Raw genomic sequence first — 57,201 nt, forward strand, 5'->3', positions numbered from 1 at the left:
AAATGTAAGCCGCCGGTCAAGCATACCCGCAGCTCTCGCGGCATCCTCGTGCCGGCTATGACGGCTCCTGACACCATGGTGGCAACAGGGGAGCGCTAAAGCCGTGGAAGAAACACCATCCTATGGAGACTGCGCGATGAGCTCGACGCACGGCACAACATGGCTGGAACGGACATCCGTATCGACCCGGCATGTCTCCAGCTTCATCTGGAAATATTGGGATGCCCTTCGGGAGCGCCGCGAACGCCAGGAATTGCGCGCCACCTTGTCCAACCTAAGCGACGCGGAGCTGATGGACATCGGTACCACGCGCGGAGAGATCGATTACGTCGCCTCGCACCGAGACATTGACCCGCGAGGCATCCGATCCGGCGAATGGCTCCGATAACTGTCAGCGGTAGACGGCCGGGTTGGGCCCACCGACTTCCGAAAAGGTCAGGAGGCGATATCCCTGAGGCCGGATCGGGTTTCCGCTTCGTCCGCGCAAGCGGGTGTCCCGGATTTTAATGCGTATGCGCCCTACTCGGCCCATTGCCGCGCCATGGTCGCGAGCGCGCAGCCCTCGCAGTAGCGGGCGTCCTTGAAGTCGATCCAGTTGTGCGCGTAGACGCGCTCCGGCGGAATGCCGTAACGCGCGCGCAGCACCTTCACCAGCACCCGCCAGGCCGCGACCTGCGCGTCGGTCGGGCCGGTCGTGACGTCGGGGTAATTGCCGGCGAACTCGACGCCGATCGAGGTGTCCTTGTTCACCTGGTGATAGGTCTTGCTGTTGTCGATGTATTTGTTGTCGTTGCGATCGGCACCGTCGGTGTGGGTCGGAACGAGGTTGTCGGCGACCGACCAGTAAACCGTGCCGTCGGTTTCGACCCAGACCATGACGCCGCGCCGGGTCGGGTTCTTGTGCTGCGCCTCGGCGCCGTATCGCGCCGAGCCCTGCGGCCCCTCGGTCTGGTGCACGATGATGTTGCGCCAGGGATGCGATTTGGCGACGTCGCCCCAGGGCGCCAGCCAGACCATCTTCAAGCCGGGAATCTCGGGCGTGCCTTGCGATCGCGCGATGGCCGCGAGATCGGGGCTTTGGGCTGATACGGCGGAGGACAGGACCAGCGCAAGGAGCGCGGTGAGCAGGCGAGGCATCATCAGGGAATATCCGGTGTCGCTGCTCGTTAGGGCGTGGCCTCGTTAGCGCGTCTAGCCCAAATCCGCCGCCGCATCTGTCGAAAATGACCCCGGGCGGAGCTTCCCTCTGCTGCTCGAAATCCCGCGCCCAAAGTCCTGTATCCCACGGTCAGGTAGATGTGCCAATCTACCTTTAGTAGCGCCGGGTGGGGGAATCGACGGCATGAGCGATCTGCGCGACTGGTTGCGTGGGCAGAATCTCGAGCAATATGCCGACGCGTTTGAGGCGAATGACATCGACCTCGACATCCTGCCCGACCTCGATGACCATGATCTCGAGCAATTGGGCCTCTCACTGGGCAATCGCCGCCGGCTTTTGAAGGCGATCGCGGGCCGTAATATCGCAGCAAGCCCGATTTCCGGCCAGGACAAGGCTCCTTCGCCCGGCAAAGCTTCGTCCGCGGCTGGGGCGCCCGGCTCTGGCGACGCCGAGCGGCGGCAGGTATCGGTGATGTTCGCCGATATGGTCGGCTCCACGGCACTCTCAGCGAAGATTGATCCGGAGCTGCTCGGCGGCCTGATCCGGCGATACCAGGACGCGGTGGCCGGCGCGATCGGCCGTTACGGTGGATTTGTCGCCAAGTTCATGGGCGATGGTGTGTTGGCCTATTTCGGTTTTCCCCGCGCCTTCGAGGATGCGGCGGAACGTGCCGTTCGCGCCGCGATTGGAATTCTGTCGGAAGTCGGCGCAATCGAACTGCCCGACGGCACACGCGTGCAGACCCGGATCGGCATCGCCACTGGTCTTGTCGTGGTCGGCGAAATCATCGGCACCGGCTCGGCGCAGGAGCGGACCATCGTCGGTGAAACACCCAACCTCGCGGCGAGGCTGCAGGCGCTGGCCGGTGCAGACTGCATCCTTATCAGCGAGTCCACCCAGAAATTGTTGGGCGGCCTATTCGAACTCACCCATACCGGCGAGCACGAGCTCAAGGGCTTCTCCCGAGCGGTGCCAGCTTGGCGCGTGTGCGGCGAGGCCTCGGTCGAAAGCCGATTTGCCGCGATCCGCGCGAGACGCCTGCCGCTGGTCGGCCGAGCGCATGAAATGGGACTGCTGCGCGAACGCTGGCATCTGGCGCGGCAAGGCGACGGCCAGATCGTGACCGTGACCGGCGAAGCCGGAATCGGCAAATCGCGCGTGATCGAGGCGCTACAGCAAGAGCTTGCGGCCGACGCTCATGCGCGCATCAATCTGCAATGCTCTCCCTATCACAGCGATAGCGCGCTCTACCCGGCGATCCAGTATCTCAACCGGGTCGCGCGCCTCGCGCCTGCCGACCCGTCGGATGTGCGCACCGAGAAACTCCGTGCGCTTCTTGGCGCGCGGCACATCGCCGATCCGGCCGCGCTGCCGCTGTTGGCCGAGCTGTTGTCGATCCCGCTGGCTGAGGCGGCTCCCGCCGCGTCGCCGGCGCAGCGCAAGGCCGCGACGCTGGCGCTGATCGTCGAGATCATGACGCGGACCAGCGACAGCGATCCGGTGCTGACCGTGCTGGAAGATGCGCACTGGATCGATGCGACCACGATCGAACTGATGACGCGATTGGCCGACAGCATCGCCCGCGCGCGGGTTCTTGTTGTCGTGTCGGCGCGACCGGATTTCACGCCGCCCTGGCTGTCAAGGCCACACGCCACGCTGATCACGCTCGGACGCCTTGGCCGCCCCGAATGCGTGCAGGTGGTCGCAAGCGTCGCCGCCGCGCATGGACTGACGGCGGACACGATCGCCGCGATCATCGCCAAGACTGATGGCGTGCCGCTGTTCGTCGAAGAGCTGACCCGAAGCGTGATGGAATCGGCGGGCGAGGATTCGGTGCCGGCGACGCTGAAGGACTCCCTAATGGCCCGCCTCGACCGTCTCGGCGGCGCCCGCGAGGTGGCCCAAATTGCCGCGGTGATCGGCCGCCAATTTACCTTTGCCTTGCTGGAAGCGGTAGCAGGCAAGGACAACGACGAACTGGAAGACATGCTGGCAAAGCTGGTTGCCGCGGGAATTGTGTTTCCTGAGGAGCGTGGCCTCGAGCGGAGCTTCAACTTCAAGCACGCGCTGGTGCGCGACGCCGCCTACGAAAGCCTGTTGCTGATGCGCCGCCGAGAATGGCACGGGCGCGTCGGTTTCGCGCTGGAGCGTTTTGGCGATGTCGCTGCCAAGGAACCGGAGTTGCTGGCCTATCATTTCGGCGAAGCGGAGCAGCTCGCTCTCGCTTGCGATTACCGCATGCGCGCCGGCAATCAGGCCGTGAGCCGCTCGGCCTATGTGGAGGCGATCGCGCATTTCACGGCGGGTCTCAAGCTCGCCGAAACCATGCCGGCGCAAGACGGCCTGCGCCGGCAAGTGGAGTTCTGGCTCAAGCTCGGCGCGGCGTCGGTGGTCGCCCACGGCATGCAAAGCGCCGAGGCCGAAGCAGCCTATACCAAGGCTGGCGAGATCGGCGAGCAGATCGGCGACAGCACCGCTTCCTTCCAGGCCAAATGGGGCCTCTGGATCAACGCCAACCTCAGGCGCAAAACGGCCCTCGCCCGCGACCGCGCCGGCGAGCTGGTGTCGCTCGCGCAACAGTCAGGCGATCGCGAGTTGTTGCTGGAAGCCTATCATTGCCAGTTTTCAACGGCATATTTTCGTGGCGACGTCGGCGGCGCGCTAGAGGGCTGCCAGCACGTCATCGCGCTTTACGACATGAACCAGCATCGCCATCTTGCGCACGCGTTTGGAGGTCACGATCCCGCCGTCTGCGCTCATATCCAGTGCGGCAATTCATGGCGGCTATCGGGAGACGAACAACAGGCAAAGCCGCATTTCGCACAAGGCATTGCGCTGGCCGAAATGCTCGATCACCCGAACAGTCTCGCGCACGGGCTGCACAATGTCGGTATAGGCTATCAGCTCGGGGGAGACCGCGAAGCGACTTACGCTGTGGCACATCGCGCGGCAGCGCTGGCCGAGAAGTTCGCCCTGCCGCCATGGCGCGCCAGCAGCCTCATCCTGGCCGGGTGGGCCACCGCAAGTGGTGCAGGCGCCACCGACGCGGTGCGGCTGATCGATGCCGAGATCGCCAACGCCACCGCAGCCGGTCCGCTGCCGCAATATTATCTCGGCCTCGCAGCTGAAGTTCTGCTTTCCGCGGGCCGCCCCGCGGACGCGCTCGGTCATCTCGACCGCGCGATCGCAGGTATCGACGAGGCCGGCATCGGCATCTACCTACCCGAAATCTACCGCTTGCGCGGCGCGTGCCTGCTGGCGCTCGACCGCGGCAACAAGACGGAGGCACGATCGGCCTTCGCAACCGCTGCCGATATCGCCAAGCGCCAGGGTGCGGTCATCTTCGAGCGGCGCGCGCAGGCTTCATTGTCCGAGTTGGCGCAATAGCGATCGTTGGATTGCGACCGCGGAATGAGTACGGGCCCTGGCACGCTCAGGCGCGCTTGCGCAGGGTCGCCTCCAGCGGATCGGCCATCTCCGGCGCCTTCGGCTCGTAGGTCGCGTAGCCGTTCTTGCCGCCCTTCTTGGCGTCGTAGAGCGCGTGGTCGGCGGCGGCGACCAGGCGATCGGGATGCAGGCCGATCTCGCGGGTCCATTGCGCGACGCCGATCGAGACCGCGATCGGGATGTCCTTGCCGATGCACTGCTCGGCATCGGCGCGGCAGACCTCGAGCACGCGGCGCGCGATCATCGCGCCCTCGCGCAGTGTCGAGGACGGCAGCACGATGCAGAACTCGTCGCCGCCGGTGCGGGCCAGCATGTCGCCCGGCCGGAGCCGCGTCTGCGCCATCAGCGTGAAGTGCTGCAGGCAGGCGTCGCCGGCGGCGTGGCCATGGGTGTCGTTGATGCCCTTGAAGCCGTCGAGGTCGATCACCAGCAGCGCGAACGCCTCGCCGTTGCGGTCGGAGCGCGCGCATTCCTCGGTCAGCCGCTGCAAGAGATGGCGGCGGTTGCCGACGCCGGTGAGATCGTCGAGCAGCGCGAGGTCGGCGACCTCGTTGCGCAGCCGGTCGATCGCCATCAGCAGGAAGCCGAAATTGAGCGCCATCGACAGGAACACCATCAGCAGGATCACCAGCGACTGGCCCGCGGAGAAGCGGACGAAGGAGAACTCGCCGGGCTGCAGCAGCGCGCCGACCGCGCGCAGCGCGTAGATGCCGATCAGCACGGAGGCGACGATGCCGGCGAGCCGGGCGCCGGGGCTGACGCGGCCGTTCTCGGACGACAGCAACAGCTTCAGCGTCAGCGCGAACGGCGTGACCTGGGCGACGGTGTAGACCAGGATGCGCATCGGCATGCTGTCATAGGCAAAGATGAAGGTGCCGAGACCGGCGAGGGCCAGCGCCGTGGTCAGCAGGGTGGCGCGCCAGGTCGCGGGCTTGTCGTAGAACCGCTCGATGCCCATCGCGGCAAGGCCGGCGGCGAACACCATCAAGGTCCCCGCCGCGAGCAGCGGCAGCAGCGAGTCCGTCAGCATCACGCGAAGCATCGCGCAGGTGGCGCCGGCGGAGGCGACGAGCGCCGATGCGGTCCATAACCGCGCCGCGCCGAAAGCAGGATAGCTGCGCGCGACATAGGCCCAGATCAGCCCGAGCGCGAGAAAATTGATAATGAATACCGTCCAAAGCGTCGGAACGCTCAACATCGCCCCTGTTCGAGACCCGTATCGGCCTCGCCTCTCCTGAAATGACCGTCCGCCCCCCGGGCGCTTCCCCAAACGACAATCCCCGTTGTCTTACGGAACAGCATGCGGTCGCGGCACTTAACGGAGCGTCACCCGCAACGTGGCAATCCGTGCTGTGGTTTTGAATTGATGAAGATCTGCGCATCCGCCGTTTGCGCATCGTTAAGCATGACGGATGCGACGACGCGGCGACGCGCGACATGCCCGCGCTTTGCGAAAAAACTGGCGAAAACACGTAACAGCTGTGGATAACACGATGACGGCGCCGTGACAGCACGCGGCAGCAGCCTCCGAATCTGCTGAGTTTGATATCGAGGATGTTGCGAGGCTGGCCCTCCGCCAAGCATGCCTCGGAGTCGCGTTCAATCCATGAAACCCTGAGAGGATACTATGGCTAAGAAAGCGAAGAAGGCGAAGAAGGCGAAGGCGAAAAAGGCCACCAAGAAGAAGGCCGCCAAGAAGTAACGAATTCCAGCCCGGGTAGCGGCTCTTGCCCTGCCCGGGCACCCGGACCGGGACAGCCGGTCGCAGCGACAGCAACCTCGAATTCACCGGCCCTACATCGATGACCCCGAACCGACGGGGCGCAAGGCAGCAGGCGCAACGCCTGCTTTTTTATTGCCTGCGTCAGGGCGCGACGTCAGCGCTCCGCGAAGGCGAGCCTGGCGCCGAGCAGGGCAAAGCCCGCGGCAAAGCTTCGCCGCAGCCAGGCCATCACCTTCGGCCGGGTGATGACGCGGTCGCGCACCGAGGCGGCGAACAGCCCGTAGACCGCGAACACCGCAAAGGTCATCGCCATGAACACGCCGCTGAGCTCGACCATCCGCGCCAGCGGATGCGGCTCGTCGACCGCGATGAACTGCGGCAGGAAGGCCAGGAAGAAGATCGACAGCTTCGGGTTGAGGATGTTGATCAGGATCGCGGTCACGATCACCCGCCGGCGCGAGCGCGGCTTGATCTCGGTGTCGACGGTGAGCGCGCCGCGCTCGCGCAGCGCCTGCCAGGTCATGTAGAGCAGATAGACGACGCCGCCCCATTTCAGCGCCGCGAACGCCACGGCGCTGGTGTGCAGGATGGCCGCGAGCCCGAGCATCGCCGCGATCATCTGCGGCACGATCCCGAGCGTGCAGCCGAACGCCGCCGCGACGCTCGCCCGCGCTCCCCGGGTCAGCGCCACCGCCAACGTATAGAGCACGCCGGTGCCGGGCGAGGCCACCACGATCAGCGACGTCAGCAGAAAGGACCAGGTCACTGCAAAATCCGTCACTTCACTTCCTCGGCGGGCGGGACATCGTCCGCCAATATCACGGCGACGGGGACGGCGGAAGCGGCTGCCGGGCCTCCGCCCGGCGCCCGCGCCGACACCCTGTTATGACGACCTGCGCCATCCGCGATGCGAAAGCTCCGACGCCTTCATCTCGGCGACCCGGATCACGTCCAGCGGCGCCCAGGGCTTGGCCCAGAACAAGGCCCCTTCGGGCAGGCGCTGCCGCAGCGGCTTGCCCGAGGTGACGATCACGTCGAGATCGGGTCTGTATTTCTTCGCGGCATGGGCGAGCTCGACGCCGGTCATGTGTCCGGCCAATTCGACGTCGGTCATCATCAGCACGACGTTGTCGCCGTTGCCCTGCAACACCAGCTCGGCGGCCTCGGCGCTCTCGCAGGTGATGACGTCGAACTCGCTTTCCTCCAGCAGCAGCCCGATCATCTCGCGCTGCATCGGGTCGTCCTCAACCACCAGGGCCTTCGCACGATAGGGCTTGGACTGTCCCATGGGTGGCTCCCTTGGTTTGAATGCTTCGGTTCGAGCACGTAACATAGGTTAAATGCCTAAAATCACTGGATGGTTCAGTTCCAATTTGAGAAAAGTGCGGAAACGCCGTGTTCCCCGCTTGGCAACCACCACCCCCCGTTGAGATGGAGCTCACCTGACATGACCGCGATCTCTGGATCCGCCGCTGCCGTGACCGGAGCCGCCAGCGGCATCGGCCGCGCGCTCGCGCATGAACTGGCGCTGCGCGGCTGCGATCTGGCGATCGCCGACCGCGACGAGGCCGGCCTGCAGGCCGCCGCCGCGGAGATCGCGAAAGCGAGCCCGCGCAAGGTCACCGTGCATCGCCTCGACGTCAGCGAGCCGGACCAGATCACGGCGTTCGCGGAGGCCGCCGTTACAGCGCATCCCTCGCTCAACATCCTCGTCAACAATGCCGGCGTCGCGCTGCTCGGCGAGTTCGGCGAGTTCGATCAGGCGCAGATGGAGTGGCTGTTCAACATCAATTTCTGGGGCGTGGTGCACGGCACCCGCGCCTTCCTGCCGCAGCTTTCGCGGCAGCGCGAGGCGCATATCGTCAACATCTCCTCGATCTTCGGCATCATCGCCCCGCCCGGCCAGAGCGCCTATTGCGCGGCCAAGTTCGCGGTGCGCGGCTTCTCGGAAAGCCTGCGCCACGAGCTTGCGGTGGCGAACAGCCCGGTGCGTCTGTCCGTCGTGCATCCCGGCGGCGTCGCCACCAACATCGCGCGCAGCTCGCGCGCCGGCACCGGCGTCACCGACAATGCCCGCCGCGCCCAATCAATCGAGCGCTTCGACGCGCTGGCCAGGACCACGCCGACCGCGGCCGCGCAACGCATCATCGCTGGCATCGAGAAAAACCAGCCGCGCATCCTGATCGGCAAGGACGCATACTTCATGGATTTGCTGCAACGCTTCCGCCCGGCGACATATTGGAAGACGATGCAACGGATGATGGAGAAGACGGCGGCGAGGCGGATGGCGCGCGATGCCGCGAGAGCGAGCCAGTAGCGCGACGGCGCGGAATAACCCGCGCACCTCGACCGGCGTCGTCCCGGCGAAAGGCCCTGTGGCGCCGACGCGCATACACCCGTCGTCCCGGCGAAAGCCGGGACCCATAACCACATGATCGCGTTGGTGCGACACGTTGGGGCCACAGCGTCGCGCAACACGGACATTTGTGGTTATGGGTCCCGGTCAAGCCCGGGACGACACTGAGAATGTTGCACGGCCCGCGGGTCATGCATATGCCTGCGAGTGACACCTGCGCGTCGTCGCGACACGAGATCACCCGCCCAGCTGCTTCTTCACCCCGAGCGCCAGCCGGAACAGCGGATCGCTTTTCTCCGACGGATAGAGCGCGCTCTTCGCCACCTGCGGGAAATTGTCGTTCTTCCAGAACGACGCCGGCGCGAACGAGAATTTCGCCACCAGCCGCCGGCCGAAATCCATCTCGTAGGGAAAGTAGTTCTCCTTCTGCTCGGTGCCGGACATCTCCGGATACTCGCCGAGCAGATAACCCTCCTGGATGTGCGGGCGCACCGCCGACGGCGGGCAGACGCTGGCGAGGCGCACGATCTGCAGGCCGGCCTCGGCGCTCGCGGTGATCGCGCCGCTCAGATTCGGCACGCCGAGCACATAGAGGAAGGCGGTGCCGGTCTCCGCCAGCGAGGCAAAGGAGGCGGCGATCCGGATCGAATGGGTGACGTCGAGCAGCGGCGTGGTGCAGACCTCGTAATGCTGCAGGATCGACCAGCGCAGGATGCGATGCCGCTTCAACCGCTCGAGCCCGAGCAGCTTTTCCCTGGCGTATTCGGCGATCAGGATCCGCTCGGCGCGTTGCAGCGCGTCGAACCGCCCGACCAGCGTCGCCTGATCGGGATTGCCGCGGCCGCCACGAAACAGCGTCGGCTTCAGCGACGAGTTGCGCTTGATGTTCCTGTAGTCGGCGCCCTGGCCGCGAAACAGCAGCACATGGTCGCGGTTGAGGAATTGCAGCTCGGCGATCTTGGTGGCGAGTTCCAGATAAGAACCGACGCGATGGCCCGGCCCCTCCCGCACCGCCGCGTTCTTCGCGACCTGGCATCCGCGGCGGTCGAAGAACGACCAGATCTTTTGGCTGCCGATGGTTTCCATGGAGCGTCACTCATTCCGTCACTCCGGGGCTCGCGAAGCGAGAGCCCGGAATCCATTTCTCAGCACGTTATGCGGCCCGATGGAAACAATCGTCATTGCGAGGAGCTCGGCGACAAAATTGCGAAGCAATTTTGCGCTGAAGCGACGAAGCAATCCATCGTCCCGCTTGTGCCGAAAGATGGATTGCTTCGCTCCGCTCGCAATGACGGACAAGGCCGCCGCGCCCTTACCGCCCTATGAGCTGATCGGCAAAATACCCGATGGTCTTGCGATAGATCACCGCCCTGTTCCACTCGCGCATCGCCTCGAAATTCGCGGTGCCCTCGCCATAGGACGCGCCCATCTTGAAGCCGCTGGTGTGCAGGAGGTTCGCGGTCGAGGCCAGCACGTCGGCGACCGAGTGGCGCAGGTCGACATGGCCGTCGCCGTCGAAATCGACGCCGTACTTGATGTAGGACGACGGCAGGAACTGCGTCTGGCCGATCTCGCCGGCATAGGCGCCGATCATGTCGTTGAGACGGAGGTCGCCGCGCTGCACGATCTTGAGCGCGGCGAGCAGTTCGCCCTGGAACAGGTCGGTGCGGCGGCAATCATGCGCCAGCGTGGCGAGCACGCGGAACACCGGCAGCTTACCCATGTCGCCCTTGCCGAAATCGGTCTCCAGCCCCCAGATCGCGACCAGGATCTGGCGCGGCACACCATACTGCTGCTCGATCTTCGAGAGCAGCGCGGCGTGACGCTGCAGCATCGCGCGGCCGCCATTGATGCGCCCGGGCCCGACCCGGGTTGCGACATACTGCTCAAACGTCTTGTTGAAGGTGTAGCGCTGCCGCCGGTCGAACGCGAGCACCCCGCCATCCTGCTGCACCCCGCCGAGCGCCGCGGAGATCACGTCCTGCTGGATGCCGGCGCTCGCCGCCTCCTGCGAGAAGGACTGGACGAAGGCCGGAAAATTGCCGCCGCAGCGCGCGGCATAGGAGGGGGTGGCAAGCAGCAAGGCGCCGAACACAACCGCCAAACGACACCTGAGCATGCAAAAATCCCCCTGCTTCGAATGACCGATCATGCCATGGGAATATCGCGCGCGTCAAAATGACCGCCGTGGCAGAGGTCCATTACCAGGCCAGGGTCATGAGATAAAAATGACCATCAACCTTCCGGACCGAGACCGACACTTCCGGTGCGGGCTGAAGCAACGAACACAATGTCGTTCCTGAACACTGGCGGTTTACTCTGTCCCACCAAGTGCCGGAGCGCCGTGCCGGCGAGAGCGCGATCTCGTCAGATTCGTCGAAGACCAGGGTATAAATGGCGTTTGAAACACCAACGCCTCCGGTTTGTCCCCAATCAAACGTCGCGAGACGAGATTCGCCGGCCCTCGGAAGCTTTTCGACTTGATCGACGTAATAGCGCTTCCCGATTTCAAAGCGCATCAATTCGGAAGTTATGCCGGCGGCTTTTGCGCCTGCAAGAATGATCCATACCGCAATCGGCGCCGCGGCGATTGAAGCGAGGCGCCGCCAGCGCCGAAGCCACAGATTGCGTATCAATCCGACAGTCCAATAGATCGCTACCGCTAAAGCCGGCAGGAGAAGCAGCGGCACAAGCAGCAGCCAAAGATTCAATGCCCGATCCAAGTCGCTACCGAATACAAAGAGTAGCCCGATCAGCATTACCCACGCAAAATAGGAGAAGCTGAACTGGTCGGCGGCACCCGGGTTTTGGTTCGAGATGTTGGCCATGGGTTCATGACGGTCGGCTGGTCACGCCGGTGGTGATGCACGTCGCTGAGAATGGCAGCCGATCACGGCCGCAGCGCGGCGGAGTCGTGCAGATTTCCCTCAATCCCTCAGCTGCCGCTCCAACCCCACAAAATCGATCTCCGCCCAGCGCTCGAAAATCCTGCCGTCCTGTATCCGCCAGAACGTCATGCCGCGGAATTCGACGTGGCGGCCGGTTGGTTGAATGCCGCGCCAGGGGCTGCGGTGGCGGCCGCGCCAGACGAAGCGGCCGGCGACGATGTCGCGCTCGGCAACCAGGCATTCCGCCACCGCCGACAGGTCGGCGAAGGTCTCGTGCATCGCGGCCGAGTGCGCGATCACGTCCTCGGCGCTCAGCCGCTTGCCCGCCGCATGGTCGAAGAAGTCGGGCGCCAGCTGCGCGCGGATCGCATCGGGATCGTGGCGGTTGGTCACGGCGTCGTAATGCGCGAGCACGAGCGCCTTGTTGGCGTCGATTGTGGCTTGGGACATCGGCGATCGGTTCTCGAGGAAAGGTTGTAGAAAGAGAAGGATGCGCCTCATACGCGAATAGGACGGCATGGCGCAAGTGACGATGGTCAGAAAAAGCTCAGCTTTCGGCCGTCGTTCGTTTGCGCACCAATACGAAAGACGGCTGCCGGGAAAGTGCGCCGCCGTGCGCGGCTCCGCCGCCACCCATTCCCTCGGCTCGGCGCGAACGGCAGGCGGGCCGGCGCAACCGGCGGTAACATCATCCGATGGCTTGACTGGCGGTGGCCTGCAAGCGGCGGCCGGCGGCCGCGAGCGCCCCACCGCACGGCAGCATTTGCGGACGCGACGCATGAACGCCGAAGCCGCCGGCCACGACCAAGAAGCACGGGCTGGGCAAGCCGCTTCCGCCACGCGGCCGGCCGCGCTGTCTTGTTCATGCAAAGTCGCGCCGCTAAAGCCAGACACGCCGGCTGCAACGCCGCCGTCATTTGGGGACGCCATCCGATGACGCGTTTGGGGATGAGGATGTGCTGTTGATGACGATCGCCGGGGGTTCCGCACGCGCGCGCTGGGCCGCCGCATCGATCGGTGTCGTGCTCGCGCTCGGCGCTGTCTTGACCGCAACGATCGACACCGCCGCCGCGCAGAACGCCCCCGCCAAGCGTGCGCCGGCGCAAGGTGGCGGCAGCACGCAGGCGATCATCGCGCAAATCAAGAACGCCATCGCACTGACGCGCGGCGGCAAGATCGACGCCGGCTATGCACAGCTCCTTGCAGCACTGGACGCCGCCGACAAGCTCGACGACGCCCAGTTCGTCATGGAGCAGTATTTCGACGCGACCGCGACGCTGCGCACGGTCAAGCGCGACGACCTCGCCGAAAAGCTTTTCGCGCGCGCGTTCCAGAGCAAGGCGGCGGCGCAACGGCCACCCGGCAATGCCGACGTGCTCCTGATGTACGCGATCCTGCTGTCCGACCACGCCAGGATCGCCGAAGCCGTTCCGCTCTACATGAGGGCGATCGCGGCGTTCAACGCCTATTGGGGCGAAGGCTCCGAGGAATCGCTGATCGCGAGCGACAAGCTCGCGGTCGCGCTGTCCGCCAACGGCTCGGCGGCGTCGGCGACGAATCTGGGCCGGCACAATTTCGAGCGCGCGGAGAAGGCGCTGGGGCCCGACCATCGCACCACCTGGAAGCTCGCCAACAATTATGCCGACATGCTGCGCGAGATCGGCGCGCCGGCGAAGGCGCTCGAGCTCGATTTGTTCGCGATCGAGAAGCGCGCCAAACATTATGGCGAGAACCATCTCAACACGCTGGTGACGGTCAACAACGCCGGCCAGGATTTCCTCAATCTCGGCCGCTTCGACGACGCCCGCCGCTATTTCCGCCGCCACCGCGCGATCGCGGCCGCGATGGCGCCGAAGGATCCGAGCTTTGCCGGACAGGCCGACGCCTGGCTGTTCTACACCGACATGCTCGCCGCCGGCGACGCGGCGATCGCGCCGGCCGATCTGGGGCGGCTGGAGGCGATCGTCGCCAATGAGGCGAATTTTGCGGATTTCCTGCGCATCAAATCCGCGGTGCTGGCTGCCGGCCAACGCGAGCAGCGCGGCGAGCGGGACAAGGGGATGCGGCTGCGCGAGACCGCGCTGGCGATCTCGAGCCGCGCCTTCACGGCGCAGCATCCGATCAGCTTCGAGATCAAGCTCGGCATCGCGACCGCGCTGATCGCTGATGATCTGATCCGCGCGGTGCAGGCCTTCGCCGCGCTCGACCGCGAGATGTTCGACTGGATGAAGCGCGAGGTCGGCACGTCGGGCGATCGCGCCGTCGCCGAAGCGATCCGCGCCCATGCCGATCATCTCTTGTTCGCGTTCGGCCGCTTCACCACCGGCGCCGGCTCCGCCGTGGCGCAGCCGGCCTTTGCTGCCGCCGTGCTGCGCTGGAAGACGCTCGGCGGCGCCGACGCCACGGCGCTGCGCCAGCTCGAGACAGCGGTCGCCGGCAAGGACGAGGAGACCGCGACGCTGCTGCGCACCGCGCTCCGGCTCAACGGCGAGAAGCAGGAGCTGTTCTCGTCGGGCAATATCGACGACTGGGCGAGGTCGGTGTGGGGGCGGCAGGACGCGGCCGAGAAGGCGCTGCAGAAGCGGCTCGATGCGATCGGCGCGAAGCTGCCGCAAGACCCGATCCGTCCGTCACAGCTGCTCGGGCAGCAGGAAGCCGTGGTCAACTATTTCATCACGCGGCAATGGAAGGCGGATCGCCAGGCGAAGGCGCCGCTGGCGGCAACCGTGCTCTACGCCATCGTCGAGACCGCAACGAGCGAGCCGCGCGTGGTCGATCTCGGCGATCCCGGCCGGATGATCGACACCGGCGCGCGCACCGAGATCGCCCGGCTGCGCGCGACGCGGGCCACCGTGCCTGATCCCGACGCCGACGCGCCCGACATCAAGGGCCGCTTCCAGAACCTCCGGGCACGGCTGTTCGCGCCGCTCGAGCCGCTGCTGAAGGACAAGACCACGCTCTATGTCGTGCCTGACGGCTTCCTGTTTGCCGTGCCGTTCGCGCTGCTGCCCGGCAGTGGCGGCGGCCTGCTGGAGGACAAGTTCACGATCCGGATGCTGACCAGCCCCGACGCGCTGATCGCGATCCATGCGCGCGAGACGCTCGATCAGCGGGGCGCGATGCTGCTCGCCGGCGGCATCGAATATGGCGAGCCGGGGCCGATGCCCCTGCCCGCGACCCGGACCGAGATCGAGGCGATCGCAAAACTCGCCCGCACCCGCGGCGCGCCGGTCGAGATGCTGACCGGGCGCGGCGTCAGCGAAGGCACGCTGCGCGCGGCGATCGGCAAGGCGCGCATCGCGCATCTGGCGACGCACGGCTTCTATCGCGACGGCACGGCATCGGGCCTCGACACGCTGTGGCAGAGCGGCATCGTGCTGTCGGGCGCCGGCGACAGCCGATTTCCGCTGCGCGACGAGAACGACGGCTATCTCTATGCTTTCGAATTGATGGACTGGGACCTGTCCGGGCTCGATCTTTTGGTGCTGTCGGCCTGCGAGACCGGCCGCGGCGACGAGAGCTTCGTCAGCGGCCTGCGCGGCCTGCCGACCGCGCTCGGCATCGCCGGCGCGCGGCGCGCGCTGCTGACGCTGTGGCCGGTCGCCGACGAGGGGACCGCGAACTTCACCGTGCGGTTCTACCAGCACCTGGCGGAGGGGCTGACCTATTCGGATGCGCTGCGCCAGACCAGGCGCGATGCGCGTGACGGCAAGGTCGCGGGCGCGGGCGACGCGAGCGTGTGGGCGGCGTTCGTGCTGTTCGAGGGCTGAGGCATATATGTCGTTGATGTGATCGGACGGGCGCCGCGAGCGCGTGCCGGGCCGAACTGCGCCCGACGTTGCGCAAGGCCCGCACGCAACCCCATCGCGCAGGGCAGACCGGCGCGCGGGCGCGGGCGATTTGCTTTGACAGCGGCGGCCCGATCGAGGACAAGCCGCCCATGCCGAAAAAACCCGGGACCAATCCCAAAGGCGAATTCGCCTTCTTCAACGTCTTCTATGAAGACGGCTCGCAGCGCTCCAACCGCCGCGTGCCGTCGGAGCTCATTGGCGGGCTCGACGGCGACGAGCCGGTGCGCGCCTTCCTGCGCGAGCAGGACCGCGAGATCGCCGAAAAGGGCGGCCGCGCCCCGCTCGAGATCAAGTCCATCGAGCGCGTCGGCGCGAAGAAGAAGTAGCGTAGCCAGCAAGGCCGGTTATTACCCCGAGCGGCGCGTTCGCTGAGCGCTATTGTCCTCGCGGTCGATCAGCATCGGAGCAAGCGGTACCCCTCTCCCCGCCCCTCCCCCGCAAGGGGGGAGGGAGCCCTTCCGCCAGTGCGTCCCTCACGTCTGCAACCACCGTGCGGCGCGCAGCAGCGTGCAGCACGCGTTGTGGCACGACGTACAAAGGCCACAAGCAAAGTCAGGCGAGCACATTATTCAGGCTCCCTCCCCCCTTGCGGGGGAGGGTTGGGGAGAGGGGTGGCCGCGGGCGCTGGCACGCGAATTTTGCAACGGACGAATTATTGCGCCCCGGCGCGGAGACGGCTTGGCCAACCGACACGGACCAACGTTTCATCCGGGTCAGAGATCGCAAATTCGTACATCCCCCACGGCCTGTCTTCGGGTGATTGCTGAAATTCGCGCGCTGCGGCATCAACGCTCTCAAGGTAGAGATAAAGCCCAAAAGGGTTTCTGCCCGGCGTGAGCCACCCCTCGACCGCGTCCGTCAGATGTAAATATCCGCCCTTCCCGTTCGACAGCATGCGATAGGTGTCGGGCTCTCCAGGAGCAGGCCTTTCGCTGTCCGGGCGCGCAAAGCCCAGCCGATTGTAGAACCGCTCCGACGCATCAAGGTCATTACACGGCAGGATCGCGATCAAAGCTCCGGAAGGGCTCATTCGTGCACTCCAACTTCATGCAACAAATTTCGTCCGCTCTTCTCAATGTCTGAAAATTTGTCGCCTTTAAGGTGGGAAAATGAAAACGGCGGGCTCAGGCCCGCCGCTCTCGTTTCGATGGATACCGATAGAATTAGTTATCCAGGAAGCTCCGCAGCTTCCGCGACCGCGACGGGTGCTTCAGCTTGCGCAGCGCCTTGGCTTCGATCTGGCGGATGCGCTCGCGGGTGACCGAGAACTGCTGGCCGACCTCTTCCAGCGTGTGGTCGGTGTTCATGCCGATGCCGAAGCGCATGCGCAGCACGCGCTCCTCGCGCGGGGTGAGCGAGGCCAGGACGCGCGTCGTGGTCTCGCGCAGGTTGGACTGGATCGCAGCATCAATTGGCAGGATCGCGTTCTTGTCCTCGATGAAATCGCCGAGATGCGAATCCTCTTCATCGCCCACAGGCGTTTCGAGCGACAGCGGCTCCTTGGCGATCTTGAGGACCTTGCGGACCTTCTCGAGGGGCATGCCGAGCTTCTCGGCGAGCTCTTCCGGGGTCGGCTCGCGGCCGATCTCGTTCAGCATCTGGCGCGAGGTGCGGACGATCTTGTTGATCGTCTCGATCATGTGCACGGGGATGCGGATGGTTCGGGCCTGGTCGGCGATCGAGCGGGTGATCGCCTGCCGGATCCACCAGGTGGCGTAGGTCGAGAACTTGTAGCCGCGGCGATATTCGAACTTATCGACCGCCTTCATCAGGCCGATATTGCCTTCCTGGATCAGGTCGAGGAATTGCAGGCCGCGGTTGGTGTACTTCTTGGCGATCGAGATCACGAGACGGAGGTTGGCTTCCACCATCTCCTTCTTGGCCTGACGGGCCTCGCGCTCGCCCTTCTGCACGCCGTGCACGATCTTGCGGAATTCGCCGATCTCGAGCCCGGTGAGCGCCGCCAGCGACTGGATCTCGTGGCGCAGGTCCTTGATGCGGTCCTTCTCGTGATGGACGAAGTTCTTCCAGCCCTTGGCCGACAGCTTGGAAACGCGGTTGAGCCAGCGGGGGTCGAGCTCGGACCCCTGGTAGTTGCGCAGGAAGTCCTCGCGCGCGACGCCGTGGCTGTCGCCGAGGCGCAGCAGGCGGCCCTCGAACGAGACCAGCTTCTTGTTGATGTCGTAGAGCTGCTCGACCAGCGAATCGATGCGGGCCTGGTTGAGGCGCAGCGACTTCACCTCGACGATGATCTCGTCCTTCAGCTTCTTGTACTTGCGCTCCTGCGAGGGCGACAGCGACTCGCTCTGCAGCTGGTTGGCGATGTCCTGCTCCTGCAGGCGGCGCAGCTTCTTGTACTCGGACGCGATCTTGTCGAAGGTCTCGACCACCTTCGGCTTCAGCTCGGCCTCGATGGCGGCAAGCGACATCTGGTTCTCGAACTCGTCGTCGTCCATGTCGCCTTCGGCGGCGGCCTCGGCGGGATCCTTCTCCTCGGTGGCGGCTTCGCCACCGGCGGGCGCGGCGCGGAACGGGGTCGGCGACGGCGGCGCGGCCGGCGGCGCAACATGGGCCGGCGCTGCGCCTTGCGCATCGCCGCCATTGCCTTCAGGGGCGGCGCCCTCGGCGCCGTTGTTGCCGATCAGGTTCGGATTGATGCCGCCCTTCGACTCGGGGCCGGCATAGGTGGCTTCGAGATCGATGATGTCGCGGAGGAAGATCTTTCCTTCGTTGAGCTCGTCGCGCCAGATGATGATGGCCTGGAAGGTCAGCGGGCTTTCGCAGAGGCCCGCGATCATCGCCTCGCGGCCGGCCTCGATGCGCTTGGCAATCGCGATTTCGCCCTCGCGCGACAGCAGCTCGACGGTGCCCATCTCGCGCAGATACATGCGCACGGGATCGTCGGTGCGCTCGCCGGGCTCCGACTTCTTGACCTCGGTGACGGCCTTCTGCGTGACCTCGACGAGCTCGTTGTCGGTCTCGTCGTCGCCGTCGTCCTTCTCGTCCTCGCCTTCGCTGTCGTCGGCCTCGGTGACGTTGATGCCCATGTCTGACAGCATCGACATGATGTCTTCGATCTGTTCGGGCGAGGTCGTGTCGGAAGGCAGCACTTCGTTGAGCTGATCGAAGGTCACGAAGCCGCGCTTCTTGGCCTGCTTGATCATCTTCTTCACCGCGGCATCCGACAGGTCGAGCAACGGCGACGGCGCGTCAGCGGCATCCTTCTCAGGAGCATCCGCTGCCTTGTCGTCTTTTTCCTTGTCCTTAACCTGCAGCGTCTTTGCCTTGGTGGCCATTCACTAAGCTCCCGAAACGCGGTCATGCAAAATGGCGCCACGCACGCGCATCCGCACGAAATCTAGATTTACTCTCTCGACGCACAAAGGGCGGCGCAATATCTCGCCACCCCTGTCATCCGTCTCGACGGTTTCCATCTTGAAATAGCCCGTCGCGTCTTCCGTAAAAGTGGACACCGGTTTTACGATCGGAAGACGCGACAGATCTAGGTCTGACGCATTTTCTGACGGCGAACCGGGAACCACTTCGCCTGAAAATGCTACGGTAGCTATTAAGTTTCGCTTAACCCTGTTTTTGCAGCCAAACCATGGATTTGGCGAGTCTTTTTGCGGGTGCGGCCAGCGCCGTCCGCAGCATTTTTGTTATCAGACATTACGCTGGAACCGGCCCGATAATTCGCCGAACCCTTCAATCAGGGCTTCGGTCCCGTCGGCTTCTGCCATCCGGGCCTGGATATCCTGCAACCATGCCAGATTGGCCTCGCTGGAGTCTTCAGCCAAAGCCGCTTCCGCATCTTTTCTTTCCCTAAGTAAGGCGTGGGTTTTCTGATGCAAGGCAACGAGTTGACGCCAGGTTGATAAAACATCCTCGCGCGCCGCGCCGATCTGCGCACCCCACACCGCCTGGGTTGTGATCGCCCGCTCAACCCTTTGAAGAATCGGGAATAATCCGCCCACTTCGAGGTCGATCGGCTGAGCAGACTGCTTCCCTTTTGGACGATTTGGTCCACAGACAAGGGCTAGCCGAAGACCGGCGCACCAGAATATTGCATTGCAGCATCGGGAGGTCTTGTAGGATTTGGGCCGGAAAGACGACGAATTTCTGCTGATTCTTCAGCTAGAGCGGCGCCCTCGACTTCAATATCCGCGTGTTCGTTTTGACGTTCCCTAACAAGGCTCAGCAGTTGATCGAACGCGTCGTCGTTATCCCCAGCCAAGTTTTTGGTTCGCTGGATGTCATGATCCAGCTCATCAAGATGAACTCGGCGGGCGAGATGATCGATACATCGTGCGACAAAGTCCCGGGGAGGGCTAAGCGCGAGGAGCGGAAACCGGGTGAAGAGGTTGTGCCCCCACGCGCGACCGTCGGTGCCTTTACCGTGTATGTCCTGCAACACATTATAAAAGCCATCCTCAAGGTGGCTATAAATCTGCTGCACAGACAATTCCTTCTCCACGACGAGCAATTTGTACAGAGCGGTACAAAATTTGTCCAACTCGGGCGTAAATTTCAACCGCAAAATGGTGTCCTGCTTGTCGTCTAGAAATTCTGGATAATGCACGAGCATCCCGAGCAAGATTTTTTGTAAGCCGTGCTCTCGGTAGTCCAACTCGCTTTTGAGCTCTTTGGATACGATGAGTTCTTTGGATATGAGGTGGTTGGGCTCATTCCTGACCTTGCCACCACGTCCCGTCCTGGCTTTAGGCTTAGGCATGACCTTGCCACCCCTCACGGCCTGCCAAAACAACTCGGCAAGTTGCAAACGACATGTACGTACATATGCAGTTTGAACCGATGAATCCTTTATTGTTCGAATAAGCGCGATCAGTTTCTTCTCCAAAGAAGCCTGGGTATCGGGGCTCTTGACGTTAACGCCCTCTGTTTCTCGCGCCCACAAGACATCCCACACAGGTTTCGAGCCTACGAGCACTTCTTTGAATGCCTCGACACCTTTTTCTCGAATGAGATCATCCGGATCTTTTTCTCCGACCATGAAAGCAAATCGAAATGACTTTCCAACCGCCAACAACGGCAAGATCCGATCGATAGACCGATGAGCCGCAGCGACACCGGCTCGATCAGCATCGAAACAAATCACCGGCTCGGAAGACAGTCTCCAAAGCGCCGCAATCTGCTCTTCCGTGAAGGCTGTTCCCATCGTTGCAACCACGCCTTTGATACCGGCTTGATAGATGGCGATGGCATCCATGTAACCTTCAACGGCGACAACAGAACCTGCCTTGTGCGCGGGTTCGCGAGCGCGATGAAAATTAAAGACGACCGAGCCCTTATGGAAAATTGAAGTCTCGGGAGAGTTCAAGTACTTCGGCTGCACGTCGCTCTTGAGAGCTCGACCTCCGAACCCAATGACTCGGCCGCGCTGATCGTGGATCGGAATAATCACTCGGTCGCGAAAGCGATCGTAAGGAACAGGAATATCTTCGCCAGCTATCAGCAGCCCAGTTTCAATCATGTCGGCAACCGACACGCCTTTTGATCCCAAATATTCCTTCAATCCAAACCGATTGGCCGGCGCATAACCAAGCCGAAATTCAAGGATCGTCGACGGGACGATGGCGCGATCGGATAGGTAGCCACGGGCTTGGGCACCAATGTTCGAGGCAAGATTCTGCTGGAAGTATTTGGTCGCCAATTCCATTACGTCGTGGAGGGACTTTTGACGTTCCTCCCTATGCTCTTCTTCCCTCGAAGTGCGCGGAAGTGGAAGTCCTGCCAAGGAGGCGAGTCGCTCCACGGCTTCGGGAAAGGAAACCCCCTCCGTCTCCATCACGAAGTCGAAAATGTTTCCGTGCTTACCGGTGGAGAAGTCGTGATAAAATTGCTTCTGATCGTTCACAGTGAACGATGGCGTTTTCTCTTGATGGAATGGAGACAGCCCTTTCCACTCGCGCCCAGCCTTCTTGAGCTTAACGCGACGTCCAACCACGTCTGAAACCTGCAGACGCGCTTTCAACTCGTCTAGAAAGCTAGGCGGGAAGCGCATGCTATCTCACTCACTACAATCGCGGGGGGAAGCGTGGCTGGCTACGCTCGCTATCCATGCTCGCGAATCGTGGGTAACAACGCTAGGGTAAAAACCTTAGCGTTCCATATATGTTCTAGTCAATATCCCCGCACTTTGGCTTGTCCACATACCCAACTAATAGACGAAAGCGCTTAGATGGCCCCTCCTATTGGTATTGGGAGCGCCTCAACGAGCATTTTAGCCACTTGCCCCCTTCCCGCTTCCGGGATTGGATAAGGCCATGTTCACGACGTTCAGAGGCGGGCAGAGCGGCGGCTGGCAGGTCACGTCCATCACGCGGGTGAAGGGCGAGACGCTGCCGAAGGTCGCGGCGCTGTCGATCGTTGCGAGCGAGTCGATCGCGCTGCCGCTGCTGCCGTCGCAGAACGCATGGCGACTTGCCGGCGTCACCAGCCATCTGCGCTACACCGAGAAGGAGGAGCGGGAGAAGCTCTTAGCCGTGCAGGCCGGGCTCGGCCGCAGCGAGGCAACCCACGCGGCGCTGATCCCGATCAGGAAATCCGCGGCGTGGTGGGAGCTCACGCAGGAGGAGCGCCGCCAGATCTTCGAGGACAAGTCGCACCACATCGCAGGCACCCTCAAATTCCTCCCCGCAATCGCCCGCCAGCTGTTTCATTCGCGCGACCTCGGCATGCCCTTCGACTTCCTGACCTGGTTCGAGTTCGCACCCGACCATATCACCCTGTTCGACGAACTGATCGGCATGCTGCGCGCGACCGAGGAATGGAATTTCGTCGAGCGCGAGGTCGATATCCGCGTGATCCGGGAAATCTGAAGTAGCTAATGCTCCAGGAACTTTCCTGACGCGATCCGCGGCAGCTCGGCGACCGGCCAGTTGTAGAGATAGGTCCACGCCTCGCGCACGCTGCCGTCGGCGAGCGTGACCTCGAGCAGCTCGCGGACATACTCGGTCGGCGGCGGAAAGCCTTCGCCGCAGGCCTCGTACATGTCGAATTCACGCAGCATGGCCTCGCGCTCACGCAGGCGGAACAGTTCGCCATGCACGATGTCGGCCGGATCGTCCGACACCACCAGGCCCGGATAATGCTTCACCAGATAGAGCCGGCCACGGCACTGCGCCGGCCCGAGGAATTCGGCATTGCCCGCAAGCAGCTTCGCCATCGGATGGTCGAAGCCGCGCATCAGCGTGCCGTAGACGAAAAGAAGATCGGGGGTCATGGGTTCAGTTGTCATTCCGGGATGGTCCGAAGGACCAGACCCGGAATCTCGAGATTCCGGGTTCGATGCTGCGCATCGCCCCGGAATGACAGAAAATGGCTGAAGAGGCTAGGCCACAGCCACCTCATCGGTCACGACGACGAACTTCGTCAGCGTCATGCGGCCGAAGCTCGTGGTGAGGGCGACGTCGGCGGCGTCGCGGCCGGTTGCCATCAGGATGCGGCCGATCCGCGGCGTGTTGTGGCGGGCATCGAAGGTGTACCACTGGCCGGACAGATAGACCTCGAACCAGCCGGAGAAATCCATCGGCGCCGGGTCCGGCGGCACGCCGATGTCGCCGAGATAGCCGGTGCAGTAGCGCGCCGGAATGCCCATGCAGCGGCAGAAGGTGAGCGCCAGATGCGCGAAGTCGCGGCAGACGCCGGCGCGGCTTTCATAGACGTCGTGCGCCGACTTCATGTGATGGGCGTGCTGGTAGCCGAACGTCACGTGGTTGTGCACGAAATCGGTGATCGCCTGCACCCGCGCCCAGCCCTGCGGTGTGTTGCCGAACAGCGACCAGGCAATGTCGGTCAGCTTGTCGGTCTCGCAATAGCGGCTCGGCATCAGATAGAGCAGCATATCGTCGGGCAATTGCTCGATCGGCAGCTGCTGCGCCGCCGGATTGACGATGTCAGGCAGTCCGGAATCGCGCACCAGCGCGCTGCCGCGGAAGGTGACGGCACCGCTTGGGGCAACCAGGCGCCCACACACATTGCCAAAGCCGTCGCGATAGAGGCCGATCGGCACGTCCGGTTCGGTCGAAAGATGCTCGGTGCCGACGATGTCGGCGTAGCGCGACGGATGGATCGACAGCATGATCACCATCGGGGTCGGCTGCGCCGCCGTGTAGGTGATCTCGAAGCCGACCTTGATCTGCATCGTCAGGCCGTCTCCTGCTCCGCATTCTCGCCGACCGAGACCACCTTGATGTCGACATCCATGCCGAGAAAGGTATCCGCCGCGCCGAGATAGACGCCGTGCAGCGGGATCGCCTGGCGCGGATCGCGCGCCACCGCGACGCGGATCAGATCGCGCGTGCCGACGATGCCGTTGGTCGGATCGAACTCGATCCAGCCCGCGCTCGGCAGATAGACCTGCACCCAGGCATGGGTCGAGCCGCCGCCGACATAGCCGTGCGCGCTGCCGGGCGGCATGGCAAGATAGCCGGAGACGAAGCGCGCGGCGATGCCGAGCCGGCGCAGCGCCTCGATCATGAACAGCGCATAGTCGCGGCAGGTGCCGGACTGCGTGCGCAGCGTGTCGAGCGGATGCTGGGTGCCCTGCTCATGGCGCTTGCGATAGCTGAACGCCTCGCGGATGCTATGCGTCATGCCGCTCAGGATCTTGAACGTCGGCGTCGGCGCCTCGACATCGAGAAAGCGCCGCGCCCAGGCCGACAGCTCGCCGTTCGGGTCGCCATATTGCGGCGTGATGAACTGCTGCAGATCGGGGAATTCCTCATCGTCGTAGAGGAACGGATAGAAATAGGCGGGATCGTCCGGCGTCAGCGCGAACCTATCGGCCGGATTGTGCTCCACCGTGGCGGTCGAGACAAAGGACAGCGTGTCGGCGCGCTCGTCGAAGGCGGCGATCGCCATACTGTTGCCGAACACGTCGTGGATCCAGCGCAGCGACATCGGCTGTGGATCGATCACAAGTGCGCTGTCGAGCACGCGCAGATCATGGCCGTCGCGAGGGCGCAGCATGATGCGGTGTTCGCCGAACGCCACCGGGCGCGCGTAGCGATAAACGGTCTTGTGATGAATAGTCAGCAGCGGCATCTTTAAACAATCATCGTGATTTCGGACCGCATAATCTATAGAGAAAGCTGCCCGATTCCAGATCAGCATGCCGCCTGAATAGGCAAAGTTGAGGAAAAAAGCCCTTGAATTACGGAGGCGGTCCATCGTTCCTGCTCGCGAGCACCGACGCTTCACCGGTTCTTGAACACAATGCCGGCGGCCGCTCACCGTTCCTGTTCACCTGCGACCACTACGGCAGGCTGATCCCCTCTCCGCTCGGCGACCTCGGCTTGCCCGAAGATGAGCTGGTGCGGCACATCGCCTGGGACATCGGCATCGCCGGCGTCGCAACCCGGCTCTCGGAGCGGCTCGAGGCGCATCTGATCGCGCAGCGCTATTCGCGGCTCGTGATCGACTGCAACCGTCCGCCGCATGTCGCAAGCTCGATCCCGCTGATCAGCGAGGCCACCACGGTGCCGGGCAATGAAGGCCTGTCGCGCGAGGCCGCCGAGATGCGCCGCGCGCAGATCTTCGATCCCTATCACAAACGCATCGACGAGATCATCGACGCGCGTGCGCGTCAGGGCCTGCCGACGGTGCTGGTGTCGCTGCACAGCTTCACGCCGGTCTACGCCGGCATCGCACGACCCTGGCACATCGGCACGCTCTATCACCGCGACACGGTGCTGCCGCCGCTGCTGCTGAAGCGTCTGCGCGCCGAGGGCGATCTCGTGGTCGGCGACAACGAGCCCTATGCGGTCAGCGACGAGACCGACTACACGATCCCGGTGCATGGGGAGACGCGCGGCCTGATGAACTCGGGCATCGAGATCCGCCAGGACCTGATCTCCGACCAGGCCGGCGAGACGGCATGGGCCGAACGGCTGGCGCGCATCCTCGGCGAGGTCGAGGCGACGCTGCGCGCGGAGGCGCTGATCTAGCGACTAACGGTCAGCCAGGGCGTGGCCTCTAGCCCGAAGCCAGCTCGACGTGCTTTAATTGGCTGGGTTGAACTTCCAAGTTAGGGTAGTCCGTGGCGCCCGAGCGAGTGGAAAGGCGACTGGCAGCAGTGCTGGCGGCAGATGTCGCCGGCTACAGTCGCCTGATGGGAACGGACGAGGAAGGCACGCTCGCGCGGCTTAAGGCGGCCAGAAAGGATCTCATTGATCCAACGATCGCCGCTCATCGCGGCCGCATCGTCAAAACAACCGGCGACGGCATGCTTGTCGAATTCGTCAGCGCCGTCGATGCCGTGCGCAGCTCCGTAGAGGTTCAGAGCAGGATGGCGGAGCTCAACGCATCCGCACCGCAGCAGCAGCGGATCGAATTTCGCATCGGCATTCACGTCGGGGACATCATCATCGACAACGACGACATCTTCGGCGATGGCGTCAACATCGCCGCGCGGCTGGAGAACATCGCGGACCCGGGCGGTATATGCCTGTCTGACGACGCCTACCGGCAGATCCGGAGCAAGGTCGATGCAGCCTTCGAAGACATGGGCCAACAGAATCTGAAAAACATCACTGAACCGATCCGCGCCTGGCGAATGAAGATTGGCGCCAGAACTTCGCCTGAGCGCCAACCAACTCCCGCCGAATCGCATCACATGCGCCCGTTTTCGGGAAAGCCCTCCATCGCGGTGCTGCCGTTTCAGAACATGAGCGGCGACAACGAGCAGGAGTATTTCGCTGATGGGATCGCGGAAGACGTCCTTACGACCCTGTCAAAGATTCAGGAATTGATGGTGATAGCGCGCAATTCGAGCTTCGCGTTCAAGGGACAGAACCGGGACATTCGCGAAATCGGGCAGATCCTGGGTGCTCGTTATCTGCTGGAAGGGAGCGTTCGAAAGATCGGCAATCGCATCAGGTTGACGGCGCAGTTGATTGATGGTCGAGACGGCGGCCATCTCTGGGCGGATCGCTTTGACGGAGACCTGGACGACGTGTTCGATCTCCAGGACCGAATTACGCAAGAGATCGTCGAAGCGCTTGAAGTGCAGTTGACGGTCGGTGAACGCGCAAGGGTGTGGAGAAAGCGCTCGGGCAGTCCGCTGGCTTATGAGTATGTCTTAAAGGGACGCGCCCTGTACGTTAATTTCGCAAGGCAAACCCATGCACAGGCCCGGAAGCTTTTTGAACAAGCGCTGGAGATCAATGCCTCGTTTATGCCGGCGCTCTATTTGTTGGGTCTTACCCTGACAGACCAGGCGCGCTTCGGTTGGATCAAGGATGAAAATGAAGCGTATCAAGCCGCACTGGGCTGCGCTGATCGGGCTCTCGCCGCCGACCCGAGCTTCGGGGAAGCATACCTCGTGATCGGCTATGTTCGTACCTATCAACGCCGTCATGATGAGGCTGTGGCAGCAGGAGAAACGGCGATCAGCCTCGCTCCCAGCAGCTCTGACGCCCATCACATGGCGGGCATGTATCACGGCTATGCCGGTAACTTTCGAAAAGCCGTCCTCTACGAGGAGCACGCCCAACGGCTCAGTCCGATTGAGCGCAACGAATCCATGGTGGACGAAGCGCGCGCAAGATTTCATCTCGGAGATTTCGCGGCGGCGCACGATATAGCCTCCCGCGTACTGAGGCAGCGGCCGCTCTGGCTGACCGCGCAGTCGGCACTCATAGCGGCGCTCTGGAATCTCGGCCGGCAAGATGACGCGCGCATGATCGCAAGCGACTTGCTGGCGGGCCACCCCAATTTCAGCCTGGCCCGCTGGGCCAGGCTGCTGCCGTATCGTCGACAAGGCGACCTGGACGCATTGGTCAACCCGCTACGCATGGCGGGGCTCCCGGAGTGAAACCTGTCATCTTACAATTTACAATGCCGTCGAGAGCGCGATGCCGCACGCCAGGTACCTGCACGGCCGCGACTGCTTGTTCGATTGCCGGTTCGGCTTCTTGCGCATCTCCGCGGATGAGACACCACAGGGATCGGCATATTCCGATTGGACCGGCTTTGCTGATTGCGCGACCGGTTCGAGGCGCGATCAGGTCAACCCGATCAATTCGGCTGGCGCCGCCAGATGAACACCAGATAGAGCAGCACCGGCAGGCCGAGCCCGGCCCATGAGACTGCATCCCACCAGCCGTCGCCGACCAGCGCGCTGATCAATCCGACCGTGCTCACGACCGCGATGACGAGCGGAGCGCCGAAGATCTGGGTCAATGAACGATGCGAGACCATGCTGACGTCACGACGATAATGCGGGGTTGTCGATGGAGGCGGCGTTGGCGATCGCGCGTTCCTGGCTCACACCGGCCTTGCGGCGGCGCATCCACAGATACACGCCGGTCACGAGGATGAAGATGGTCAGGATGTCGAGCAGCGCCCAGACGATCTTGAGCGGCATGCCGCCATAGTCGCCGAAATGCAGCGGCTGCGAGACGAACAGGGTCGTCACATACCAGGGCATGTCCCTTGTATCGGTCAGCTTGCCGGTTTCCGCGTCGATCAGCGCCGGCTTCAGCAGCCGCGAGGTCAGCGGCGTATCGCCATGCAGGAATACGGCGTAGTGGCTCTTGCTGCTGAACAGGGTTCCCGGGAACGCGACGAAGCTCGGTGTCATGCCGGGCACCGCATGGGTGGCCACTTCGACCGCCGCATTCAGCGAGGTCAGCTTCGACGGCACCGGCCGGTCCTTGTACTGCGCGGTCATTTCGGCGAGCTGGCCGAACTGCCACATCTTGAGCACGAGGTCGGCCCAGGTGTTGATGACACCAGTGAAGCCGACGACCAGCGTCCAGGCGACGAGCAGGATGCCCGCGAGATTGTGGACGTCGAGCCAGCGCACGACGCGGGTCCGCTGCGCGCGGTAGGCGCCGAAGCGCAGCTTCCGCATCGAGGGCGCATAGACGACGATGCCGGAGATGATCGCGACGCAGAACAGGATCCCCATCAATCCAAGGAACAGCTTGCCGGGCAGCCCCGCGAACATGTCGGTGTGCAGCTTCAGCATGATGTAAGTGAAGCGGCCGGTCACATCGGGCGCATCGAGATAGGCGCCGGTATGGGTGTCCATCCGGATCAAGAGGTTGTTGGTCGGATCGGCATCGATGGTCGGGCCGACGCTGACGAACATCGCGCTCGGATCGTCGCGATCCCAGATCAGGAAGTGAGGCACCTTTCCCGGCGCCTGCGCCATCGCGTTGCCGAGCAGACGGTCCAGATTGGCCGGCGGCGTGCCTGGCGGCACGTCGGCCGGCTTGACCTGACTGTGCAGGAGATCATCGATCTGCTCGTGGAAGATCAGCGGCAGGCCGGTGATGCAGAGCAGCAGCATGAACAACGTGCAGATGAGGCTGGTCCATTTATGGACAGCGCCCCATCGCCGCAAGGATCTGGTCGTCGCAGTCAATTTCGTTACCTAGTTCCAGGTGTACTTCATCGTGCCCAGCACCGTGCGGCCATTGCCGAGGCCGCAATAGGGAAGCCCGGTCAGGCAGGATGCAACGTAGAAGTGGTCGGTCAGATTGGTGACGTTGACCTGTGCCTTCCATCCCTTCAGGTCCGGCCGCAGATAAGCGAAGTCGTAGCTGACCGACGCATCGAGCAAGGCATAGGAGGGAATGACAAAGGTATTGAAGTTGTCGCCGTAGGTCTCGCCGACATAGCGCACACCGAGACCGAGCCCAAGGCCCGCGAGCGCGCCGTCATACCAGGTATACTTGCCCCAGACCGCGCCCTGGTCCTGCGCCGTGTTCATCATGTACTTGCCGGCATAGCCGGCGATGCTCGTCGTCACCCGCGGGTCGAGATGGGTGTATCCCGCCGTGATCTCGAACTCGCGCGTCAGATTGCCCTTCAGCTCGAGCTCGAGGCCGCGGACGCGCACGGCATCGGTCTGCACGTTGAACAGCGGATTGAGTGGATCTGCCGTCAGTACGTCCTGCTGACGGATATCGAACGCCGCCGCCGTCACCATGAAGTTCGAGCCGTTCGGCTTGAACTTGACGCCGACCTCCGCGCCCTCGCCTGTCGTCGGCCTGAACGACCGGCCGGCGCTGTCGGCGCCGAGATTCGGTGTGAACGAGGTCCCGTAGCTGACATAGGGCGCGAGGCCGATATCGAACAGGTAGCTCAGGCCGATGCGCCCGGTTTGCGCCGAGTCATCGCGCGAATAATGGCCGGCCGGCGGATAGAACGCCATGCTGGTGAAGCCGGAGCTGACCCAGTCCTGGCGGCCGCTCATGGTCAACGTCCAGCGATCGAGCTTGATCTGATCCTGCAGATAGGCGCCGAGCTGCGACTGCCTGTCGTCGCGCAGAATGAACGGCGCCAGCGAGCTGGCTGACGGAACGGCGGTGCCGTAGACCGGACTATAGGCATCGATCGGCGCAATCGGCGTCGTGCGATAGTCGGTATTGGCCCACAGGTCGAAGTAGTCGACGCCGGCCAGCACCTTGTGGACCAGCGGCCCGGTCGCGAAATCCGCCTGCAGCTGATTGTCGAGCGCGACATTGGCGGCGTTGGCCTTGACGTAGTTGTAGGTGCGCGCGACCAGACGATCCGTCACCATGCCCTCGGTCCGCACCGATGCGAGGTCGTTGCTGACCTGGGTGTAGCGGAGGTTTTGCCGGAACTGGAAGATGTTGTCGAAGCGATGCTCGAACGCGTAGCCGACCGCGAACTGCTCGAGATGATAGCCGTCCAGCCCGGGCTCACCGAGGTAACGACTGTAGGGAATATGTCCGTTGGGGTTGGGCAGGAAGGACACCTGTCCCGGGACGTATTGCTGGTAACCCTTGTTGTCGACCTTCTGGTACTGCGAGAGCACGGTGAAGCTGGTGTCGTAGGTCGGGCGCCAGGTGAAGCTCGGCGCGATGAACAGCTTGTTGTCCTGAACGAAGTCGGTCTGGCTGTTGCTGTCTCGGCCAAGGCCGACGATGCGGTAAAGGAACCGGCCGTCCTTGTCGGCGGGACCGCCGATATCGAAGGCGCCCTGGAAGCGATCGAATGAGCCGATCGACCCCTCGATCTCGTAGTGCGGCGTCTCGGTGGGCCGCTTGCTGACCAGGTTCAACAGGCCGCCCGGATCGGATTGTCCATACAGGCCGGATGACGGCCCCTTCAGGACCTCGATGCGCTCGAGACCGTAGGTCTCGATGCGCGGGACCGCGAAGGTCGTGGTGTCGGTCGGCAGCCGCAGCCCGTCGAGATAACGCGGCGCGGTGAAGCCCCGCAGCTTGAACTCGTCGAAGAACGCGTTGGCGCCAAAACTTTCGATCGTCACGCCGGGCGTGTAGCGCAGCGCTTCGGTGATGTTCTGCGCACCCTGTGCCTGGATCTGATCCTGGGTGACGATCGAGATCGACTGCGGCGTCGTGAGCACCGGGGTGTCGGTCTTGGTTGCGGTGACGCTCTGGCTGGCGAGATAGCCGGTGACCGGCCCGTTGCCGCGCTCTCCGCCGCCACCCGACCCCGGTGCTGGAACGTTCTGCGCTTGCGCGGGCGCCCGGTTCGCGATCGATCGCGGCGTCGTGCGCGCAGGACGCGCCGCGCGTCGCGCCGGCTGCGTTCGCCGCGCCTGCTGCGGCGCTTCGACCGTCACCGGCGGCAGCGCCGATTGCGCAACGCTTTCACGCGGCATCACCACACTCAGCACGAACAAACCGCTGCCGGCCACGTACCCGGCCGCCAGCGCAGTGCGACGAAACATCCGACCCCCGTCAACTCACATCGCCTTCATCTTCGCCGTCACTAACACGATGAAAGACGTATGCAGCTGATCGGTGATTAGAACACGTCCAGTGTCGGGCTTATCGCCGATGGTGTTGCGAGCTCGCAACGCGAACGCAGCGAAACTGCGTCAATGCGCCTCAGATTTTTCGAGCGCTTCTAAGGACGATTCTAAATTGCGTTTCGCTCCGCGATACTTCGAGTCAGTTCCGCGCACAGCGATCGAACGATGCCGTGCGCGGAAGCGATGATGAGACCGATCGCGCGCAGCGCGCGCGATCGCAGTTGCGGTGCTTTCGCCGAGCTCAGCCTCAGACTTCGGTGACGTGCTCCGGATCGGCGGATGCCAGCGCCGCGGCACGCTCGGCGCGCGGCGGATAGATCCAGACGGTGTTGATCTCCCGCTTGGTCTTCTTGGCCACGTCGCCGACCATCTCGACCTTGCGCTCCCAGCCGCGGGTAAACAGCGCACCGGCCTCGCCGAGGTCGAGACAGGTGACATAGGCCTTCTGGTGATACGGCTTGGTCGGGACACCGAGCAGCTCGGCCGCGGCGTTGTTGCCGGCAAACGCGCCCATCCGCGTCGCGTGCTGGCACGACATCAGCGCGTAATTGCCGACATCGTCGCATGCGGCGCGCGCCGCGTCGCCGGTGGCGAACACGCCCGCGACTGAGGGCACGCGCAGATCGCGGTCGACCAGCAGCCGGCCGAAATTGTCGCGTTCCGCCGGGATCTGCGTGGTCAGCGGCGCGGCGCGAATGCCCGCCGCCCAGACCACGGTCGCGGCCTCGATATGCTCGCCGCTGGAGAGCGTGACGCCGGACTTGCTGACCTCGGCGACGCCGGCACCGAAGCGGCCTTCGACGCCGAGCTTGCGCATCGCGTCCTCGATGATCGGGCGCGGGCCCTCACCCATGTCGGGCGCGATCGCCGCGTTGCGATCGACGATGATGACGCGCGGTTTGGCGTCGCTGCCGAGAATGTCCCGGAGCCGCGCCGGCATCTCGGTCGCCGCTTCGATGCCGGTGAAGCCGCCGCCGGCAACAACGACAGTGTCGCGCGCCACTGATGCCGGCTGCCTGGCGAGGCCATGCAGATGGCGGTCGAGCGCGATCGCGTCCGCAAGGTTGTCGACACTGAAGCCATGCTCGGCGAGGCCAGGCACGCTCGGACGGAACAGCCGGCTGCCGGTCGCCACCACAAGGCGATCATAGGGTAGCGTCTTGCGCGCGTCCTTGGCGGTGACGATCCGCACGGTGCGGGCCCTGGTGTCGATGGCTTCGGCGCTGCCCTGCACATAGACGACATCGATCGCGTTGAAGACGTCGAGCAGGGGCGCGGTCAGCGTCTCCGGCTTCGGCTCGTAGAGCCGCGGGCGCACCACAAGGGTCGGCTCCGGCGCGACCAGCGCGATCTCGAGCTCCTCGGGCGAGACGCCCTTGATGTCGCGCAGGCGGGCTGCGGAGAGCGCGGCGTACATGCCGGCAAAGCCGGCGCCAATGATGACAATTCGCATGGATATCTCCTCTGGATTGACAGTCTCTGATGTCCGCGCGTTGCCGCCGCGTGCGGCGAAGCCTGTCGCGATCGGCGACGCGAAGAGGTGAAAAGACGAGCGCCTATTGCCGGGCGCAGCTCGACAGGAACGGCGTGCGCGCCGCAGGCATGCACGCTGCGCGGCAGCCTCTCGCGCCCGAGAGCGGTCCATCCTGGAGGCCGATCGGCAGCGCGGCCCCCGGGAGCCAGTCGCGGTACAGCGCCTGGGCGGCGTCGCTGATCGTCACCGACGTCATGGCATCGGCGCCCTGCGCCAGCGCATCGGCATCCTCGCCGGTTGCCGACGTGAAGCGCACGGTGAGCGTAAGTCCGTACATCAGTGCAGTCGCGAGAACCCGGCGTCGCCGCGTGACTGCCAGGGAGCTACCGAAATCCTTCCAGGCCATCGCTTGTCTCCGTTGTTGGCATGGGCGCCACGGTGATCTAGCGAATTGGACTTGTGAGTGCCCCAGAGCGATTGCCCGACCTGAAGAGCGATTGCGGCTAGAGCATTTTCGGTTCTGATTGAATCAGAACCGAAGCTCTGGATTCTTGTTTTGACGCGTTTTCTTCACGCGAACCGGTGCCCACTTCGCTCGAAAACGCTTCTACCGCAGGCGCCGCCGCCAATCGCTCGGGGTTTCGCCGGTCAGTTTCCTGAACGCGGCCGCGAACGCGGTCTGCGAACTGTAGCCGAGCGCCGCCGCGATCGAGACCACGGAAGCGCCGGTGTCGCGCAGCATGTTCATGGCCTGCTCGAGCCGGTGCTGGCGCAGCCAGGCATGCGGCGAGAGCCCGGTGCTTTCCTTGAAGGCGCGGCAGAAGTGAAAGCGCGACAGGCCGGCGTCCGTGGCCAGCGCCGCGAGCGAGACGTCCGCATCGCAGTCCGAGCGCAATCGCTCGATGGCGCGGCGCAGCGCCGTCGGCGCCAGACCGCCCACGGTCGCCTGAACCGTGGCAGGCACGCCGGCATGCGCCGACAGCAGGCGCGTGGCCAAGAGATCCGTCAGTTGCTGCCGGAACAGCGCATCCAGCGCCGCGCTCCCCTCGAGCGCATCAGCGGCGCTCAGCAGCAACCGCGATGTAATCGGATCGGGGTGCCCGGTGCGCTCCAGCAGATCGCCGGGAGCGGCGGTGTCGGCCTCGCCGGCGACGCGCGCCAGCGTCGCATGCGGAAGGTAGAGCTGAACGACATGCACCGACTGGTGAATATCCCAGCGCGAGCTCGAGCCGGCAGGAATGATCGTCACGACCCCGGACCGCGCCGTTCCTATCGAAGCCACCCTGCCGGTGCGCCGCTCCAGCCGCTGCGAGCCGGCGGGATAGCTCATGACGACATGGTCGACCATCGGCCTGACCACGTCGTGCAGGGCGTCATGCTTCCAATAGGCTATCGCGCCGCTCGACGGGTCGGCCGCCATGCGAAGCGGCTGCGTCTTGAGCACGCGGGCCATCTCCAGGCCGGCCGGGCAGCGCGGGCCCGCCGGTGCCTCGGCCTGCCGCGCATCAGATGCGGCGGACGAATCCCGCAAAGGATCGTGCAGGATCGGCTTACTCATCACCTGTGCTCGCGTTTGAAGGCTCATGCGCTCCCTCCTTGCGGGCCGGTCTGTGGGATCGGTGAGGCGCGGAACTGCCCTCCGGACCTAAGCGCCGCGCAGTTCGGTTGTCTTTCCTGAAACGGCCATGCTTTGCTCAATTCTGCGCCAAGCGCGCCGCTGCGACATTTCTGCGTTCGGCGCGGTCGATCGAACCAAGGCAATTGAAATCGTTCTGGAATCGCTTGACCGCGATCGGCCGGCAGGTCGTTCATGATTGCGTGAGCAAACTGGACTGCGCCGCAGCAATCCCGGATAATGAGTGACGGCTTCGCAGGATGACTGACAGGTCCCTGTCCGGCTGCGCATCAATGATGGACTCAACGCAGATGACACAGGCGGGCGCCTACGGGGAGCGGCTCGGGCAATTCCTGCGCCTGAAGGACACGCCGCCGGCGCTGATCACGCGCACGCTGCGCAGCGCCGAACTCGCGGTCACCGAAACCCGGGACGACAACCCGGTGCCCGGGCTGTCCGGATCGCTCACCGCCGAGGATGCCTTTCTGGTCAGCCTGAAGCTGCACGATTATCCGGACTGCGAATTGTGGGAGGGCGGCAAGTGCCTCATGAAGCGGGATATCCCCGCGGGCGCGACCTATCTCTACGATCTCAAACGCGATCCGCGCTACGTGATCGACAAGCCGTTCCACTCGCTGTTCTTCTATCTGCCGCGCTCGGCGCTCACTGATTTCGCCGAACAGACAGGCGCGCCGCGCATCGGCGAACTGGCCTGCGAAATCGGCAACGGTCACGACGACGGCGTCATTCGCCATGTCGGGGCGCTGCTGCGCGAGGGACTGCGCCGGCCGGACGAGACCAACCAGCTGTTCATCGATCACATGATGCTGGCGCTGACCGCACACGTCACCCGCACCTATGGCGGAATACAACACCCGACCGGACCGAGCCGCGGCGGCCTCGCCGTCTGGCAGATCAACCGCGCCTGCGAAAAGCTCGAGTCCGACCTCAGCGGGAAGATTTCGCTGAAGCAGATCGCGGCCGAGCTCGATCTGTCGGTCGGCCATTTTTCGCGCGCCTTCCGCATCTCCACCGGCCTGCCGCCGCACCAATGGCTGCTTCAGCAGCGCCTGAAGGTGGCCAAGCAGCTGATGGCGGCGCGCGACCTGTCGCTGTCAGAGATTGCGATTTCGGCCGGCTTCGCCAATCAAAGCCACTTCACGCGGGTGTTTTCCGCCATGGTCGGCGTCAGCCCGGCGGCGTGGCGGCGCGAGATGCATCGCCCTGCGAAAAGCGAGACCTGAACAGGGCCGCGTTCAACCGGGCGCCGCGGCTCGCACGGCATGCTTGGCATGCCATTTGGGGCCCGGTCCGCGCATGTAGTGCAGCTCGGGCCGGTAGGGATCGCGAATTCGCGCAATCAGATTCTGCAAGCACGTCGCGATCGCGTTCAAGCTGTCGCGCAGAGCGAGCAATGATGCGTGCGGTGACAGCATGGCGCCCTCTCAGTGCGGCTTCCCGAGCACGGATGCGAAGGACAGGATCACGATCTCGTCGCCGGACTCGTCGCTGACATGCACGACCCAGTCGCGCCAGTCTTCCAGGCTGACCGTTGCGACCAGCGATCGCATCATGCACGTCGCCGCCTCGCAGGCCTCCGAGAGGCTGGTCACCGAGGTGCCGCGGCGATCCATCAGTACCCCGTGCGTGGTCGAGCAATGGAAAAAGACCTGGGTCATGTGCGTATCCTCGCAAGCTCCGGACGAGAAGGTCATCTTTGGAGCTCCACGTTTCTTCGACGCGACCATTCGCAAGGCGGTTCACACCGGCGCGGGCCGCGCGGCGGCCTCGCGGAATGGTGATCAAGCTCCAGCATCGCCTCCTCACCAAATCGCGATTTGACAGTTCTTCTATATTTGTCAAAATCGTCAAATGGGACCGAAAACCCGCATTCTCGATGCCACCATGCTGGTGTTCCGCCGGCACGGCTTTCGCCGCTCCTCGATCGAGCAGGTCGCCGAGGCGGCCGGCCTGACGCGGCAGGCGCTCTATCACCATTTCGAATCCAAGGAAGCGCTGTTCCGCGCGGTGATCGAGCGCGTGCATGAGAGCGCGATCGCGGCCGAGGAGACCGCCGTTGCCGCGACGGAGACGGCGGGCGGCGATCTCGGCGACATCCTCGCCGCGAGCATGACCGCGCGGATGTCGACCATGATCGGGTCGCTGGACGGCTCGCCGCATCTCGAGGAATTGTATTCCGAGCACCTCGTGCACGCGCGCGACCTCTACCAGACCTACGCCGCGCGCTATGCGGAGCGCATGGTCGCGACGATCTCGCGGGTCGTGCGCAAGCAACAGCTCGCGCTGCCGCAGGACCTCTCGCCGGCCGAATTCGCGCGGCTGGTCGAAATGGCGATGTACGCAGCGAAGTCGCAGTATCCGGCGATGCAGCCGTCGGACGCGTTTTTGAAGGACATGGCGATCATGGTGCGGACGCTCTGCGCCGGTGCGCTACCGAAATCCAATCCGAAATCGCAGAAGCCGCCCGTCAAGAAGGCGGCAATCCCCAAAAGGCCGACACGCAGGACAAGCGGAGGACATCCATGAGCACGACGACCGTCAATGGCCGCGTCGAATCCCTGCCCGATGATCCCGATGCGCTCTTGATCGACATCGTGCGCGACCAGCTCAAGCTCACCGGCACCAAGCTCGTGTGCGGCGCCGGCGTCTGCGGCGCCTGCACCGTGCTGGTCGACGGCGCGCCGGTCGCAAGCTGCCTGATGCCGGGGCACGCCGCCGCCGGCAAATTGGTGACGACAGTGGAAGCCATCGGCGCGTCCGGGCTGCATCCGGTGCAGAAGGCGTTCATGGCGCATGACGCCTTGCAATGCGGCTTCTGCACCCCCGGCTTCATCGTGGAAGCGACCGCATTCTGCGACCGCTGGCGCGCCACCAGGGGAACGGCGGTGCCGTCGCGCGAGGAGATCGGCGCGGCGCTGTCGGGCCATCTCTGCCGCTGCGGCGCCTATGACGGGATTTTCCGTGCGGTGGCGGACGCCTGCGCCGGCCGCTTCGACGGCGATCATGTCACGGCACCCCGCATCGAGGCGCGCGACAAGGTGACGGGCGCGGCGAAATACACCGTCGACATCCATCATGACGGCCAGCTCGAAGGCCTGATCCTGCGCTCGCGCGAGGCGCATGCGCGGATCACCACGCTCGATCTCGCGCCGGCGCGCGCGGTCCCCGGCGTTAGTGCGGTGTCGCTGCTCGGCGACGACCGTGTCGTGCGCTATGTCGGCGAGCCGATTGCGGCGGTTGCAGCTCCGGACCGCAAGACGGCGCTGGCCGCGCTGGCCGCGATCAAGCTGACCAGCGAGCGGCTGCCCGCCGTGGTCGGGCTCGACGCCGGACGCAAGGATGATGCGCCCGTGGTGTTCGACAAGGCGAGCCGCAAGCGGGCCGGCAACGTCTCGGAAGCGGCCGGCGGGCCGGCGCCCTGGAAGCAGAACATCCGCGGGCCGACCGCGGTGTTCTCGACCCGCGCCAAGAAGGCCCGCAACTGGGTGGACGAGGCGCGCCAGGCCAGCAACAAGCTACTCGTCGAAGCCACCTTCCGCACCGCCACGCAGCAGCATGCTTGTCTCGAGCCCCACGCCGCAGTGGCGCGCTTCGACGGCGACCGGCTGACCCTGCACGTCTCGACCCAGCAGGTGTTTCACCTGAAGGAGCAGATCGCCAAGCGCTACAAGCTCGATCACGACAAGGTCCGCGTGATCGCCGAGCACGTCGGCGGCGGCTTCGGCTCGAAGGCGAGCCTCGGCACCGAGACGATCGCCGCGATCGAGCTGGCGCGCGCGGCGAAAGCGCCGGTGCGGATCGCCTATGATCGGCAGGAAGAACTCTCGGTCGCCGGCTATCGGCCGGCCGCGGAGTTGAAGGTCGCGCTGCTGCCTTCCGAGCAAGGCGGCCTGAAGGCGCTCTCGGTCACCGCGCATGCCGATACCGGCGCCGCGACCAACTCGACGATCGCGGGCCTGGCGCGGCTGATCTACCCGGCCGAGGCGAAGGATCTTTCGGATTTCGACGTCATCAGCAATTTGCCGCCCGGCGCCGCCTTCCGCGGCCCCGGCGGTCCGCCGATGGCATTCGCCGTGGAGCAATCGATCGACGAGGCCGCGCTGCGGCTCGACGTCGATCCGATCGCCTTGCGCAAGAAGTGGGATCCCGATCCCAACCGGCAGCGGCTCTACGATTGGGCATCCGAGCTCGAGATCTGGCGCAATCGCAAACCGGCGCAGAACGGGCGCTATCGCCGCGGCATCGGGGTCGCGACCGGCTACTGGCTCTATCTGTGGCAGCCCAAGGTGAAGGTCGAGGTCGCGGTCAAGGGCGGCCGCATCGTCGCCAGCACGGCGACGCAGGACATCGGCACCGGCACCCGCAGCGTGCTTGCCGACGCGATCGCGCGCGAGTTCGATCTCGAACCCGGCGAGATCGATGTGCGGATCGGCGATTCCTCGCTGCCGGAAGGTCCCGGCTCCGGCGGCAGCCGCGTCACCGCCTCGGTGATGCCGCCGACATTGCAGGCGGTGCGGAAGCTGAAGGCCGCGATGCTCGAACAGGCGACGCGAAAGCCGGCGCCTGGCTCGAACGCGCCCTGGCGCGAGCTGATCGCGCGCTCGCCCGACATCGCGGTCGTGGAGACGCGCGGCGAGGACGGCAAGAACACCGCGCCCGGCATCCGCTCGCCGCTGCGCGAAGTCGGCCTGATGGGCATGGTGTTCGGCTGGATGATGCGCCGCTTCTCGAACATCGCGGTCGGCGCCGGCGTGCCGAGCTCTGTGCAGGTGATCGAGGTCGAGGTCGACACCTGGCTCGGCCATGTCCGCGTGCTCAACGTGCATACCGGCATCGCGGTCGGCAAGATCGCAGCGCCCGCCCTGGCGCGCAGCCAGGCTTGCGGCGCGGTGATCCAGGGCCTCGGCTATGCGCTCTACGAGGCGCGCGAGCTTGATCCGAAGACCGGCGACGTCCTGACCGCGGGAATGGAGGACTACCGCATCCCGGGGATCGCCGACACGCCGGAGATCGACGTCCATTTCGACGAAGCCGGCTTCGACCATGTGCTCGGCAACAGCGTCGGCATCGGCGAGGCGGCGACGGTGCCGACCTCGGCCGCTGTCGCCAACGCGATCCACAACGCGATCGGCGTCCGCCTTACCGAGATTCCGATCCGGCCCGATCGCATCGTCGCTGCGCTGAAAGGGAGGGATGCCGCATGAGTGTCGCAACTGCAGACGTCATATCCGCGCCCGAATTCCGCGCCGCCGGCACCGATCTGTCGGAGCGCCGCCGCAGCGGCCTGTCGTGCGGCGCGATCATCGATCTCGCCGCCAGTCCCGACACGATCGGTGTTGCGTGGAGCGCGGACGGCTCGGCCCGCATCGGCGCCCTGACCACGATCGCTGCGATCGCATCCGATCCGCGGCTCGCCGAGGCTTACCCCGGCATCGCCGCCGCCGCGCAGGGCCTCGCCACGCCGCAGATCCGGCACATGGCGACGCTCGGCGGCAACCTCGCCCAGCGCTCGCGCTGCTGGTATTTCCGCAATCCGCAGATCGCCTGTCTCAAGAAGGGCGGCGCCGACTGCCCGGCGCGAGCGGGCAACCACCTCTATCACGTCGCGTTCGATCTCGGCCCATGCGTCGCGCCGCATCCGTCGACGATGGCGATGGCGCTGCTCGCCTATGGTGCGACGGTCACCACCGACCGGCGCAGCGGCTTGTCGATCTCCGACCTGCTCGGCGACGGCAGCAACGGCGCGGCGGACAATCTGCTCGCACCGGGTGAACGGATCGAGCGGATCGAGCTTCCCGTCCCGCTGGCCGGCGAGAGCGCGCTGTACAAGCGCGCCATCAGCCGGACGCACGCGGAATGGCCGCTGGTCGAGATCTGCGTGCGGGCGGTGATCTCAGGCGGCGCGTTCCAGCAGGTCCACATCACCGCTGGCGGCATCGCTCCGGTCCCGCTGCGGCTTACCGCGTCCGCGGCGGCGCTGCAGGGCAAGCAGATTAACGCGGCGACCATCGCGCAGGCCGCCGAACTGGCGACCTCGGGAGCCAGGCCACTGCCGATGACCGGATACAAGCTCGAGCTGCTGACGGGCCTGGTGCGCGACGTCGTCGAGCGGATCGTGGCGTAGGATCAAGTGCCCATTCGCGGCCTCGAGGCAACGTCGCGTCTGGAATGCATAGATCCAGGAATTCCTACGCCGGAATGCCGGCTTCACACAGCACGGCGACCATGCGGTCGCCCCATTCGACGCTCCTGGTCGGAAAATTCTGCCGCGCGTAGGAAGCGCGGAAATCGGGCCGCAGTTTGAGCAGGCGGCCGGCGACGACGCGCGCCTCGTCGAGGCGCCCCGAGCCGACTTCGTTCATGATCAACGCGCTGAGCGTGTGCGCGTCTTCGCCGATCACCAGCGCCTTGGCGGCGGCCGCGCGGCCCTGCTCATACTGACCGAGCATGAAATGCGCGAAGCTGATTCCGTTCCACATGGACGCCCGCCCGGGATCGATCGGGCTGAGCTGGAGTCTATGCCCAAAACTCTCGATCGCGCGTGCCGGCTGGACGCACATGAGCGAAATCCAGCCGCGATATCCCCACGCCGCAGCATCATTCGAATTGAGCGAGATCGCCTCTTCGATCATGGTCTCAGCGCGATCGTAGTCGTGGCCGAGATAGGCAAACATGTGAGCCGCGCGCGCCAGCACGAACGGATCGTCGCTGGCCAGCGCGCAGGCGAGTTCGGCGATCCGCAGCGCCTCTGCCAACTCCTCCGCGCCGGGGGGCGTGCCGCGCGCGGTCTGCTTCAGCAGTGACGAATAGGCCAGCATGATCTGAGCGGCCCCATAGTTGGGATCAAGCGCGCAGGCCTTGTTGAACCACTCGCCCAGTTCGGCGTCGCCCCACTTGGAGCGGTCTGCATAGGCCGCAATGCCTCTCAGAAAGAGATCGTAGCTGTCGAGACGGTCGGTCGGCTTGGTTCGGGTTCGTTCGATCTCGCTCTGCTGGATCTTCGGCGCTATGACGCTGACAACATTTGCGGTGACCTGGTCCTGCAGGTCGAACACGTCCTTCAGCTCACCGTCGAACCTGTCTGCCCAGAGATGCGCACCGCTGCCGGCCTCGATCAGTTGCGCGGTGATCCGAACGCGGCCGCTCGACTTACGCACCGAACCTTCGAGCACGTATCGCACACCGAGTTCGCGCCCGACCTGCTTGATGTCGACGGGCTTTCCCTTGTAGGTGAAGCTTGAATTGCGCGCGATCACGAACAACGATCTGAAGCGCGATAGCGCCGTGATGATGTCCTCGACGACGCCGTCGGCAAAGTATTCCTGCTCCGGATCGCCGCTCATATTCTGGAACGGCAGCACCGCGATGGAGGCCTTCTCGGCAAGCGCGGGCGGGGAGGCCGGAGCGGTGAAGGCATGGTTCACGACCTTAGCCGCTGCCGCTGACGAGGCGCCGCCGATGAGAAGCCTCCATGTCCGAATTGGCTCAGCAATATTCTTCAAGACCTGCGACCCCATGTCCTCGAAGGTCGCATCGACCTTGCCGCGAACTTGCCGTTGCACGTCGTCGGAAATGCAAACGCCACCCGGTTCGGCAATCCCCTCCAGGCGCGCTGCGATGTTGACGCCGTCGCCAAAGATATCGTTGTCATCAAAAATGATGTCGCCGACGTGGATTCCGATTCGGAATTCGAGACGCTGTTCCAGCGGCACGGCAGTATTCTGATCGGCCATTCGGCGCTGCGCTTCGACCGCACTGCGCACCGCATCGACGGCGCTAACGAATTCAACGAGTATTCCGTCGCCGGTCGTTTTGACGACGCGGCCGCGATGCGCAGCCAGCGTCGGATCCAGCAACAATCTCCTGACCGATTTCAGCCTGGCCAAGGTGCCTTCCTCGTCGATTCCCATCAGCCGGCTGTAGCCGGCGATATCCGCCGCCAGAACCGCTGCCAGGCGCCGATTCACGGTAGTCAAGGCCTGCTCCCAGACGATGGGTTAGCTTCCGTCGCGGATCAAAGCATGGCCGACGGCCTCCGGGCTAGAGCAAACGTCTGCGAAGTTTGCCGACGCCGGGAATCGTGGCCTTGTCGGCGACGATTTTGAGCCTATCGCCCGGCGGCTTCAGCGCGCCCGGGTCAGCGCCAGCCAGATGCCGCCACCGATCATGAAGCCGCCTGATATGCGCGACATCAGCCGGGTCCGCTCCTTGGAGAAGAACTTGCGGGCGCGGCCGGCCGCCAAGGCGTAGGCGGCATCGGTCAGCACGGCGGTCGCCATGAAGGTGAGGCCCAGCAGCGCCACCTGCGGGACGTGCGGCTTGTCCATATCCATGAACTGCGGGATGAAGGCGCCGAAGAACACCAGCACCTTCGGGTTCGAGAGCAGCACCAGAAAGCCCTGCAGGAAGAAGCCGCCGCGCGGCGGCGGCGGCGTGTCGTCGGTGCTGACGCCCTCGACCGGCGAGCGGATCAGCTTGAAGCCGAGCCAGACCAGATAGGCGGCACCGGCAAAGCGGACCCAGTCGAACCAGTAGCCCATCGTCGCCATCAGCGAGGTCAGCCCGACCGCGACGGTGCCAATCACGATCGCAAGTCCGACCTGTGCGCCCAGCACGTTGGTGAGCGCGGCGCGCGTGCCGTAGCGCAGCCCGTTGGCGATCACCATCGTGACGATCGGACCGGGCAGCAGCGCCAGCGCGATGCAGGCGGCGACGAAGGCAAAATAGGCTTGCAGGGACATGGGGGAGCTCACTGACGGTGAAGCTGAATTATGCACATAGGACGGGCGAAGAGGAAGTGGCTCCTGATCATCTCTGTCATACCCCGCGAAAGCGGGGTATCCAGTACGCTGCGGCCCATCAGCTAAACATCAGCGTCTCTGGAATACTGGGTCACCCGCTTTCGCGGGTGACGACACCATTTTCGCATGCGAGAGACGGGTTCCTCAATGTCCCTCCATTGCCGTAATCATCCATGCTCTGATCTCTCGCGACTCCAGAAACTTCAACGTCGCCCGCTGCACCCCTGCGGCATCTCCCCTGCCCTGGGCCGCGACCGCCATCAGGTCGCAGCGATGCGACACCGCGATCCCGATCGCAGTGTGCTTCTCCTCGGGCATCTCGAGATCATAGACCCTGATCCGCCCCGGCATGTCGGCGACAGCAACGACATCGCCCGCCTTCAGCGGCACAAAGCGCGGGCTGATCATGTCGACGTCGGCAACGCGGTCGACCTCGTCGTCATCGGCGACGCCGCTGTCGCAGTTGCAGAAGCCGAGTTTCGGCCTGAGATAAACCTCGACGTCGCCGCCGCACTCCGCCGTGCCGCAGCGGAAGGCGCGGCCGGCGGGCCAGCCGTCGCGCGGGAACGGCCAGGCGATTTCACGCCACGCGGCCGCGCCCGCCGGCGCCATCTCGTAGCCGGCAACTGCGGAGAGCCCGCCGAGCGCCAGGAACATCGCCGCGATGACCGGCCATGAGCGCATCATCGCGCGCTCGGCAGACCGGCAATGGCGCGCGCCGCGCCGGTCAGTTCGAGAATGTGGAGGCCGGTGTTGGCGCGGTCGACCGCATAGATGTAGCCGCGCTCGTCGGTCTCGACATTGTTGGTCTGGATCGCGACCTTGCAGCGGTCCTTGCCGTCGATCGTGACGCACCGCTTGTCGGTCGCCGCCGTGATGGAGGGAATGAAGTAGCCGACTTCCTTCGGGTGGTAGGGATCGCGGATGTCGAGCGCGCGGACGCCGGCGTTGAAGAAGGCGATAAAGGCCAGCTTCTTGTAGTAGACCGGCGCCATGCTCTCGTTCGACGAATGCGAGCCGAACCGGCCGCCGCGCTCGCAGAACGCGCCGGAGGCTTCGGGCACCGTGTAGCTTGAGATCAGCATCGGCCGCGCCTCGGTGGTGACGTCGGCGAACCACACCATCTGGCGCGCCTCGCCGCATTCGTTCTGGATCGACTCGTCGACGATCATCACGATGTCGCGGCTCTTGCCGTCCTTGTCGTGGGCGAACTCGGCGATCGGCATACCGGGTATCGGAAACACCGTATGCGCGCCGTTCATCGCCGACAGCGGCATCCGCGCGATCTCCGGGAATTTCAGATTGTCCGGCGTCGGCTGCTTCGGTCCGTTCAACAGCTTGTCGCGATCGACGATCTGCAGGAAGCCGCCCTTGTTGGTGCCGTAGCCGAAATAGACGCGATTACCCTGCGGCCCGGTCGAGATCGGCCCGTGCAGTTCGGTCGGCACCGCGCCGGTCGCACCCGGCTCCTGCCCGGGCAGGCCGAAGTCCCTGATCTTCATGGGATGCGCGGGATCGGAGAGATCATAGACCTGCGTCATGCGCCGCGTGCGCCAGTCCGGCGCGCCCGACACCAGGAAGGCGACGCCGGTGCCGCATTCCCAAAAACTCTTGTGCGTGTCCTTCAGCCCGCCGATCCGGGTGACGAGCACCGGATTGGCAGGATCGGCGACGTTCCAGATTTCATGCGCCTCGCTGCCGAAGGTGCGCAGCATGTAGACCGCGTTGCGATCGCCCTTCGGCAGATCCTTGCCGTCGCAGATCCGCACCATCTGCGCCCCGCCCGATTCATATTTGCCTTCCTGTCCGGGAATGTGCCGCAGATATTTCGGATGTGCGGGATCGGTGACGTCGACGATCGAGGTGCCGTTCGGCTCGGCCTTGCCGGTCGTCGGGTTGACGGGATCGGGAATGTCGTCGGTGCCGCCGTGATGGCCGATATAGGCGATCCATTTGTCGCCCTGATGATGAATGGTCGGCTGATAGGCGCTGCGGGCCTGCAAATCGCTGGTTCCAACCAGCCTCATGTTGGAGGCTTCGGGCGGGTCGCCGATCTTCTGCTGGGCGCTCGCACCATTCGCGAACAGGACAAGAAAGAACGTGCAGCAAACTGCCGTAACGCGACCGCCCATGCGCACCACCCAATGTTCCACACCAATCTGCGTTGGCTGCCGCCAAGGCTAGCACGGCGCTGCCGGCCTCCAAACACACGCTCTTGACATGCAACCATTTGGTTGCCTATTATCCGACCCATGGATGAAGTCTTCAAAGCCCTCGCGGATGCCTCACGGCGAACGCTGCTTGACCGGCTTCACGATCAGAACGGGCAGACGCTCGGTGAGCTCTGCGACGGCCTCGACATGACGCGTCAGGCCGTCACCAAGCACCTTGTGATTCTCGAGGAGGCCAACCTCGTCACCACGATCAAGCATGGTCGCGAGAAGCTGCACTATCTCAACCCGGTTCCGATCCATCAGATCGGCGAGCGGTGGATCAGGAAGTTCGAGCGCGGGAAACTCGCCGCGCTGAGCGAGTTGAAAAGACAATTGGAGAAGCGTGATGAGTAAACCGGACTACGTCTACGTCACCTATATCGAGACCACCGCCGACAAGCTGTGGCATGCGCTGACATCGAGCGACTTCACCGAACGCTTCTGGTTCGGCTATCGCGTCAGCTCCGACTGGAAGATCGGCTCCCCCTACCACCTCACCAAGGACGGGCGACGCAGCGTGCAGGGCGAGGTGCTGATCACCGATCCACCGAACAAGCTCGCCTACAGCTGGGATGTGGTGAAGGAAGGCGTCGAGCGCGAGCAGGTCTCGCGCGTGACCTTCGACATCGAACCCCACGGCGGAGTGGTCAAGCTGACCGTGACGCATGATAATCTGGGTCCGAAGACGCTGCGCGACATCTCCGGCGGCTGGCCGATGGTGATCGCAAGCCTGAAGAGCTTCCTCGAGACCGGACGCGAACTGCCGGCCGACCTGCTCACCAGCGGCGCCAGGGAGGCCTACCATGCCTAAGCCCGAATTCGCCTACGTCACCTACATCGAGACCACGCCGGAGAAGCTGTGGGACGCGCTGACCAAGAGCACGTTCACGCGGCAATACTGGTTCGACACCGAGCTGCAATCGGACTGGAAGGTCGGCTCGCCGCTCGCGCTGGTGATGGGCGGCAAGACCACCGACACCGGCGAGATCCTCGAGGCCGACCGGCCGCGACGCCTCGCCTACACCTTCAAGCACTTGCTCGACGAGGACATGCGCAAGGAGCCGGCAACCAAGGTGGTCTTCACGCTCGAAGCCCATGGCAAGATCGTGAAGCTGACCGTGACCCATGAGGGCTTCGGCGCGGGCAGCAAGCTGCTCGACGGCATTTCCAAGGGCTGGCCGGCGATCCTGTCGGGGCTCAAGAGCCTGCTCGAGACCGGCAAGGCGGTCACGATCCCGCCGGCCGCGCTCGGGATCGACGGCTTAGAATGACAATGAAAATCTATCGACGGGTGCGAACGGACATGAACATCGAAAAATTCAAACCGGCGATCGTCTACGCGATCTACATCGCCGCCACGCCCGAGAAGGTGTGGCAGGCTTTGACGACTGCCGAACTCAGCCGGCAGTATTTCTCCGGCAACGCGGTCGAGGTCGATCTGCGGATCGGCGGCGCCTACATCGTGCGGACGCCCGACGGCGCGCTGCACATCTCCGGCGAGGTGATCGAGTGCGATCCCCTGAAGCGGCTGACCGTCACCTTCAACGTCAACTGGCCGCAGCTGGTCGAAAAGCTCGGACCGACGCTCGTCACCTGGGAGATCGAACCGGCCGGCGACGGCGTCAAGCTGACGCTGCTGCAATCGCATGACCGTCCGATCAGCGACGACATCCTGTCGGGCGGCCGCACCGGCTGGCCGGCGATCCTCTCCAGCCTGAAGAGCCTCGTGGAGACCGGCAAGGCCATGGTGATCCCGATGCAGCCGCCAGCGCGCATGATGGCCGCGCTGAAGGAACTGGGAATCCCGATGCCGTAAACATATCCCACCGTCGTCCCGGCGAAAGCCGGACCCATAACCACCACTTTGCGTGTGGGCCTCGCGGGGGCCACAGCGTCGCGCAACAATCTCACCCTGTGGTTATGGGTCCCGGGTCGCGCTGCGCTTGCCCGGGACGACGACGGAGAAAACTACCCCAGCGCCCTCAACTCGCGCCGCAGCACCTTGCCCGTCGCCGTCATCGGCAGGCTGTCGGCGAACTGCACGAAGCGCGGATATTCGTGGGCGGCGAGCTGGACCTTGACGAACTCCTGGATCTCGCGCGCCAGGGCATCGCCCGGCGCGTAGCCCGGCCGCAGCACGATCCAGGCCTTGATCGATTCGGTGCGGATCGGATCGGGGATGCCGACCACCGCCGACATCGCGACCGCCGGATGCTTCATCAGCGTGTGCTCGATCTCGGACGGGCCGACCCGATAGCCGGCCGTGGTGATGACGTCGTCCTCGCGGCTGACGTACCAGAAATAGCCGTCCTCATCCTGCACGCCGAGATCGCCGGTCAGCAGGAATTCGCCGGCATATTTCTTCGCGGTCGCCTCCGGATTGCGCCAGTACCCGATCATGGTGCAGGGGCACGGCTGGCGCACGCCGATGATGCCGCGCTGGCCCCGCGGCAGCTCCTCGCCCTTCTCGTTGACGATGCGGACGTCGAAGCCCGGCGTGGCGCGGCCCATCGAGCCGGGACGGATCGGAAACAGGTTGGAATTGCTGCCGATCACGAGATTGCATTCGGTCTGCCCGAACACCTCATGGGCATCGATGCCGAAGGTGTCGCGCACCCAATCCAGCAATTCGCCGCCGAGCGACTCGCCGCCGGTGAAGATGCTGCGCAGCCTGACGCCGGAATTCTTCACATCGGCCTGCCGCATCAGCTTCAGCGCGGTCGGCGGCAGGAACACGTTGCGGATGCCGAGCTCGGCCATCATCTGCATCGCCGCCTGCGGCTCGAACTTGCGGGCGCGGTGCCCGACCATCGGAATGCCGTGGTACCAGAACGCGAACAGGCCGTTGATCAGGCCGCCGATCCAGGCCCAGTCGGCCGGCGTCCACATCAGGTCGCCGGGCTTGGGGAGGAAGTTGTGGCACATCTCGACATTGGGCAGATGGCCGAGCACGACGCGATGCGCATGCAGCGCGCCCTTCGGGTTGCCCGTGGTGCCTGACGTGTAGATGATCAGCGCGGGATCGTCGGCCGAGGTGTCGACGGTCGCGAACTCAGGCGACGCCGACTTGATCGCGCTCCAGAACGGTTTCGTCCCCGCCGGCGTCTTTTCGCCGACGATATAGACGCTCTTCAACTCGGGCAGGCGATCGCGAATTTTCGTGATCTTCTCCCAACCTGCTTCATCGGTGATCACGGCCTTGGCCGCGGAGTTCGACAGGCGGAATTCGAGCGCGTCCTCGCCGAACAGCGCGAACAGCGGGATTGAGATCATCGCGGCGCGAAACGCCGCGAGATGCGCGACCGGCAGTTCGAGCGATTGCGACAGGAACACCGCGACACGGTCGCCGCGCACCAGGCCGTCGGCGGTCAGCACATTGGCGAAGCGGCGCGAGGCGTCCGCCACCTCGTCAAACGAGGTTCGCGTGGTGCCGCCATCCTCGTCGACATAGACCAGCGCGAGCCGCCCGGTGCCGTCGGCATGGCGGTCGCAGCACGCGGTCGCCATGTTGAAGCGCGCGGGAACGTCCCAGCGGAAGTTGCGATAGAGCTCGTCGTAGGTTTTGGCTTCCTGAAGCATGGCCGCAGATTAGAGCCTTTTCCGTTCCGATGGAATCGGCACGGGCTCCAGATTCTCGTTTTGACGCGTTTTCTTCACGCCAACCGGTATCCACCTCGCTCGAAACGCTCTGGAGCCGTCAGAACACAAACCCTCCCGTCAGGCGGCCGCCCGCTCCATTGCGACCTCGGCCTTGAGGCTATCGAGGTCGCGATAGATCGATGCGACCGCGAGCACGCGCCCGGCGCGCTTGTAGCGCAGCACGCAATCCCTGCCGACGACGCTGCCATCCACCGCGATCTCGTCCCACTGCTCGGCATGGCCGACATAGTTGATCGGCACGTCGTAATGCTGGCTCCAGAAGAACGGCACCGCGTCGAACACCTCGCGCTGCCCGAGCATATTCCGCGCGGCGGTCTGGCCCTGGCGCTCCGCCACCACCCAGTGCTCGACCCGGATCGTCTCGCCGCTGTGCGGATCAGGCCAGCGCGCGATATCGCCGGCCGCGTAGATGCCGGGAGCGCTGGTTTCGAGATAGGCGTCGACCTTCACGCCGCGATCGATCGCGAGCCCGGCCGCTTCCGCCAGCGCCAGCCGCGGCTTCACGCCGACACCGACCACGACGAGATCGGCATCGAGCACGGGCCCGCTCTTCAGGTGTGCACGCTTGGCCTCGATCGCGGTCACGGTGTCGCCGAGGTGGAATACGACGCCATGCTCTTCGTGCAGCGCGCGGACGAAATCGCCCATCTCAGGCCCGAGCACGCGCTCCATCGGCCGCTGTTCCAGCCCGACCACGTGCACCTCGATCTGGCGCGCGCGCAGCGAGGCCGCCACCTCGAGGCCGATGAAGCTTGCACCGATCACAACCGCGCGGCGCGCTCCGCTGGCCGCGGCGATGATCGCCCGACAATCGTCGACCGTGCGCAACACATGAGCGTGGGGCTGGTCCACGCCCGGGATCGGCAGCCGCAGCGGCTCCGCGCCGGTCGCCAACAGCAGCCGGTCATACGGAATCGTTTCGCCGCCGGCGAGCACGACATTGCGGCGGCCGGCGTCGATCGACTTGACCTCGGTCCTGAGTCTCAGATCGATCGCCGCGTCACGATAGAAATCGTCCGGCTTCAGCGGCAGCCAGTCTTCCGGCGCGCTGCCGGCGAGGAAATCCTTGGACAGGTTCGGCCGATCCACCGGCGGCGTGGCCTCGCCGCTCAGCATGATGATGCTGCCGCGATAGTCCTGCCGCCGCAGCATCTCGGCGGCGGCAAACCCTGCCCCGCCGCCGCCGACAATCACGATGCTGCCGGGCGCATCCACCGGACCCTTGACGCGGAATTTCGGCTGCGCGCGCTTCTCGCGCACGATGATGCGATCGCCCTCGCGCTCGACCTTCCAGACCGCGAGCGCGTTGAAGGCGGGCGCGGCGGTCGCTTCGCCGGTGCGAATATCGAAACAGGCATGATGCCAGGGGCAATGGACGGTCTCGCCCTCAAGAAGGCCTTCGGCGAGCGGGCCGTGGTAATGGCTGCAATGCGCGTCGATGGCGAAGATGTCCGCGCCCGAACGCACCAGCAGCACGTCCTCGTCGCCGACATGGCCGAGCAGCATCGCGCCCGGGAAGTCGGAGAGTGCCACGCCCTGTGTCAGATCCGGACCGGAAGGAGCTTGCTGATCGGCCATATCGTTCCTCCATTGCCCTGTGACGCTCTAAACCGCTATCCCGAGGAATTCCTGGCGGGTTAGCGCATTGTCGCGAAAGCAACCCAGCATGCGGCTGGTCACGAGATCGGTGTCCGGCTTGTGCACGCCACGGGTCGTCATGCAGTGATGCGACGCCTTGATGATGACGCCCACGCCCTGAGGCCTCAAGACGTCGTTGATGGTGTTGGCGATCTGCGCCGTCATCTTCTCCTGAATCTGCAAACGCCTGGCATAGATGTCGACCACCCGCGCGAGCTTGCTGATGCCGACCACGCGGCCGTTCGGGATGTAGGCAACCCAGGCCTGACCGATGATCGGCGCCATGTGATGCTCGCAATGGCTCTCGAAACGGATGCCCCGCAGGGCAATCATTTCGTCGTAGCCTTCGATCTCCTCGAAGGTCTTTTCCAGGATCTCCGCGGGACGCTGGTCGTAACCTGCAAAGAACTCCTCGAACGAACGCGTCACGCGCGCCGGAGTTTCAAGCAAACCATCCCGCTCGGGATCGTCACCGGTCCAGCGGATGATGGTGCGGACTGCGGCCTCGACTTCGGCCCGGGTCGGCTTGTCGGATTCGGTTTGAGCAGCTCTTGCACGATCCAGCGCATGCACAATCGGGTTCATCGGGGCCTTTCCTTTGCGGCGTCATCACGAGATCATGCCCGTCAGATGCTCCGTCAGCAGAAAGGTTCCCGCAATTCGGCCCGCGGCACATTGCGCCGCAAGCCACCCGGGACGAACGGCTAGCCCGTCAGCGCCGCCTTGACGAGGCCGCTGGCCTTGCCGAAATCCATCTGGCCGGCGTATTTCGCCTTCAGCGCGCCGATCACCTTGCCCATGTCCTTGATGCCGGCTGCGTTGGTCTCGGCGATGATCGCCGAGATCGCGGCCTTCACGTCGTCATCGGACATCTGCTTCGGCAGGTACGCCGAGATCACGGCGATCTCCTCGCGCTCCTGGGCCGCGAGCTCGGCGCGGCCGCCCTTGTCGTAGAGCTCGACCGACTCCTGGCGCTGCTTGATCATCTTCTGCAGCAGGCCGAGCAGGTCGGCATCGGAGAGTGGCGGCTTGCCCTGCCCGCGCGCGTCGATGTCGGCGTTCTTGATGGTCGAATTAACCATGCGCAGCGTGGAGAGCTTGCGCTCGTCCTTCGCCTTCATCGCTTCCTTGACCGCAGTATTGATGTCGTCGCGCAGCATTTCGTTGTCCTTGAACCAGCAATCCCCTCATCTAGGCAGTTTGCACCGGCAGAACAACCTAGTTCCTCAGCCATTCGACCAGCGCATCGGCGCAGGCTCGTGGTTGTTCCAGCTGCGGCAGGTGACCGCAATTGGCGAGCACCACGAGCCTGGCGCCGGGAATGCCGTTGGCCATCTCGTCCGACAGCGAATTCGGAACGGTGTTGTCGGTATCCGACGTCAGCACCAGTGTCGGGCACTTGATCCAGGCCATGCTCGGCCGCGAATCCGGCCGGCTGAGCACCGCGTTCTGCTGGCGGATGAAGGCCTCGGCGCCGACGTCCTCGCTCATGTCGTCGACGATCTGGCGCAAACTTGCATCGCCCTGCCGCGACGGGTGCACGAAGCCCGGAAACAGCTCGTCGACCACGCTGCGATATTGGCCGCTTTTGGCACGCTCGATCATGCCGCGGCGGCGTGCGGTCGCTTCCGGCGTGTCGGCCCGCGCCTGGGTGCTCATCAGCGCCAGCTTCGCAACCCGCTCCGGCGCCTGCCGCATGATCTCGAAGGCGATGTAGCCGCCCATCGAGTGCCCGGCGAGCGCAAAGCGCGGCGGCGCCTCGGCCAGGATCCGGCGGGCGATCGCCCCCATATTGTCGTCCCTGACATGGTTGGCCACCGTCACCGGCCCGCATCGCCACAGCGCCGGGATGACCGGGGCGAAAATCCGCGGCGAGCAGATGAGGCCCGGGACGAGCAGGATCGGCATCGTATTATCCATGCGGGAGCTCCGGACGGGTCATTTTCGGCAAGCAAACGGCCGTTACAAGGAACTTTAGATTAAAAGGCCGTTCCGGCCTGTCAAATCGGCGGACATTGCCGTGTGAATCCGCGCCCTTTCGCTTTGACGCCGCAGGGTGCGGCGACTATTTAAAGGGCTCATGACAACCCCCGAAAACGCTCCCGCCTGGCCGGACCACAAACCGACCGCGCTCCTTGTGCTCGCCGATGGTACCGTGCTGGAAGGCTTCGGTCTCGGCGCGGAAGGCCACGCCGTCGGCGAGGTCTGCTTCAACACCGCGATGACCGGCTATGAGGAGATCCTCACCGATCCGTCCTATGCCGGCCAGATCATCACCTTCACCTTCCCGCATATCGGCAATGTCGGTACCAACGAGGAAGACATCGAGACGGTGAACATGGCCGCGACGCCCGGCGCGCGCGGCGTGATCCTGCGCTCGGCGATCACGGATCCCTCGAATTACCGCGCCACCCGCCATCTCGACCTGTGGTTGAAGGCGCGCGGCATCATCGGCCTCTCCGGCATCGACACCCGCGCGCTGACCGCGCTGATCCGCTCCAAGGGCATGCCCAATGCGGTGATCGCGCACGCCAGGAACGGCGAGTTCGACCTACACGGCCTGAAGGAAGAGGCCCGCGAATGGCCTGGCCTCGAGGGCATGGACCTGGTGCCGATGGTCACCTCGGGCCAGCGCTTCACCTGGGATGAGACGCCCTGGGTGTGGGGCAACGGTTTCGGCCAGCAGACCGCGCCGGAATTCAACGTGGTCGCGATCGACTACGGCATCAAGCGCAACATCCTGCGCCTGCTCGCCGGCGTCGGCGCCAAGGTGACCGTGGTGCCGGCGACGACCGCGGCCGAGGACATCCTGGCGATGAAGCCGGACGGCGTGTTCCTGTCGAACGGCCCCGGCGATCCCGCCGCGACCGGCAAATATGCCGTGCCCGTCATCCAGAAGGTGATCGCTTCGGGGACGCCGACCTTCGGCATCTGCCTCGGCCATCAGATGCTTGGCCTTGCCGTCGGGGCCAAGACCATGAAGATGCATCAGGGCCATCACGGCGCCAACCATCCGGTCAAGGACGAGACCACCGGCAAGGTCGAGATCACCTCGATGAACCACGGCTTTGCCGTGGACCAGGCGACGTTGCCGAAAGGCGCGACCCAGACCCATATCTCGCTGTTCGACGGATCCAATTGCGGCATCGCGCTCGAGGGCAAGCCGGTATTTTCGGTGCAGTACCACCCGGAAGCCTCGCCCGGCCCGCGCGACTCGCATTACCTGTTCCAGCGCTTTGCCGATTTGATGCGGAAGAACAAGCGCGCGGCCTGAACGCATTCGTCATTGCGAGGAGCAAAGCGACGAAGCAATCCATCTATCCCCGCGCGGAGCGATGGATTGCTTCGCTCCGCTCGCAATGACGGAGATTTTTCCCGATGACCGCCCCCGCCACCCGGAAGCCCGTCTACGGCGTCTCCTCGATGGCGGTGATGGCCTCGATGCCGGGGCTCGACTTCGTGCGCGGCATCTTCGCCCGAACCCTGCCGGAGCCTCCGATCATGGAGAATGTCGAGCCGTTCGACTGCTCCGCCGAGACCGGCCATGTGGTGATCCATAGCGTTCCGGGCCTGCGCCACTACAACCCGATCGGCTCGGTGCATGGCGGCTACGCCGCGATCCTGCTGGATTCCGCGATGGGGCTTGCGGTGCAGACCACGCTGCCGCAGGGCTTTGGTTACACCACGCTGGAGTTCAAGATCTCCTTCGTCCGCGGCATGAGCCAGGACACCGGCAAAATCCGCACCGAGGGCCACGTGCTCAACGCCGGGCGCCGAGTTGCGACCGCGGAAGCGCGGATTACCGACGACAAGGGCAAGCTGCTCGCGCATGCCACCACGACCTGCCTGGTGTTCGAGCTGCCCAAGACGACCTGAAGGCAATCGCGTCTTGGCGCCAGATCTTGGCGCCAGATCTTGGCGCCAGATCTTGGCGCATTGGAGCCATGACGAAGCGCGCTGGATCGCGGCCTGCGCTCTGTGATTGAGTTTCCCTGTCCGAGATCAGGCAAACATGATCCGGCCTGGAAAGGGAACGCCGATGATTTCAGCCCATTCAGACATGACCATCCGCGACATCCGCGTGACGATGCTGCGGCTGCCCTGGGCCGACGATCCCTGGCTGAAAGGCGCGGCGCTCGGCGCGACGCGCGACATTCTGATCTGCGACGTCGAGACGTCCGGCGGTGTCACCGGCATGGGCTGTCTGTTCGTGTTCAAGCCGGCGATGAAGTCGATCGCGGCCTGTCTCGACGAGTGCATCATCCCGCGCGTCATCGGCAAGGACGCCACCGCGATCGAGGCGATCTGGCGCGATCTGTGGACGGCGACGATGACCTATGGCCGTGGCGGCATCGCCGCGATGGCGATGTCGGCGCTCGACATCGCGCTGTGGGACGCGGTGGGGAAACGCGCCGGCCTGCCGCTGCACCGGCTGTGGGGGCACTATCGCTCGGAAATCCCGATCTATGGTTCCGGCTGCTTCCGCGGCGCCGGCGGCGACGGAATGATCGAGAAAGCGCTGCATTTCGTGAAGCAGGGCTACAAGGCGATCAAGATGCAGGTCGCGCATGTTCACACGCCCGCGCAGGACCTCGACAATGTGCGCCGCATGCGCGAGGCGCTCGGGCCCGACATCGACATCATGATCGACGTCAACATGGGCTGGAGCGCCGATGTCGCCATCGAGATGGGACGCAAGTTCGAGAAGTACGACATCTACTGGCTCGAGGAGCCGGTGCCGGCCGATGACTTCGCCGGCTACCAGCGCATCGCGGCGGCGCTGGACATGCGCGTCGTCGGCGGCGAGACGCATTTCACGCGCTACGATCTGCGGCCGTTCTTTCTCAATCCCTGCCTGCCGATCCTGCAACCCGACCCGATGCGCGGCGGCATGACCGACCTGCGCAAGATCGCGGCGCTCGCGGACACGTTCGGCATCACCATCGCGCCGCATCTGTTTCCCGAGCTCAACGTGCACCTCTTGGCTTCGATTCCGAACGGCATCTGGTGCGAGAACATGGCGCTGATCGACGATCTCTGGGTCGACCCGCCCGAGATCGCCAACGGCATGGTCACCGCGCCGGAGCGACCCGGGCACGGGCTCAGGTTCAAGGAAGACGTGTTGAAGTTCAAGATCTAGCTGGAACGGTTTGCGGACCGACGGTTTGTTGGTCTGGAGTCCACGGCACCTCGCAACGCTGGAGAGCCGCCATGTCGGTCGTCCGTACCGATATCGAACCCCTGACCATCGTCTTCCAGGACGACGGCCTGGTGCCAAACAACCCGATGCCGTTCCTGGTCTACAAGGCCACGGTCGACGTCAGCAAAAATCCCGAGGCCACGATCGAGCAGCTGTTCGGCAAGAACGGCTGGGGCGCGATGTGGCGCAACGGCGTCTACGACTTCGCGCATTACCACGCCACCGTGCACGAGGTGCTGGGCGTCGCGCGCGGCCGCGCGCGCGTGCAGTTTGGCGGCGACCACGGGCGGGCGCTGGAGATCGTAGCAGGCGACGTCGCGATCCTGCCGGCCGGCACCGGGCATCAATGCCTGTCGGCGAGCGACGATTTCTGCGTGGTCGGCGCCTATCCGCCGGGCCCGCCGATGGATCTGCAGCGGCCGACGCCCGAGAACCGCGCCAGGGCGCTGAAGACGATCCCGCTGGTCGCGCCCCCCGCGACCGATCCGGTGATGGGCAAGGACGGGCCGCTGGTGCGGCTGTGGAAGCGCTAGGATTCAAGATTCTCGAACGGGCTGTGCTTCGTTCTCCCCCTTGGGGAAGGTGACGGGATACAGGCAACCTAAATTGATTATCGGAATTACGTAGCCCAATCGTTCTGCGTGCGGCTCTTTTTGCGCGCTCAACGGATTCCCGAAACTATGCGGGCAGAGAATGCCCGTGGGGCCGCTGACGATTCGGCATGTCGCCATATTGAGCGCTACTCGCTCCCGCTTCCTGCCCGTGCTAGAGTGCCACGCGTGGAGGTAGTGCAGCCCTTTTCAACGTTAAGCCTGCCGGCATCACTTTTCAAAGAACCTTGATTTAAGTCAGCATCGCTGCGGCGATTTATGCCGCCAATGACACCTTAAGGCACGCGATTCATCTGCGGGAGTGACAGAGCTTCCGCGTCCGCTGCTGCTTTTTTGCATGAGCAATGGAGGTCATACACATCACCTGACGGCATCAGATGCTCCGCGCTTCCCAAGCAACCGCAACACATATCAGAAGAGGAGAATTCGACATGTTTCGAGGAATTCTGACGCTGACATTGTCTCTATGCATCGGCGCGGCTGCCGCGCCTGCAGCGCTGGCTCAGACGGCCCCGGCAATCAACGAGCAGGAGGCGCACGCGATCGCGGTGGACGCCTATATTTACTTCTACCCGCTCCTGACGATGGACATCACGCGAAAGCAATTCACCAACGTCGAGCCCGGCAAAGAGAACTTCAAGGGCCCGATGAACACCTTCGTCAACATCCCCGAATACCCACCGGCGAATTTCAAGGGCGTGGTGCGGTCCAACTTCGATACGCTCTATTCCGTTTCATGGCTGGACATGACCAAGGAGCCGGTTGT

52 protein-coding genes and 2 pseudogenes (1 of these 54 running past the window's edge) are annotated in these 57,201 nt (G+C 64.4%); 21 read left to right on the plus strand and 33 right to left on the minus strand.

Going from position 1 to position 57,201, the window contains the following annotated elements:
* Positions 1–136 precede the first annotated feature (136 nt).
* The gene (locus tag IF803_RS20150; RefSeq protein WP_461193205.1) at positions 137–388 is read left to right on the plus strand and encodes a DUF1127 domain-containing protein; all 252 of its coding nucleotides are present in this window, start codon (positions 137–139) and stop codon (positions 386–388) included.
* Between the two features lie 131 nt (positions 389–519).
* Here the strand turns inward: IF803_RS20150 and IF803_RS20155 are convergent, their stop codons facing one another.
* Positions 520–1,140, minus strand: coding sequence for a peptidoglycan recognition protein family protein (locus IF803_RS20155; RefSeq protein WP_461193206.1), 621 nt, complete (start codon positions 1,138–1,140; stop codon positions 520–522).
* A 202-nt stretch (positions 1,141–1,342) separates the two neighbouring features.
* Here IF803_RS20155 and IF803_RS20160 point away from each other — a divergent pair, with 202 nt between their 5' ends.
* Positions 1,343–4,546, plus strand: coding sequence for an adenylate/guanylate cyclase domain-containing protein (locus IF803_RS20160; protein WP_461193207.1), 3,204 nt, complete (start codon positions 1,343–1,345; stop codon positions 4,544–4,546).
* Positions 4,547–4,592: 46 nt separating this feature from the next.
* Here the strand turns inward: IF803_RS20160 and IF803_RS20165 are convergent, their stop codons facing one another.
* The 3 genes from IF803_RS20165 to IF803_RS20175 all read right to left on the minus strand — a co-directional run bounded on the left by IF803_RS20165 (position 4,593) and on the right by IF803_RS20175 (position 7,617).
* Positions 4,593–5,804: a GGDEF domain-containing protein gene (locus IF803_RS20165; RefSeq protein ID WP_461193208.1), complete on the minus strand. Its 1,212-nt coding sequence runs from the start codon at positions 5,802–5,804 to the stop codon at positions 4,593–4,595.
* 679 nt (positions 5,805–6,483) lie between these two features.
* Complete coding sequence (locus IF803_RS20170) at positions 6,484–7,095, minus strand: LysE family translocator (RefSeq protein ID WP_461193209.1); 612 nt, start codon at positions 7,093–7,095, stop codon at positions 6,484–6,486.
* Positions 7,096–7,212: 117 nt separating this feature from the next.
* Entirely contained in the window at positions 7,213–7,617 is a 405-nt protein-coding gene (locus IF803_RS20175; RefSeq protein WP_461193210.1) for a response regulator, read from the minus strand.
* Positions 7,618–7,776: 159 nt separating this feature from the next.
* Between IF803_RS20175 and IF803_RS20180 the strand changes: the two genes are divergently transcribed.
* Positions 7,777–8,646 carry an SDR family NAD(P)-dependent oxidoreductase gene (locus tag IF803_RS20180; protein ID WP_461193211.1) on the plus strand — a complete coding sequence of 290 codons (870 nt, stop codon included), beginning with the start codon at positions 7,777–7,779 and terminating at the stop codon, positions 8,644–8,646.
* Positions 8,647–8,922: 276 nt separating this feature from the next.
* On the opposite strand, the gene IF803_RS20185 is transcribed toward IF803_RS20180, so the two are convergent.
* The 4 genes from IF803_RS20185 to IF803_RS20200 all read right to left on the minus strand — a co-directional run bounded on the left by IF803_RS20185 (position 8,923) and on the right by IF803_RS20200 (position 12,206).
* On the minus strand, positions 8,923–9,771 hold the full coding sequence (locus tag IF803_RS20185; protein WP_461193212.1) for an FRG domain-containing protein: 849 nt from the start codon (positions 9,769–9,771) through the stop codon (positions 8,923–8,925).
* Between the two features lie 226 nt (positions 9,772–9,997).
* Positions 9,998–10,804: a lytic murein transglycosylase gene (locus IF803_RS20190; RefSeq protein WP_461193213.1), complete on the minus strand. Its 807-nt coding sequence runs from the start codon at positions 10,802–10,804 to the stop codon at positions 9,998–10,000.
* Positions 10,805–10,886: 82 nt separating this feature from the next.
* The gene (locus IF803_RS20195; RefSeq protein WP_461193214.1) at positions 10,887–11,513 is read right to left on the minus strand and encodes a hypothetical protein; all 627 of its coding nucleotides are present in this window, start codon (positions 11,511–11,513) and stop codon (positions 10,887–10,889) included.
* A gap of 99 nt (positions 11,514–11,612) precedes the next feature.
* Positions 11,613–12,206: an ester cyclase gene (locus IF803_RS20200; protein ID WP_461193215.1), complete on the minus strand. Its 594-nt coding sequence runs from the start codon at positions 12,204–12,206 to the stop codon at positions 11,613–11,615.
* A 332-nt stretch (positions 12,207–12,538) separates the two neighbouring features.
* On the opposite strand from IF803_RS20200, the gene IF803_RS20205 reads away from it, so the two are divergent.
* Together IF803_RS20205 and IF803_RS20210 are read left to right on the plus strand one after the other, a co-directional pair.
* Positions 12,539–15,343, plus strand: coding sequence for a CHAT domain-containing protein (locus tag IF803_RS20205; RefSeq protein WP_461193216.1), 2,805 nt, complete (start codon positions 12,539–12,541; stop codon positions 15,341–15,343).
* Positions 15,344–15,513: 170 nt separating this feature from the next.
* On the plus strand, positions 15,514–15,750 hold the full coding sequence (locus tag IF803_RS20210; protein WP_028343418.1) for a hypothetical protein: 237 nt from the start codon (positions 15,514–15,516) through the stop codon (positions 15,748–15,750).
* A 326-nt stretch (positions 15,751–16,076) separates the two neighbouring features.
* Here the strand turns inward: IF803_RS20210 and IF803_RS20215 are convergent, their stop codons facing one another.
* The 4 genes and pseudogenes from IF803_RS20215 to dnaG form a co-directional block, all read right to left on the minus strand.
* A complete protein-coding gene (locus tag IF803_RS20215) occupies positions 16,077–16,454 on the minus strand; it encodes a VOC family protein (RefSeq protein ID WP_461193217.1) in 378 nt (125 codons plus the stop codon).
* A gap of 133 nt (positions 16,455–16,587) precedes the next feature.
* The gene (gene rpoD / locus IF803_RS20220; RefSeq protein WP_461193218.1) at positions 16,588–18,720 is read right to left on the minus strand and encodes an RNA polymerase sigma factor RpoD; all 2,133 of its coding nucleotides are present in this window, start codon (positions 18,718–18,720) and stop codon (positions 16,588–16,590) included.
* A 366-nt stretch (positions 18,721–19,086) separates the two neighbouring features.
* Positions 19,087–19,407, minus strand: a pseudogene (locus IF803_RS20225) (DNA primase); the annotation flags it as partial.
* A 53-nt stretch (positions 19,408–19,460) separates the two neighbouring features.
* Positions 19,461–21,446 carry a DNA primase gene (dnaG, locus tag IF803_RS20230; protein WP_461193219.1) on the minus strand — a complete coding sequence of 662 codons (1,986 nt, stop codon included), beginning with the start codon at positions 21,444–21,446 and terminating at the stop codon, positions 19,461–19,463.
* 262 nt (positions 21,447–21,708) lie between these two features.
* Between dnaG and IF803_RS20235 the strand changes: the two genes are divergently transcribed.
* Positions 21,709–22,263, plus strand: a complete 555-nt coding sequence (locus IF803_RS20235; protein WP_461193220.1) for a chlorite dismutase family protein — start codon at positions 21,709–21,711, stop codon at positions 22,261–22,263.
* Positions 22,264–22,268: 5 nt separating this feature from the next.
* Here the strand turns inward: IF803_RS20235 and IF803_RS20240 are convergent, their stop codons facing one another.
* From IF803_RS20240 to IF803_RS20250, 3 genes are all read right to left on the minus strand, one after another.
* Positions 22,269–22,667 (minus strand): gamma-glutamylcyclotransferase family protein, encoded by a 399-nt coding sequence (locus IF803_RS20240; protein ID WP_461193255.1) that lies wholly within the window; start codon positions 22,665–22,667, stop codon positions 22,269–22,271.
* Positions 22,668–22,775: 108 nt separating this feature from the next.
* Positions 22,776–23,588, minus strand: a complete 813-nt coding sequence (locus IF803_RS20245; RefSeq protein WP_461193221.1) for a transglutaminase-like domain-containing protein — start codon at positions 23,586–23,588, stop codon at positions 22,776–22,778.
* A gap of 2 nt (positions 23,589–23,590) precedes the next feature.
* Entirely contained in the window at positions 23,591–24,490 is a 900-nt protein-coding gene (locus tag IF803_RS20250) for a transglutaminase family protein (RefSeq protein ID WP_461193222.1), read from the minus strand.
* A gap of 104 nt (positions 24,491–24,594) precedes the next feature.
* Between IF803_RS20250 and IF803_RS20255 the strand changes: the two genes are divergently transcribed.
* Both IF803_RS20255 and IF803_RS20260 read left to right on the plus strand, forming a co-directional pair.
* Positions 24,595–25,392 (plus strand): N-formylglutamate amidohydrolase, encoded by a 798-nt coding sequence (locus tag IF803_RS20255; RefSeq protein ID WP_461193223.1) that lies wholly within the window; start codon positions 24,595–24,597, stop codon positions 25,390–25,392.
* Between the two features lie 128 nt (positions 25,393–25,520).
* Entirely contained in the window at positions 25,521–27,260 is a 1,740-nt protein-coding gene (locus IF803_RS20260; RefSeq protein WP_461193224.1) for an adenylate/guanylate cyclase domain-containing protein, read from the plus strand.
* A gap of 203 nt (positions 27,261–27,463) precedes the next feature.
* Here the strand turns inward: IF803_RS20260 and IF803_RS20265 are convergent, their stop codons facing one another.
* The 6 genes from IF803_RS20265 to IF803_RS20290 form a co-directional block, all read right to left on the minus strand.
* On the minus strand, positions 27,464–27,646 hold the full coding sequence (locus IF803_RS20265) for a hypothetical protein (RefSeq protein WP_028343408.1): 183 nt from the start codon (positions 27,644–27,646) through the stop codon (positions 27,464–27,466).
* A 7-nt stretch (positions 27,647–27,653) separates the two neighbouring features.
* Positions 27,654–28,796: a PepSY-associated TM helix domain-containing protein gene (locus IF803_RS20270; RefSeq protein WP_028343407.1), complete on the minus strand. Its 1,143-nt coding sequence runs from the start codon at positions 28,794–28,796 to the stop codon at positions 27,654–27,656.
* A 30-nt stretch (positions 28,797–28,826) separates the two neighbouring features.
* A complete protein-coding gene (locus IF803_RS20275; RefSeq protein ID WP_461193225.1) occupies positions 28,827–31,118 on the minus strand; it encodes a TonB-dependent siderophore receptor in 2,292 nt (763 codons plus the stop codon).
* A gap of 331 nt (positions 31,119–31,449) precedes the next feature.
* Complete coding sequence (locus IF803_RS20280) at positions 31,450–32,655, minus strand: NAD(P)/FAD-dependent oxidoreductase (RefSeq protein WP_461193226.1); 1,206 nt, start codon at positions 32,653–32,655, stop codon at positions 31,450–31,452.
* Positions 32,656–32,758: 103 nt separating this feature from the next.
* Positions 32,759–33,013, minus strand: coding sequence for a hypothetical protein (locus IF803_RS20285; RefSeq protein WP_461193227.1), 255 nt, complete (start codon positions 33,011–33,013; stop codon positions 32,759–32,761).
* A 270-nt stretch (positions 33,014–33,283) separates the two neighbouring features.
* Complete coding sequence (locus tag IF803_RS20290; protein ID WP_461193256.1) at positions 33,284–34,234, minus strand: helix-turn-helix domain-containing protein; 951 nt, start codon at positions 34,232–34,234, stop codon at positions 33,284–33,286.
* 368 nt (positions 34,235–34,602) lie between these two features.
* Here IF803_RS20290 and IF803_RS20295 point away from each other — a divergent pair, with 368 nt between their 5' ends.
* On the plus strand, positions 34,603–35,535 hold the full coding sequence (locus tag IF803_RS20295) for a helix-turn-helix domain-containing protein (RefSeq protein WP_461193228.1): 933 nt from the start codon (positions 34,603–34,605) through the stop codon (positions 35,533–35,535).
* A 12-nt stretch (positions 35,536–35,547) separates the two neighbouring features.
* Here the strand turns inward: IF803_RS20295 and IF803_RS20300 are convergent, their stop codons facing one another.
* Positions 35,548–35,727, minus strand: coding sequence for a hypothetical protein (locus IF803_RS20300; RefSeq protein ID WP_461193229.1), 180 nt, complete (start codon positions 35,725–35,727; stop codon positions 35,548–35,550).
* A 9-nt stretch (positions 35,728–35,736) separates the two neighbouring features.
* Positions 35,737–35,970: a DUF6894 family protein gene (locus IF803_RS20305; RefSeq protein WP_461193230.1), complete on the minus strand. Its 234-nt coding sequence runs from the start codon at positions 35,968–35,970 to the stop codon at positions 35,737–35,739.
* 193 nt (positions 35,971–36,163) lie between these two features.
* Here IF803_RS20305 and IF803_RS20310 point away from each other — a divergent pair, with 193 nt between their 5' ends.
* From IF803_RS20310 to IF803_RS20320, 3 genes are read left to right on the plus strand one after another with little or no spacing between them, the layout of a single operon-like run.
* A complete protein-coding gene (locus IF803_RS20310; RefSeq protein ID WP_461193231.1) occupies positions 36,164–36,838 on the plus strand; it encodes a TetR/AcrR family transcriptional regulator in 675 nt (224 codons plus the stop codon).
* The gene (locus tag IF803_RS20315) at positions 36,835–39,516 is read left to right on the plus strand and encodes a molybdopterin-dependent oxidoreductase (protein WP_461193232.1); all 2,682 of its coding nucleotides are present in this window, start codon (positions 36,835–36,837) and stop codon (positions 39,514–39,516) included. The genes IF803_RS20310 and IF803_RS20315 overlap by 4 nt, the downstream gene beginning before the upstream one ends.
* Entirely contained in the window at positions 39,513–40,436 is a 924-nt protein-coding gene (locus tag IF803_RS20320; RefSeq protein ID WP_461193233.1) for an FAD binding domain-containing protein, read from the plus strand. Before IF803_RS20315 ends, IF803_RS20320 begins: the two co-directional genes overlap by 4 nt.
* Positions 40,437–40,500: 64 nt before the next feature.
* On the opposite strand, the gene IF803_RS20325 is transcribed toward IF803_RS20320, so the two are convergent.
* From IF803_RS20325 to IF803_RS20345, 5 genes and pseudogenes are all read right to left on the minus strand, one after another.
* Positions 40,501–41,736: a tetratricopeptide repeat protein gene (locus IF803_RS20325; protein WP_461193257.1), complete on the minus strand. Its 1,236-nt coding sequence runs from the start codon at positions 41,734–41,736 to the stop codon at positions 40,501–40,503.
* Positions 41,737–41,868: 132 nt separating this feature from the next.
* A pseudogene (locus IF803_RS20330) lies at positions 41,869–42,222 on the minus strand (adenylate/guanylate cyclase domain-containing protein); the annotation flags it as partial.
* A 213-nt stretch (positions 42,223–42,435) separates the two neighbouring features.
* Entirely contained in the window at positions 42,436–43,053 is a 618-nt protein-coding gene (locus IF803_RS20335) for a LysE family translocator (RefSeq protein WP_028333127.1), read from the minus strand.
* Between the two features lie 204 nt (positions 43,054–43,257).
* The gene (locus tag IF803_RS20340) at positions 43,258–43,800 is read right to left on the minus strand and encodes a hypothetical protein (protein ID WP_461193234.1); all 543 of its coding nucleotides are present in this window, start codon (positions 43,798–43,800) and stop codon (positions 43,258–43,260) included.
* Complete coding sequence (locus IF803_RS20345; protein WP_461193235.1) at positions 43,797–45,245, minus strand: LVIVD repeat-containing protein; 1,449 nt, start codon at positions 45,243–45,245, stop codon at positions 43,797–43,799. The genes IF803_RS20340 and IF803_RS20345 overlap by 4 nt, the downstream gene beginning before the upstream one ends.
* 120 nt (positions 45,246–45,365) lie before the next feature.
* Between IF803_RS20345 and IF803_RS20350 the strand changes: the two genes are divergently transcribed.
* Genes IF803_RS20350 through IF803_RS20365 form a run of 4 tightly spaced genes read left to right on the plus strand, consistent with a single transcriptional unit; the run spans position 45,366 to position 47,142 of the window.
* Positions 45,366–45,680, plus strand: coding sequence for an ArsR/SmtB family transcription factor (locus tag IF803_RS20350; RefSeq protein WP_028343393.1), 315 nt, complete (start codon positions 45,366–45,368; stop codon positions 45,678–45,680).
* On the plus strand, positions 45,673–46,137 hold the full coding sequence (locus IF803_RS20355; RefSeq protein ID WP_461193236.1) for an SRPBCC family protein: 465 nt from the start codon (positions 45,673–45,675) through the stop codon (positions 46,135–46,137). Before IF803_RS20350 ends, IF803_RS20355 begins: the two co-directional genes overlap by 8 nt.
* Positions 46,130–46,597: an SRPBCC family protein gene (locus IF803_RS20360; protein ID WP_461193237.1), complete on the plus strand. Its 468-nt coding sequence runs from the start codon at positions 46,130–46,132 to the stop codon at positions 46,595–46,597. Before IF803_RS20355 ends, IF803_RS20360 begins: the two co-directional genes overlap by 8 nt.
* A 32-nt stretch (positions 46,598–46,629) precedes the next feature.
* Positions 46,630–47,142 carry an SRPBCC family protein gene (locus tag IF803_RS20365; RefSeq protein ID WP_461193238.1) on the plus strand — a complete coding sequence of 171 codons (513 nt, stop codon included), beginning with the start codon at positions 46,630–46,632 and terminating at the stop codon, positions 47,140–47,142.
* A 152-nt stretch (positions 47,143–47,294) separates the two neighbouring features.
* Here the strand turns inward: IF803_RS20365 and IF803_RS20370 are convergent, their stop codons facing one another.
* The 5 genes from IF803_RS20370 to IF803_RS20390 form a co-directional block, all read right to left on the minus strand.
* On the minus strand, positions 47,295–48,905 hold the full coding sequence (locus IF803_RS20370) for an acyl-CoA synthetase (RefSeq protein ID WP_461193239.1): 1,611 nt from the start codon (positions 48,903–48,905) through the stop codon (positions 47,295–47,297).
* Positions 48,906–49,043: 138 nt separating this feature from the next.
* The gene (locus IF803_RS20375; protein WP_461193240.1) at positions 49,044–50,564 is read right to left on the minus strand and encodes an FAD-dependent oxidoreductase; all 1,521 of its coding nucleotides are present in this window, start codon (positions 50,562–50,564) and stop codon (positions 49,044–49,046) included.
* A 27-nt stretch (positions 50,565–50,591) separates the two neighbouring features.
* On the minus strand, positions 50,592–51,209 hold the full coding sequence (gene folE, locus IF803_RS20380; protein WP_028344076.1) for a GTP cyclohydrolase I FolE: 618 nt from the start codon (positions 51,207–51,209) through the stop codon (positions 50,592–50,594).
* A 119-nt stretch (positions 51,210–51,328) separates the two neighbouring features.
* Positions 51,329–51,784, minus strand: a complete 456-nt coding sequence (locus tag IF803_RS20385; RefSeq protein WP_028344077.1) for a GatB/YqeY domain-containing protein — start codon at positions 51,782–51,784, stop codon at positions 51,329–51,331.
* Between the two features lie 58 nt (positions 51,785–51,842).
* Positions 51,843–52,544 (minus strand): alpha/beta fold hydrolase, encoded by a 702-nt coding sequence (locus IF803_RS20390; RefSeq protein ID WP_461193241.1) that lies wholly within the window; start codon positions 52,542–52,544, stop codon positions 51,843–51,845.
* Between the two features lie 160 nt (positions 52,545–52,704).
* Here IF803_RS20390 and carA point away from each other — a divergent pair, with 160 nt between their 5' ends.
* The 5 genes from carA to IF803_RS20415 all read left to right on the plus strand — a co-directional run.
* Positions 52,705–53,898: a glutamine-hydrolyzing carbamoyl-phosphate synthase small subunit gene (carA, locus tag IF803_RS20395; protein WP_137482233.1), complete on the plus strand. Its 1,194-nt coding sequence runs from the start codon at positions 52,705–52,707 to the stop codon at positions 53,896–53,898.
* A gap of 104 nt (positions 53,899–54,002) precedes the next feature.
* Positions 54,003–54,500, plus strand: coding sequence for a PaaI family thioesterase (locus IF803_RS20400; RefSeq protein WP_461193242.1), 498 nt, complete (start codon positions 54,003–54,005; stop codon positions 54,498–54,500).
* Between the two features lie 163 nt (positions 54,501–54,663).
* A complete protein-coding gene (locus tag IF803_RS20405; protein ID WP_461193243.1) occupies positions 54,664–55,764 on the plus strand; it encodes a mandelate racemase/muconate lactonizing enzyme family protein in 1,101 nt (366 codons plus the stop codon).
* A gap of 71 nt (positions 55,765–55,835) precedes the next feature.
* Positions 55,836–56,357 carry a hypothetical protein gene (locus IF803_RS20410; protein WP_461193244.1) on the plus strand — a complete coding sequence of 174 codons (522 nt, stop codon included), beginning with the start codon at positions 55,836–55,838 and terminating at the stop codon, positions 56,355–56,357.
* Between the two features lie 509 nt (positions 56,358–56,866).
* Positions 56,867–57,201: the start of a DUF1254 domain-containing protein gene (locus IF803_RS20415; RefSeq protein ID WP_461193245.1), read on the plus strand. 1,129 nt of this gene lie beyond the right edge of the window; the window shows 335 of its 1,464 coding nt (coding positions 1–335); its start codon is at positions 56,867–56,869; the stop codon falls past the right edge of the window.

It is taken from the genome of Bradyrhizobium sp. UFLA06-06 (assembly GCF_054820065.1).

Coding starts and splice junctions, on each gene's coding strand:
- IF803_RS20155 (WP_461193206.1), bottom strand. CDS start 1,140: ATGATGCCTCGCCTGCTCACCGCGCTCCTTGCGCTGGTCCTGTCCTCC.
- IF803_RS20320 (WP_461193233.1), top strand. CDS start 39,513: ATGAGTGTCGCAACTGCAGACGTCATATCCGCGCCCGAATTCCGCGCC.
- IF803_RS20190 (WP_461193213.1), bottom strand. CDS start 10,804: ATGCTCAGGTGTCGTTTGGCGGTTGTGTTCGGCGCCTTGCTGCTTGCC.
- IF803_RS20215 (WP_461193217.1), bottom strand. CDS start 16,454: ATGAGCCCTTCCGGAGCTTTGATCGCGATCCTGCCGTGTAATGACCTT.
- IF803_RS20385 (WP_028344077.1), bottom strand. CDS start 51,784: ATGCTGCGCGACGACATCAATACTGCGGTCAAGGAAGCGATGAAGGCG.
- IF803_RS20280 (WP_461193226.1), bottom strand. CDS start 32,655: ATGCGAATTGTCATCATTGGCGCCGGCTTTGCCGGCATGTACGCCGCG.
- IF803_RS20360 (WP_461193237.1), top strand. CDS start 46,130: ATGCCTAAGCCCGAATTCGCCTACGTCACCTACATCGAGACCACGCCG.
- IF803_RS20265 (WP_028343408.1), bottom strand. CDS start 27,646: ATGGTCTCGCATCGTTCATTGACCCAGATCTTCGGCGCTCCGCTCGTC.
- IF803_RS20275 (WP_461193225.1), bottom strand. CDS start 31,118: ATGTTTCGTCGCACTGCGCTGGCGGCCGGGTACGTGGCCGGCAGCGGT.
- IF803_RS20315 (WP_461193232.1), top strand. CDS start 36,835: ATGAGCACGACGACCGTCAATGGCCGCGTCGAATCCCTGCCCGATGAT.
- folE (WP_028344076.1), bottom strand. CDS start 51,209: ATGAACCCGATTGTGCATGCGCTGGATCGTGCAAGAGCTGCTCAAACC.
- IF803_RS20405 (WP_461193243.1), top strand. CDS start 54,664: ATGATTTCAGCCCATTCAGACATGACCATCCGCGACATCCGCGTGACG.
- IF803_RS20240 (WP_461193255.1), bottom strand. CDS start 22,667: ATGACCCCCGATCTTCTTTTCGTCTACGGCACGCTGATGCGCGGCTTC.
- IF803_RS20345 (WP_461193235.1), bottom strand. CDS start 45,245: ATGGGCGGTCGCGTTACGGCAGTTTGCTGCACGTTCTTTCTTGTCCTG.
- IF803_RS20160 (WP_461193207.1), top strand. CDS start 1,343: ATGAGCGATCTGCGCGACTGGTTGCGTGGGCAGAATCTCGAGCAATAT.
- rpoD (WP_461193218.1), bottom strand. CDS start 18,720: ATGGCCACCAAGGCAAAGACGCTGCAGGTTAAGGACAAGGAAAAAGAC.
- IF803_RS20375 (WP_461193240.1), bottom strand. CDS start 50,564: ATGGCCGATCAGCAAGCTCCTTCCGGTCCGGATCTGACACAGGGCGTG.
- IF803_RS20400 (WP_461193242.1), top strand. CDS start 54,003: ATGACCGCCCCCGCCACCCGGAAGCCCGTCTACGGCGTCTCCTCGATG.
- IF803_RS20365 (WP_461193238.1), top strand. CDS start 46,630: ATGAACATCGAAAAATTCAAACCGGCGATCGTCTACGCGATCTACATC.
- IF803_RS20180 (WP_461193211.1), top strand. CDS start 7,777: ATGACCGCGATCTCTGGATCCGCCGCTGCCGTGACCGGAGCCGCCAGC.
- IF803_RS20185 (WP_461193212.1), bottom strand. CDS start 9,771: ATGGAAACCATCGGCAGCCAAAAGATCTGGTCGTTCTTCGACCGCCGC.
- IF803_RS20295 (WP_461193228.1), top strand. CDS start 34,603: ATGACACAGGCGGGCGCCTACGGGGAGCGGCTCGGGCAATTCCTGCGC.
- IF803_RS20335 (WP_028333127.1), bottom strand. CDS start 43,053: ATGTCCCTGCAAGCCTATTTTGCCTTCGTCGCCGCCTGCATCGCGCTG.
- IF803_RS20410 (WP_461193244.1), top strand. CDS start 55,836: ATGTCGGTCGTCCGTACCGATATCGAACCCCTGACCATCGTCTTCCAG.
- IF803_RS20305 (WP_461193230.1), bottom strand. CDS start 35,970: ATGACCCAGGTCTTTTTCCATTGCTCGACCACGCACGGGGTACTGATG.
- IF803_RS20355 (WP_461193236.1), top strand. CDS start 45,673: ATGAGTAAACCGGACTACGTCTACGTCACCTATATCGAGACCACCGCC.
- IF803_RS20175 (WP_461193210.1), bottom strand. CDS start 7,617: ATGGGACAGTCCAAGCCCTATCGTGCGAAGGCCCTGGTGGTTGAGGAC.
- IF803_RS20250 (WP_461193222.1), bottom strand. CDS start 24,490: ATGCCGCTGCTGACTATTCATCACAAGACCGTTTATCGCTACGCGCGC.
- IF803_RS20245 (WP_461193221.1), bottom strand. CDS start 23,588: ATGCAGATCAAGGTCGGCTTCGAGATCACCTACACGGCGGCGCAGCCG.
- IF803_RS20205 (WP_461193216.1), top strand. CDS start 12,539: ATGACGATCGCCGGGGGTTCCGCACGCGCGCGCTGGGCCGCCGCATCG.
- IF803_RS20290 (WP_461193256.1), bottom strand. CDS start 34,234: ATGAGTAAGCCGATCCTGCACGATCCTTTGCGGGATTCGTCCGCCGCA.
- IF803_RS20370 (WP_461193239.1), bottom strand. CDS start 48,905: ATGCTTCAGGAAGCCAAAACCTACGACGAGCTCTATCGCAACTTCCGC.
- IF803_RS20310 (WP_461193231.1), top strand. CDS start 36,164: ATGGGACCGAAAACCCGCATTCTCGATGCCACCATGCTGGTGTTCCGC.
- IF803_RS20165 (WP_461193208.1), bottom strand. CDS start 5,804: ATGTTGAGCGTTCCGACGCTTTGGACGGTATTCATTATCAATTTTCTC.
- IF803_RS20285 (WP_461193227.1), bottom strand. CDS start 33,013: ATGTACGGACTTACGCTCACCGTGCGCTTCACGTCGGCAACCGGCGAG.
- IF803_RS20210 (WP_028343418.1), top strand. CDS start 15,514: ATGCCGAAAAAACCCGGGACCAATCCCAAAGGCGAATTCGCCTTCTTC.
- carA (WP_137482233.1), top strand. CDS start 52,705: ATGACAACCCCCGAAAACGCTCCCGCCTGGCCGGACCACAAACCGACC.
- IF803_RS20195 (WP_461193214.1), bottom strand. CDS start 11,513: ATGGCCAACATCTCGAACCAAAACCCGGGTGCCGCCGACCAGTTCAGC.
- dnaG (WP_461193219.1), bottom strand. CDS start 21,446: ATGCGCTTCCCGCCTAGCTTTCTAGACGAGTTGAAAGCGCGTCTGCAG.
- IF803_RS20340 (WP_461193234.1), bottom strand. CDS start 43,800: ATGATGCGCTCATGGCCGGTCATCGCGGCGATGTTCCTGGCGCTCGGC.
- IF803_RS20390 (WP_461193241.1), bottom strand. CDS start 52,544: ATGGATAATACGATGCCGATCCTGCTCGTCCCGGGCCTCATCTGCTCG.
- IF803_RS20300 (WP_461193229.1), bottom strand. CDS start 35,727: ATGCTGTCACCGCACGCATCATTGCTCGCTCTGCGCGACAGCTTGAAC.
- IF803_RS20350 (WP_028343393.1), top strand. CDS start 45,366: ATGGATGAAGTCTTCAAAGCCCTCGCGGATGCCTCACGGCGAACGCTG.
- IF803_RS20235 (WP_461193220.1), top strand. CDS start 21,709: ATGTTCACGACGTTCAGAGGCGGGCAGAGCGGCGGCTGGCAGGTCACG.
- IF803_RS20150 (WP_461193205.1), top strand. CDS start 137: ATGAGCTCGACGCACGGCACAACATGGCTGGAACGGACATCCGTATCG.